The organism is Ensifer sp. MJa1 (assembly GCF_037026475.1).
Classification (GTDB): Bacteria; Pseudomonadota; Alphaproteobacteria; order Rhizobiales; family Rhizobiaceae; genus Ensifer.
This window is the reverse complement of record NZ_JAKUMO010000009.1, coordinates 55394-110523: the sequence shown is the minus strand read 5'-3', so window position 1 is coordinate 110523 and position 55130 is coordinate 55394. Positions and strand designations below refer to the sequence as shown.

Annotated in this window: 56 protein-coding genes (2 of these 56 running past the window's edge); 21 read left to right on the top strand and 35 right to left on the bottom strand. The window is 62.6% G+C overall.

What is annotated here, in order from left to right; genetic code table 11:
• A protein-coding gene (locus MKZ91_RS14465) for an SDR family NAD(P)-dependent oxidoreductase (protein ID WP_336171632.1) crosses the window boundary here: on the bottom strand, window positions 1-132 show its 5' portion. 636 nt of this gene lie to the left of the window's left edge; 132 of the gene's 768 nt are visible here — the first part of the coding sequence; it begins with the start codon at window positions 130-132; its stop codon lies beyond the left edge, outside the window.
• Window positions 133-303: 171 nt separating this feature from the next.
• Here MKZ91_RS14465 and MKZ91_RS14460 point away from each other — a divergent pair, with 171 nt between their 5' ends.
• From MKZ91_RS14460 to MKZ91_RS14420, 9 genes are all read left to right on the top strand, one after another.
• Entirely contained in the window at window positions 304-1068 is a 765-nt protein-coding gene (locus MKZ91_RS14460; protein ID WP_065774071.1) for a DeoR/GlpR family DNA-binding transcription regulator, read from the top strand.
• A 131-nt stretch (window positions 1069-1199) separates the two neighbouring features.
• A complete protein-coding gene (glpD, locus tag MKZ91_RS14455; protein ID WP_336171630.1) occupies window positions 1200-2717 on the top strand; it encodes a glycerol-3-phosphate dehydrogenase in 1518 nt (505 codons plus the stop codon).
• 14 nt (window positions 2718-2731) lie between these two features.
• Window positions 2732-2863: a hypothetical protein gene (locus tag MKZ91_RS14450; protein ID WP_336171627.1), complete on the top strand. Its 132-nt coding sequence runs from the start codon at window positions 2732-2734 to the stop codon at window positions 2861-2863.
• The gene (locus tag MKZ91_RS14445; RefSeq protein WP_336171625.1) at window positions 2856-3926 is read left to right on the top strand and encodes an ABC transporter ATP-binding protein; all 1071 of its coding nucleotides are present in this window, start codon (window positions 2856-2858) and stop codon (window positions 3924-3926) included. The genes MKZ91_RS14450 and MKZ91_RS14445 overlap by 8 nt, the downstream gene beginning before the upstream one ends.
• A 20-nt stretch (window positions 3927-3946) precedes the next feature.
• Complete coding sequence (locus tag MKZ91_RS14440) at window positions 3947-5017, top strand: ABC transporter ATP-binding protein (RefSeq protein WP_336171623.1); 1071 nt, start codon at window positions 3947-3949, stop codon at window positions 5015-5017.
• Between the two features lie 2 nt (window positions 5018-5019).
• Entirely contained in the window at window positions 5020-5886 is an 867-nt protein-coding gene (locus MKZ91_RS14435) for a carbohydrate ABC transporter permease (RefSeq protein ID WP_275021708.1), read from the top strand.
• A gap of 22 nt (window positions 5887-5908) precedes the next feature.
• Window positions 5909-6727: a carbohydrate ABC transporter permease gene (locus tag MKZ91_RS14430; RefSeq protein WP_275021709.1), complete on the top strand. Its 819-nt coding sequence runs from the start codon at window positions 5909-5911 to the stop codon at window positions 6725-6727.
• Entirely contained in the window at window positions 6727-7149 is a 423-nt protein-coding gene (locus tag MKZ91_RS14425) for a DUF2160 domain-containing protein (protein WP_336171618.1), read from the top strand. Before MKZ91_RS14430 ends, MKZ91_RS14425 begins: the two co-directional genes overlap by 1 nt.
• 82 nt (window positions 7150-7231) lie before the next feature.
• Window positions 7232-8953, top strand: coding sequence for an ABC transporter substrate-binding protein (locus MKZ91_RS14420; RefSeq protein WP_336171617.1), 1722 nt, complete (start codon window positions 7232-7234; stop codon window positions 8951-8953).
• 170 nt (window positions 8954-9123) lie between these two features.
• On the opposite strand, the gene MKZ91_RS14415 is transcribed toward MKZ91_RS14420, so the two are convergent.
• A complete protein-coding gene (locus MKZ91_RS14415) occupies window positions 9124-9597 on the bottom strand; it encodes a hypothetical protein (protein ID WP_336171616.1) in 474 nt (157 codons plus the stop codon).
• On the opposite strand from MKZ91_RS14415, the gene MKZ91_RS14410 reads away from it, so the two are divergent.
• A complete protein-coding gene (locus MKZ91_RS14410) occupies window positions 9596-10513 on the top strand; it encodes a DMT family transporter (protein ID WP_336171614.1) in 918 nt (305 codons plus the stop codon). The genes MKZ91_RS14415 and MKZ91_RS14410 overlap by 2 nt on opposite strands.
• A 64-nt stretch (window positions 10514-10577) precedes the next feature.
• Here the strand turns inward: MKZ91_RS14410 and MKZ91_RS14405 are convergent, their stop codons facing one another.
• The gene (locus MKZ91_RS14405) at window positions 10578-11006 is read right to left on the bottom strand and encodes a Fur family transcriptional regulator (protein WP_065774062.1); all 429 of its coding nucleotides are present in this window, start codon (window positions 11004-11006) and stop codon (window positions 10578-10580) included.
• A 121-nt stretch (window positions 11007-11127) separates the two neighbouring features.
• Between MKZ91_RS14405 and MKZ91_RS14400 the strand changes: the two genes are divergently transcribed.
• Genes MKZ91_RS14400 through MKZ91_RS14385 form a run of 4 tightly spaced genes read left to right on the top strand, consistent with a single transcriptional unit; the run spans window position 11128 to window position 14664 of the window.
• Complete coding sequence (locus tag MKZ91_RS14400) at window positions 11128-12033, top strand: metal ABC transporter substrate-binding protein (RefSeq protein ID WP_336171613.1); 906 nt, start codon at window positions 11128-11130, stop codon at window positions 12031-12033.
• The gene (locus MKZ91_RS14395) at window positions 12030-12959 is read left to right on the top strand and encodes a manganese/iron ABC transporter ATP-binding protein (protein WP_336171612.1); all 930 of its coding nucleotides are present in this window, start codon (window positions 12030-12032) and stop codon (window positions 12957-12959) included. Before MKZ91_RS14400 ends, MKZ91_RS14395 begins: the two co-directional genes overlap by 4 nt.
• Window positions 12956-13816 (top strand): metal ABC transporter permease, encoded by an 861-nt coding sequence (locus MKZ91_RS14390; RefSeq protein ID WP_336171611.1) that lies wholly within the window; start codon window positions 12956-12958, stop codon window positions 13814-13816. Before MKZ91_RS14395 ends, MKZ91_RS14390 begins: the two co-directional genes overlap by 4 nt.
• A complete protein-coding gene (locus tag MKZ91_RS14385; RefSeq protein WP_336171607.1) occupies window positions 13813-14664 on the top strand; it encodes a metal ABC transporter permease in 852 nt (283 codons plus the stop codon). Before MKZ91_RS14390 ends, MKZ91_RS14385 begins: the two co-directional genes overlap by 4 nt.
• Window positions 14665-14703: 39 nt before the next feature.
• Here MKZ91_RS14385 and MKZ91_RS14380 read toward each other — a convergent pair whose 3' ends face one another.
• Entirely contained in the window at window positions 14704-15384 is a 681-nt protein-coding gene (locus MKZ91_RS14380; RefSeq protein WP_336171606.1) for a F0F1 ATP synthase subunit A, read from the bottom strand.
• A 329-nt stretch (window positions 15385-15713) separates the two neighbouring features.
• The gene (locus MKZ91_RS14375; RefSeq protein WP_336171603.1) at window positions 15714-16619 is read right to left on the bottom strand and encodes an aminoglycoside phosphotransferase family protein; all 906 of its coding nucleotides are present in this window, start codon (window positions 16617-16619) and stop codon (window positions 15714-15716) included.
• Between the two features lie 271 nt (window positions 16620-16890).
• Here MKZ91_RS14375 and MKZ91_RS14370 point away from each other — a divergent pair, with 271 nt between their 5' ends.
• Window positions 16891-17817 carry a DUF6030 family protein gene (locus tag MKZ91_RS14370; RefSeq protein ID WP_336171601.1) on the top strand — a complete coding sequence of 309 codons (927 nt, stop codon included), beginning with the start codon at window positions 16891-16893 and terminating at the stop codon, window positions 17815-17817.
• 31 nt (window positions 17818-17848) lie between these two features.
• Here the strand turns inward: MKZ91_RS14370 and MKZ91_RS14365 are convergent, their stop codons facing one another.
• Window positions 17849-18280: an Lrp/AsnC family transcriptional regulator gene (locus MKZ91_RS14365; protein WP_336171599.1), complete on the bottom strand. Its 432-nt coding sequence runs from the start codon at window positions 18278-18280 to the stop codon at window positions 17849-17851.
• 125 nt (window positions 18281-18405) lie between these two features.
• Here MKZ91_RS14365 and MKZ91_RS14360 point away from each other — a divergent pair, with 125 nt between their 5' ends.
• Entirely contained in the window at window positions 18406-19509 is a 1104-nt protein-coding gene (locus tag MKZ91_RS14360; protein WP_336171597.1) for a saccharopine dehydrogenase family protein, read from the top strand.
• 86 nt (window positions 19510-19595) lie between these two features.
• On the opposite strand, the gene MKZ91_RS14355 is transcribed toward MKZ91_RS14360, so the two are convergent.
• The 8 genes from MKZ91_RS14355 to MKZ91_RS14320 all read right to left on the bottom strand — a co-directional run bounded on the left by MKZ91_RS14355 (window position 19596) and on the right by MKZ91_RS14320 (window position 29348).
• Window positions 19596-21023, bottom strand: coding sequence for a mannose-1-phosphate guanylyltransferase/mannose-6-phosphate isomerase (locus tag MKZ91_RS14355; protein WP_336171596.1), 1428 nt, complete (start codon window positions 21021-21023; stop codon window positions 19596-19598).
• A 189-nt stretch (window positions 21024-21212) separates the two neighbouring features.
• Window positions 21213-21614, bottom strand: a complete 402-nt coding sequence (locus tag MKZ91_RS14350) for a F0F1 ATP synthase subunit epsilon (RefSeq protein WP_058321802.1) — start codon at window positions 21612-21614, stop codon at window positions 21213-21215.
• A 116-nt stretch (window positions 21615-21730) separates the two neighbouring features.
• The gene (gene atpD / locus MKZ91_RS14345; protein ID WP_336171593.1) at window positions 21731-23248 is read right to left on the bottom strand and encodes a F0F1 ATP synthase subunit beta; all 1518 of its coding nucleotides are present in this window, start codon (window positions 23246-23248) and stop codon (window positions 21731-21733) included.
• Window positions 23249-23272: 24 nt separating this feature from the next.
• Entirely contained in the window at window positions 23273-24154 is an 882-nt protein-coding gene (locus MKZ91_RS14340) for a F0F1 ATP synthase subunit gamma (RefSeq protein WP_336171592.1), read from the bottom strand.
• Window positions 24155-24181: 27 nt separating this feature from the next.
• Window positions 24182-25711 carry a F0F1 ATP synthase subunit alpha gene (gene atpA / locus MKZ91_RS14335; RefSeq protein WP_336171590.1) on the bottom strand — a complete coding sequence of 510 codons (1530 nt, stop codon included), beginning with the start codon at window positions 25709-25711 and terminating at the stop codon, window positions 24182-24184.
• Window positions 25711-26271: a F0F1 ATP synthase subunit delta gene (locus MKZ91_RS14330; protein ID WP_336171589.1), complete on the bottom strand. Its 561-nt coding sequence runs from the start codon at window positions 26269-26271 to the stop codon at window positions 25711-25713. The genes atpA and MKZ91_RS14330 overlap by 1 nt, the downstream gene beginning before the upstream one ends.
• 264 nt (window positions 26272-26535) lie before the next feature.
• Window positions 26536-26922 (bottom strand): AGROH133_08824 family phage infection protein, encoded by a 387-nt coding sequence (locus tag MKZ91_RS14325; RefSeq protein ID WP_336171588.1) that lies wholly within the window; start codon window positions 26920-26922, stop codon window positions 26536-26538.
• A gap of 209 nt (window positions 26923-27131) precedes the next feature.
• Complete coding sequence (locus MKZ91_RS14320) at window positions 27132-29348, bottom strand: primosomal protein N' (RefSeq protein ID WP_336171587.1); 2217 nt, start codon at window positions 29346-29348, stop codon at window positions 27132-27134.
• Between the two features lie 180 nt (window positions 29349-29528).
• Between MKZ91_RS14320 and fsa the strand changes: the two genes are divergently transcribed.
• Window positions 29529-30182, top strand: coding sequence for a fructose-6-phosphate aldolase (gene fsa / locus MKZ91_RS14315; RefSeq protein ID WP_336171585.1), 654 nt, complete (start codon window positions 29529-29531; stop codon window positions 30180-30182).
• A 343-nt stretch (window positions 30183-30525) separates the two neighbouring features.
• Here the strand turns inward: fsa and MKZ91_RS14310 are convergent, their stop codons facing one another.
• Both MKZ91_RS14310 and MKZ91_RS14305 read right to left on the bottom strand, forming a co-directional pair.
• The gene (locus MKZ91_RS14310; protein ID WP_336171583.1) at window positions 30526-31659 is read right to left on the bottom strand and encodes an AAA family ATPase; all 1134 of its coding nucleotides are present in this window, start codon (window positions 31657-31659) and stop codon (window positions 30526-30528) included.
• 65 nt (window positions 31660-31724) lie between these two features.
• Window positions 31725-32648 (bottom strand): GNAT family N-acetyltransferase, encoded by a 924-nt coding sequence (locus tag MKZ91_RS14305; RefSeq protein WP_336171581.1) that lies wholly within the window; start codon window positions 32646-32648, stop codon window positions 31725-31727.
• Window positions 32649-32782: 134 nt separating this feature from the next.
• On the opposite strand from MKZ91_RS14305, the gene MKZ91_RS14300 reads away from it, so the two are divergent.
• Window positions 32783-33718 (top strand): tyrosine recombinase XerC, encoded by a 936-nt coding sequence (locus MKZ91_RS14300; RefSeq protein ID WP_336171579.1) that lies wholly within the window; start codon window positions 32783-32785, stop codon window positions 33716-33718.
• 99 nt (window positions 33719-33817) lie between these two features.
• Window positions 33818-34906 (top strand): TraB/GumN family protein, encoded by a 1089-nt coding sequence (locus tag MKZ91_RS14295; RefSeq protein ID WP_336171577.1) that lies wholly within the window; start codon window positions 33818-33820, stop codon window positions 34904-34906.
• Between the two features lie 77 nt (window positions 34907-34983).
• Here the strand turns inward: MKZ91_RS14295 and MKZ91_RS14290 are convergent, their stop codons facing one another.
• Window positions 34984-35451 (bottom strand): DUF2867 domain-containing protein, encoded by a 468-nt coding sequence (locus MKZ91_RS14290; protein ID WP_336171576.1) that lies wholly within the window; start codon window positions 35449-35451, stop codon window positions 34984-34986.
• A 228-nt stretch (window positions 35452-35679) separates the two neighbouring features.
• Between MKZ91_RS14290 and MKZ91_RS14285 the strand changes: the two genes are divergently transcribed.
• A complete protein-coding gene (locus MKZ91_RS14285; RefSeq protein ID WP_336171574.1) occupies window positions 35680-36174 on the top strand; it encodes an acyl-CoA thioesterase in 495 nt (164 codons plus the stop codon).
• Window positions 36175-36328: 154 nt separating this feature from the next.
• Here MKZ91_RS14285 and lpdA read toward each other — a convergent pair whose 3' ends face one another.
• From lpdA to sdhC, 18 genes are all read right to left on the bottom strand, one after another.
• Window positions 36329-37735, bottom strand: a complete 1407-nt coding sequence (gene lpdA, locus MKZ91_RS14280; protein WP_336171573.1) for a dihydrolipoyl dehydrogenase — start codon at window positions 37733-37735, stop codon at window positions 36329-36331.
• 25 nt (window positions 37736-37760) lie between these two features.
• Window positions 37761-38513, bottom strand: a complete 753-nt coding sequence (locus tag MKZ91_RS14275) for an SDR family oxidoreductase (protein ID WP_336171572.1) — start codon at window positions 38511-38513, stop codon at window positions 37761-37763.
• Entirely contained in the window at window positions 38510-39010 is a 501-nt protein-coding gene (locus tag MKZ91_RS14270; protein ID WP_336171571.1) for a hypothetical protein, read from the bottom strand. Before MKZ91_RS14270 ends, MKZ91_RS14275 begins: the two co-directional genes overlap by 4 nt.
• A 2-nt stretch (window positions 39011-39012) precedes the next feature.
• Window positions 39013-39654, bottom strand: a complete 642-nt coding sequence (locus MKZ91_RS14265) for a LysE family translocator (RefSeq protein ID WP_336171570.1) — start codon at window positions 39652-39654, stop codon at window positions 39013-39015.
• The gene (locus MKZ91_RS14260) at window positions 39651-40076 is read right to left on the bottom strand and encodes a VOC family protein (RefSeq protein ID WP_336171569.1); all 426 of its coding nucleotides are present in this window, start codon (window positions 40074-40076) and stop codon (window positions 39651-39653) included. The genes MKZ91_RS14265 and MKZ91_RS14260 overlap by 4 nt, the downstream gene beginning before the upstream one ends.
• Window positions 40077-40111: 35 nt before the next feature.
• Window positions 40112-40525 (bottom strand): MAPEG family protein, encoded by a 414-nt coding sequence (locus tag MKZ91_RS14255; protein ID WP_336171568.1) that lies wholly within the window; start codon window positions 40523-40525, stop codon window positions 40112-40114.
• 156 nt (window positions 40526-40681) lie between these two features.
• Entirely contained in the window at window positions 40682-41920 is a 1239-nt protein-coding gene (gene odhB, locus MKZ91_RS14250) for a 2-oxoglutarate dehydrogenase complex dihydrolipoyllysine-residue succinyltransferase (protein WP_336171567.1), read from the bottom strand.
• A gap of 56 nt (window positions 41921-41976) precedes the next feature.
• A complete protein-coding gene (locus MKZ91_RS14245; protein WP_336171565.1) occupies window positions 41977-44973 on the bottom strand; it encodes a 2-oxoglutarate dehydrogenase E1 component in 2997 nt (998 codons plus the stop codon).
• Between the two features lie 158 nt (window positions 44974-45131).
• A complete protein-coding gene (sucD, locus tag MKZ91_RS14240) occupies window positions 45132-46034 on the bottom strand; it encodes a succinate--CoA ligase subunit alpha (RefSeq protein WP_034802559.1) in 903 nt (300 codons plus the stop codon).
• A 17-nt stretch (window positions 46035-46051) separates the two neighbouring features.
• Window positions 46052-47245, bottom strand: a complete 1194-nt coding sequence (gene sucC, locus MKZ91_RS14235) for an ADP-forming succinate--CoA ligase subunit beta (protein WP_336171562.1) — start codon at window positions 47243-47245, stop codon at window positions 46052-46054.
• A 111-nt stretch (window positions 47246-47356) separates the two neighbouring features.
• Window positions 47357-48322: a malate dehydrogenase gene (gene mdh / locus MKZ91_RS14230; RefSeq protein WP_065774031.1), complete on the bottom strand. Its 966-nt coding sequence runs from the start codon at window positions 48320-48322 to the stop codon at window positions 47357-47359.
• Between the two features lie 182 nt (window positions 48323-48504).
• Entirely contained in the window at window positions 48505-49659 is a 1155-nt protein-coding gene (zapE, locus tag MKZ91_RS14225; RefSeq protein ID WP_336171561.1) for a cell division protein ZapE, read from the bottom strand.
• Between the two features lie 61 nt (window positions 49660-49720).
• Window positions 49721-50269 carry a protease inhibitor Inh/omp19 family protein gene (locus MKZ91_RS14220; RefSeq protein ID WP_336171560.1) on the bottom strand — a complete coding sequence of 183 codons (549 nt, stop codon included), beginning with the start codon at window positions 50267-50269 and terminating at the stop codon, window positions 49721-49723.
• A 300-nt stretch (window positions 50270-50569) separates the two neighbouring features.
• Window positions 50570-51349 (bottom strand): succinate dehydrogenase iron-sulfur subunit, encoded by a 780-nt coding sequence (locus MKZ91_RS14215; RefSeq protein ID WP_065374169.1) that lies wholly within the window; start codon window positions 51347-51349, stop codon window positions 50570-50572.
• 12 nt (window positions 51350-51361) lie between these two features.
• Window positions 51362-51925 carry a hypothetical protein gene (locus MKZ91_RS14210; RefSeq protein ID WP_336171556.1) on the bottom strand — a complete coding sequence of 188 codons (564 nt, stop codon included), beginning with the start codon at window positions 51923-51925 and terminating at the stop codon, window positions 51362-51364.
• Window positions 51926-51930: 5 nt separating this feature from the next.
• Window positions 51931-53772 (bottom strand): succinate dehydrogenase flavoprotein subunit, encoded by a 1842-nt coding sequence (sdhA, locus tag MKZ91_RS14205; protein WP_336171554.1) that lies wholly within the window; start codon window positions 53770-53772, stop codon window positions 51931-51933.
• A gap of 7 nt (window positions 53773-53779) precedes the next feature.
• A complete protein-coding gene (gene sdhD / locus MKZ91_RS14200; RefSeq protein WP_336171551.1) occupies window positions 53780-54160 on the bottom strand; it encodes a succinate dehydrogenase, hydrophobic membrane anchor protein in 381 nt (126 codons plus the stop codon).
• 18 nt (window positions 54161-54178) lie between these two features.
• On the bottom strand, window positions 54179-54571 hold the full coding sequence (gene sdhC, locus MKZ91_RS14195) for a succinate dehydrogenase, cytochrome b556 subunit (protein ID WP_336171549.1): 393 nt from the start codon (window positions 54569-54571) through the stop codon (window positions 54179-54181).
• A 306-nt stretch (window positions 54572-54877) separates the two neighbouring features.
• On the opposite strand from sdhC, the gene MKZ91_RS14190 reads away from it, so the two are divergent.
• A protein-coding gene (locus tag MKZ91_RS14190) for a hypothetical protein (RefSeq protein WP_336171547.1) crosses the window boundary here: on the top strand, window positions 54878-55130 show its start. The gene runs 581 nt beyond the window's last position; 253 of the gene's 834 nt are visible here — the first part of the coding sequence; the start codon lies at window positions 54878-54880; its stop codon lies beyond the right edge, outside the window.

The window sequence follows — 55130 nt, the reverse complement described above, 5'->3', positions numbered from 1 at the left end:
GATCGATCGACCGGCATGGACGAGGACGTGCGCACCGCAGTCCAGGAACTGGCGGGCGACCTCAAGCCCGATGCCGCGCCCCGCGCCGGTCACCACGACAGTCATGCCCTTGAACAAGGCCGGATGGAACATCTCTCTCCCCTTTTCATACCTCAGGTAGCGTCGCCCATTGGCGAAACGAATGCAACGCGCACCGCAACCTTGACCGCCAGCGAAAGTGATTTCATCGCAAACGCCGATTCTGAAATTGCGCAGCTTTCGTTTTTGCATATTATGAACCAAAACGAAAATGGGGAGGATGAAATGTACCTGACAGGTCGGCAGGCGGAGATCCTGGAGCTGGCAAAGAGCGAGGGCCGCGTGCTTGTCGAGGAGCTGGCGCAGCGCTTTTCCGTCACACCGCAAACCATCCGAAAAGACCTGAACGACCTCTGCGACGCCAAGGTTTTGAACCGCATTCACGGCGGGGCGATCTTCCCGAGCGGCAAGGAAAACGTCAAATACGACGCCCGCCGGCAGATCGCCGCCCCGGAGAAACAGGCGATCGGCAGAGCTGCCGCCGAACTCATCCCCGACAACGCCTCGCTGTTCATCAACATCGGCACCACCACCGAGGCCGTGGGCGAAGCCCTGCTCGACCACAAGGAATTGATGGTCATCACCAACAACATCAACGTCGCCAACCGCTTGCGCGTCTTCCCGTCGATCGAGGTGGTGATAACAGGCGGCGTCGTGCGGGGCTCTGATGGTGGCATCGTCGGCGAGGCTGCGGTCGACTTCATCAAGCAGTTCAAGGTCGATTTTGCCGTCATCGGCGCATCTGCGATCGACCATGACGGTGCTCTTCTTGATTTCGATTTTCGCGAGGTGAAAGTGGCCCAGGCGATCATCGCCAATGCCCGCCACGTCATCCTCGTTTCCGACTCGACCAAGTTCGAAAGAACCGCGCCGGTGCGCATCGGTCATATCTCCCAGGTTCAGACCTTTATCACTGACCGCTGTACGCTCGAAAATGTCAGGAAAATCTGTGCCGAACAGGACGTTCGGCTGATCGAAACCGACGCCTGAGGCAGGAGAATAAGGCACCCCTAAAGATTCGGGGAGCATTCGTTTGACATTCGATATGTTTTCGTTTTAACTGATTTCACTTTCGCTGATGCATCAAATTGTGCATCGCGAAAAGTGGAGGGGAAACAGCAGTGTCAGAGCAGGCAATCTACGACGTCTTCGTCATCGGCGGCGGCATCAACGGATGCGGTATCGCGCGCGACGCGGTCGGCCGTGGGTACTCGGTCGCCTTGGCCGAAATGAACGATTTCGCCTCCGGCACCTCTTCCGGCTCCACCAAGCTCATTCATGGTGGCCTGCGCTATCTCGAGCATTATGAATTCCGCCTGGTGCGCGAAGCGCTGATGGAGCGCGAAGTACTGTGGGCGATGGCGCCACACGTCATCTGGCCGATGCGCTTCGTGCTGCCCTATCACAAGGGCGGCCTGCGCCCGGCCTGGCTCATCCGCCTCGGCCTGTTCCTTTACGACCATATCGGCGGCCGCAAGTTGTTGCCGGCAACGGCGACCCTGGACATGAACCGCGATCCGGCCGGCAAGCCGCTGAAGCGCCTGTTCAACAAGGCGTTCGAATATTCCGACGGCTGGGTCAACGACGCCCGCCTGGTCGTACTCAACGCCCGCGACGCTGCCGATCGCGGCGCCGTCATCATGGCCCGCACCCGCGTCGTCTCCGCGCGGCGCGACGGCGCGCTCTGGACCGTCGAGACCGAGAACCAGGCAAGCGGCGAACGCAAGACGCTGCGGGCGCGCATGCTGATCAATGCCGCCGGCCCCTGGGTCGATGCGGTGCTGTCGGGCGCACTCGGCAAGAACGACGTGCACAATGTCCGCCTCGTTCAGGGCAGCCACATCGTGGTGAAGAAGAAATTCGACGATCCGCGCGCCTATTTCTTCCAGAACCCGGATGGCCGCATCATGTTCGCCATCCCTTACGAAGAAGACTTCACGCTGATCGGCACCACCGATCGCGATTACACCGGCAATCCGGCGGACGTGCGCATCAGCGACGCCGAGGTCGACTATCTCTGCCAGGCCGCAAGCGAATACTTCCTCGAGCCGGTGACGAAGGACGACATCGTCTGGACCTACTCGGCCGTGCGCCCGCTCTACGACGATGGCGCCAGCAAGGCGCAGGAAGCAACCCGCGACTACGTGCTGCGCGTCGAGGGCGACAAGGGTTCGGCACCGCTGCTCAATGTCTTTGGTGGCAAGCTGACGACCTACCGCCGCCTCGGCGAATCCGCGCTCGAGAAGATCGGCGAGGCCATCGGCGTGAAGGGCTCGAAATGGACGGCCGGTTCGAAGCTGCCGGGCGGCGACTTTCCGACCGAAGGCTATGCCGACCAGGTTGCCAAGCTGCAGAAGCAATACCCTTTCCTTACGCCCGCCCATGCCCGGCGCCTCGTGCGTCTTTATGGAACACGGGCCGCAACCCTGCTCGGCTCGGCCACGAACGAGGCGGCTCTTGGCCGCCACTTCGGCGCAGACCTCTTTGAGGCCGAGGTCAAGTGGCTGATTGCGCAGGAATGGGCTCGGCACTCCGAGGACGTGCTGTGGCGCCGGACGAAACTGGGATTGAAGCTGACGCCCGGCGAGGCGGCGGCACTGGAGGAATACATGCGAGGCGCGGCCAACGCAGCCGCCTGAGGACCCTCGCATTCATGAGCATTTCCAGCGAGGGCGCAGCAGTTTTTGCGTCCGGAAATGCGAACAACGATGAAGTAGAGCGGTTTCACGGCAGCGTGGAAATGCTCGGGACTGCCGACCGGCTGGGTGGAGAATTCAATGCTTGAAATGAAGAAGATATCCAAGGTCGTGGGCGGGGAGACGCATATCTACCCGACCGACCTGGTGCTGGAGAGGGGGTCGCTGAACGTACTGCTCGGCCCGACCCTGTCCGGCAAGACGTCGCTGATGCGGCTGATGGCCGGTCTCGACAAGCCGGCCTCCGGCTCGCTGATCTTCGACGGCACCGACGTCACCGGCCTGCCGGTGCAGAAGCGTTCCGTCGCCATGGTCTACCAGCAGTTCATCAATTATCCGGCGCTGACCGTCTATGAAAACATCGCCTCGCCGATGCGCATCAGCGGTGCCGACGCCGCGACGATCGATCGCGAAGTGCGCAAGGCCGCCGATCTATTGAAGCTGACGCCCTACCTCGACCGCACGCCGCTCAACCTCTCGGGCGGCCAGCAGCAGCGCACAGCACTTGCGCGCGCCATCGTCAAGAACGCCGATCTCGTGCTGCTCGATGAACCGCTCGCCAATCTCGACTACAAGCTGCGCGAGGAACTGCGCGAGGAACTGCCGAAGATCTTTGCGGCCTCCGGCGCCATCTTCGTCTACGCGACGACGGAGCCTTCGGAAGCGCTGCTGCTCGGCGGCAACACGGCTTCGCTTAGCCAGGGCCGCATCACCCAGTTCGGCAAGACGATCGACGTCTACCGCCGCCCGGTTGACCTCATAACCGCCCGCACCTTCGCCGACCCGCCGCTGAACTGCATCGAGCTCGTCAAGACCGGCTCGGTGCTCACCCTCGACGGCAAGCACGTGCTCTCGGTTCCCGCGCACCTGGCATCGATTGCCGACGGTCCCTGCACCGTCGCCTTCCAGCCGCATCACATTTCGTTCGATCGCCCGCAGGGCGGCGGCGACGCGCTGACCGTCAAGACCGCGATCTCGGAGATCGCCGGCTCGGAGAGCTTCATTCACGTCGGCTTTGCCAATGCGCGCTGGGTCATGCTGGCGCCGGGCATCCACGACATCGAACCGGACGCGACCCTCGAGGTCTTCGTCGACACCCGCCACCTCATGGCCTTCGGGCCTGATGGACGCGCCATCGGCGGCACGGCCTAAGGAGGCGCTGGGAGGAAAACATGGCACGCATCGATCTCGAACATATCCGCCACGCCTACGGCGCCAAGCCGAAGTCTGAAAACGACTACGCGCTGAAGGAAGTGCATCACGAATGGAACGACGGCGGCGCCTACGCGCTGCTCGGACCGTCCGGTTGCGGCAAGACCACACTGCTCAACATCATCTCGGGCCTGCTCAATCCGTCGGAAGGGCGCATCCTTTTCGACGGCAAGGACGTGACGCATCTCTCCACCCAGGAACGCAACATCGCCCAGGTGTTCCAGTTCCCTGTCATCTACGACACGATGACGGTCTACGACAATCTGGCCTTCCCCTTGCGCAACCGGCATGTGCCGGAAGCCGAGGTCGACCGCCGCGTCAAGGAGACGATCGAGATGATCGGCCTTGGCGGCTGGGCGAAGAAGACCGCCCGCGGCCTCACTGCCGACCAAAAGCAGAAGATCTCGCTCGGCCGCGGCCTGGTGCGCAACGACGTCAGCGCCATCCTGTTCGATGAGCCGCTGACCGTCATCGACCCGGAAATGAAGTGGGTGCTGCGCTCGCAGATCAAGCGGCTGCACAAGCAGTTCGGCTTCACCATGGTCTACGTCACCCACGATCAGACCGAGGCGCTCACCTTCGCCGACAAGGTCGTCGTCATGTATGACGGCCAGATCGTGCAGATCGGTACGCCGGCCGAGCTCTTCGAGCGCCCGCGCCACACCTTCGTCGGTTACTTCATCGGTTCGCCGGGCATGAACGTGCTGCCGGTCAAGCTCGATGGCAACACCGCGACGGTTGGCGGCGAGCATGTGGCCCTGAATTTTCTGCCCAAGGTCAAAGCCGGTGCGAAGACCGAACTCGGGATCCGTCCGGAGTTCGTCTCGCTCGGCCGCGAGGGCATGCCGGTCGCCATCACCAAGGTCGAGGACATCGGCCGCCACAAGATCGTGCGCGCCCGCTTCGCCGACCAGCCGATCTCGATCATCGTCGACGAGGATGGCGAGATCCCCGCCGATCCGCGCGTCCGCTTCGATCCGAAAGCCATCAACATCTACGCCGATTCCTGGCGCGTCGGCGAGGAGGCCTGACCATGGAGAAAACCTGGAACAACAAGGCCTGGTTCATGGTGCTGCCGGTCCTCGTGCTGGTCGCCTTCTCGGCCGTCATCCCGCTGATGACCGTCGTCAACTATTCGGTCCAAGATACCTTCGGCAACAACGAGTTCTTCTGGGCCGGCACCGACTGGTACGTGCAGGTGCTGACGTCGGACCGCTTCTGGGACGCGCTCACCCGCAACCTGATCTTCTCTGCGATCATTCTGGCGATCGAGATCCCGCTCGGCATCATCATCGCGCTCAACATGCCGAAGAAGGGTCTCGGCGTTCCGGTCTGCCTCGTGCTGATGGCGCTGCCGCTCTTGATCCCGTGGAACGTCGTCGGCACCATCTGGCAGGTCTTCGGCCGCGTCGACATCGGTCTGCTCGGCCGTACGCTCGAGGCAATGGGCATCAACTACAACTACGTGCAGAACCCGGTTGCTGCCTGGGTGACGCTGATCGTCATGGACGTCTGGCACTGGACGAGCCTCGTCGTGCTTCTGTGCTATGCCGGCCTCGTGTCTATCCCGGACGCCTATTACCAGGCGGCCAAGATCGACGGCGCCTCGCGGTGGTCGGTGTTCCGCTACATCCAGTTGCCGAAGATGAAGCGCGTGCTTTTGATCGCCTTCCTGCTGCGCTTCATGGACAGTTTCATGATCTACACCGAGCCCTTCGTCGTCACCGGCGGCGGCCCGGGCAACTCCACCACCTTCCTGTCGATCGACCTCGTCAAGACGGCCATTGGCCAGTTCGACCTCGGTCCGGCGGCAGCGCTATCGATCATCTACTTCCTCATCATCCTGCTGCTCTCGTGGATCTTCTACACCGTGATGACCACGAGCGACGCGCAAGGCTGACAAAGGCGGGAGGAGAAAAGAAATGCAGACAAAACCACTTACCGAACGCCTCTCCTGGCTGGTGCCGACGATCTACATCGTCTTCCTGCTCCTGCCGATCTATTGGCTCGTCAACATGAGCTTCAAGGAAACGAGCGAGATCCTGAGCACGTTCTCGCTCTGGCCCGTCAATCCGACGCTCCGCAACTATGAGGTGATCTTCACCGATCCCTCCTGGTACAACGGCTACATCAACTCGATCATCTACGTCGTGATGAACACGGTGATCTCGGTCGCAGCAGCGCTGCCGGCAGCCTATGCCTTCTCGCGTTACCGCTTCCTCGGCGACAAGCACCTGTTCTTCTGGCTCTTGACCAACCGCATGGCGCCGCCCGCGGTCTTCGCCCTGCCCTTCTTCCAGCTCTATTCGGCCTTCGGCCTGATCGACACGCACATCGCGGTCGCCCTTGCGCACTGCCTGTTCAACGTGCCGCTCGCCGTCTGGATCCTGGAAGGCTTCATGTCGGGCGTGCCGAAGGAAATCGACGAAACGGCCTATATCGACGGCTACTCGTTCCCGCGCTTCTTCGTGAAGATCTTCATGCCGCTGATCGCATCGGGCATCGGTGTCGCCGCCTTCTTCTGCTTCATGTTCTCCTGGGTCGAACTCTTGCTTGCCCGCACGCTGACGACCACGGACGCCAAGCCGATCGCCGCCACCATGACCCGTACCGTTTCCGCCTCCGGCCTCGACTGGGGTGTGCTCGCCGCTGCCGGCGTGCTCACCATCATCCCGGGCGCACTGGTGATCTATTTCGTTCGCAACTACATCGCCAAGGGCTTTGCCCTGGGGAGGGTATGATGACCGCTCAACCCGTTCGCAAGGCCCGTTGGCAACTGCCCTTCGCCGCCGTACTCGTCGTCTATGCTTCTGCCGCCGGGCTGCTCATGAGCATGCTTCCGGTCAAGGATGGCGCGCGCGACTGGTTCGCGCCGCTGGTCGCGGGCGGCTGGATGGCCTGGTCGTTCCCATCGGCCATGTTCTTTCTCACCATCTTCGCACTGCTGTCGATGATGGCAGTCTGGGAATATGCCTCGCCGGGCGGCAATCCGCGCGTCGGCATCCTGCGCTTCGAGACGACACGGGGCGATCGCCTCTTCGTGTCGCTGCTCGGCAGCGCCTTCATTCACCTCGCGTGGCTCGGCTTCGTCGGCGGGCAGAACCTGTGGTTGGCGCTTGTGCTTTCCCTGGTCTATGCCGTCGGCGTCTTCCGCTACGTCTGAGGCGAACCGATTTGAGGGGCCGCTAAACCAGCGACCCCTCGAAAGCTAAAGAAACGCAATCGCAAACCTAAGGGAGGGAATTATGCGACGGCATCTTTTGACTACGACGGCGGCCATGCTGCTGGCCTTCACCGGCACCGCATTTGCCGGCATGGACGAGGCAAAGACGTTCCTCGACACCGAAATCGGCGACATGTCCTCGCTCGACCGTGCGGCCCAGGAAGCCGAAATGCAGTGGTTCGTCGATGCGGCCAAGCCCTTTGCGGGCATGGAAATCAAGGTCGTTTCCGAAACGATCACCACGCATGAATACGAATCGAAGACGCTGGCCAAGGCCTTCTCCGACATCACCGGCATCAAGATCACCCACGACCTGATCGGTGAAGGCGACGTCGTCGAAAAGCTGCAGACGCAGATGCAGTCGGGCGAAAACGTCTATGACGCCTACATCAACGATAGCGACCTGATCGGTACCCATTGGCGCTACCAGCAGGCCCGCAGCCTGACCGACTTCATGGCCAATGAAGGCAAGGACGTCACCAACCCGAACCTCGACATCGACGACTTCATCGGCAAGTCCTTCACGACCGCGCCGGATGGTAAGCTCTACCAGCTGCCCGACCAGCAGTTCGCGAACCTCTACTGGTTCCGTTACGACTGGTTCAACGACGAGAAGAACAAGGCGGACTTCAAGGCGAAGTACGGCTACGACCTCGGCGTTCCGGTCAACTGGTCGGCCTACGAGGACATCGCCGAGTTCTTCACCGGCCGCGAAGTCGACGGCAAGAAAGTCTATGGCCACATGGACTACGGCAAGAAGGACCCGTCGCTCGGCTGGCGCTTCACCGACGCCTGGCTGTCGATGGCCGGCAATGGCGACAAGGGCATCCCGAACGGCAAGCCGGTCGACGAGTGGGGCATCAAGGTCGACGAGAACTCGCGTCCGGTCGGCTCGTGCGTTGCCCGTGGCGGCGACACCAACGGCCCGGCTGCCGTCTACTCGATCCAGAAGTACCTCGACTGGATGAAGGCCTATGCACCGGCAGCTGCCCAGGGCATGACCTTCTCGGAATCCGGCCCGGTTCCGTCGCAGGGTGAAATCGCCCAGCAGATGTTCACCTACACGGCGTTCACCGCCGACTTCGTCAAGCCGGGCCTGCCCGTCGTCAACGAGGACGGCTCGCCGAAGTGGCGTTTCGCTCCGAGCCCGCACGGTGTCTACTGGAAGGACGGCATGAAGCTCGGCTACCAGGACGCTGGTTCCTGGACGCTGCTGAAGTCCACGCCTGACGATCGCGCCAAGGCCGCATGGCTCTATGCGCAGTTCGTCACCTCGAAGACCGTCGACGTGAAGAAGAGCCATGTCGGCCTCACCTTCATCCGACAGTCGACGCTGGACCACAAGAGCTTCACGGACCGCGCTCCGAAGCTCGGCGGTCTGATCGAGTTCTACCGTTCGCCGGCCCGCCTGCAGTGGTCGCCGACCGGCACGAACGTTCCTGACTATCCGAAGCTGGCTCAGCTGTGGTGGCAGGCGATCGGCGACGCATCCTCGGGTGCCAAGACCGCTCAGGAAGCCATGGATTCGCTGTGCGCCGAGCAGGAGAAGGTTCTCTCCCGCCTCGAGCGTTCGGGCGTCCAGGGCGACATCGGTCCGAAGCTCGCTGAAGAGCACGATCTCGAGTACTGGAACAAGGACGCCGTTTCCAAGGGCAACCTCGCTCCGCAGCTGAAGGTCGAGAACGAGAAGGAAAAGCCGCAGACCGTCAACTACGACGATCTGGTCAAGAGCTGGCAGCAGTAACAAGGGAGGGCCGCCCAAACCGGGCGGCCTTTCTCTTTCTGGAGATGCGGCAACCGGGGTCGGTCACGACCCCGGTTTTTTCTTTGATCGCAGCACCTGCGGAAAACAAGCGCTTGCGGGAAGCTGTCGGGGCCACCCAGTGTTTGCCATCGAAGCTCAGCGGGCGTGGCCTACATCCGAACCGGCAACAGGCGCATCGATTTTTCAGTCCTGCGCTTGTCGAAGATCGCCCTGACCATCCGCTTCGAGCCATCGTCCATCTGCACGCTCATATCCATGTAGAGGCGCTTGTCGGCGATCGCGATACGGATATCGAAGGGCTTGCTGCGATAGTGGCTGGTGCCGCCCTCGCTCCAGCGTCCGATACCCTCGGCGCTATCACCGCCATCGATGCGCCCGAGATGGGCGACCGCGAACCAGCCGTCCTTGCCAATGACTTTCAAGACCGGGCCGTTGCGCCTGATCTCGACCCAGCAGGTTTCGCATTCGCCGGTGCCGGACGCCACCTGTTGCCATTGCCCCGCAAAGCTGGCTCCGTCGGCGACCGCAGCACCCGGCGAGGTCGCGCCCGCAAGCAGGAGCAACAGGCCGAACAAACGGCGGCGAAACAGAGCAGGTCTCGACAGGAAGGTTTCAACTGCCATGCCCAAGACCAATCTCACCCTCGAGCTTCTGCTGCTTCTCGCGCTCGCCACGCTCTGGGGCGCCTCCTACACCTTCATCAAGATCGGCATCGAGACCATCCCGCCGATCACGCTGATTGCCGCCCGCACGCTGATCGCCGGCGCCATCCTGCTTGCGGTTCTTCGCTGGCGCAGGTTGAAGATGCCGCGCGACGCTGCGACTTGGCGGAAGTTCCTGTTCCAGGCCTGCCTCAACAGCGTCGTGCCTTTCACGCTGATCGCCTGGGCGGAGCAGACGATCGATGCCGGCATCGCCTCGATCCTCAATGCGACGACACCGATCTTCGCCTTCCTGATGACGGCCCTGATTACGCGCCACGAGGCGGTCACCGCCCGCAAGCTCGTCGGCGTCATTGCCGGCATGACCGGCATCAGCCTGATCATCGGAATGGAAGCCTTTGGCGGCCTCGGCGAGCAATTGCTGCCGCAGCTTGCCGTCGTGCTCGCCACCGTCTGCTATGCCGGTGCGGCAATCTTCGGGCGCAGCTTTAAGGGGCTCGATCCGATGATGCCCGCCGCCGGCTCGCTCATCGCAGGCACGGTGCTCCTGATCCCGACGAGCCTCATTGTCGACCGGCCCTGGACGCTTTCGCCCTCGATGGACTCGCTGCTCGCACTCTTGGGCCTTGCCGTGTTTTCGACTGCCCTTGCCTTCGCCATCTACTTCCGGCTGATCCAGACGTTGGGCTCGGTCGGAGCCACCGCCCAGGCCTATTTGCGTGTACCCGTCGGTGTTGCCATCGGCGCCATCTTCCTCGGCGAGCGGCTGTCGGACACCGCCTGGATCGGCCTTGGCTGCGTCATTATCGGCGTGGCGGCCATGACGATCCCGGCACGCCGACGCGCAGTGACCGCTGCGGCCGTCGATCGCGGGTGATCGTGTTGTTCAGGGAAAAATGCGTTCGCCCGGATCGTGGCGAGCGGTTGCGGTTACAAGGCGCTCAGTCCTTGCGCTTGCGGCAGTAGAGTTCCAGCCGGTGGCGCACCAGATCATAGCCGAGCTCGGCGGCAATCTCCGCTTGCAGCTGTTCGATCTTGTCGGAACGGAACTCGATGACAGCGCCCGTGTCGATGTCGATCAGGTGGTCGTGATGCGGCGCGTCGGCGGTCTCGAAGCGAGCGGTCGCGCTTTCGAAGGCATGGCGGTGCACGACGCCCTGCTGCTCAAGCGCCGACAGTGTTCGGTAGACGGTCGAAAGCGAGACGGTGGCGTCGATCTCCTTGGCGCGGCGATGCAGTTCGCTCGCATCCGGGTGATCTTCTGCGGTCGCGAGAATCTTCAGGATTGCGGCACGTTGGCGCGTCACGCGCACGCCGCCGTCCCGGAGGACACCTTCCAGTTCTTCGACACGATTCTTGTTCTGTTTCATGGCCGTACACTAGCCAAGGGCGTGCAGTTTGAAAATAGCCAGTTGCGAATGCTTCTCATTTGCATTGACTTATGCAAATCATTCCCCTACTCCTGTGATCGTCAACACTTGGGAGTAACGAATGATCGATCAGACGAGGCGCGCGATCCTGGCAGCAGCCGTTGCCATGGCAGCCATCGCGCTTTCGCCCAGCGCCAGCTTTGCGCAGGAAAAATTCAAGGCAGTGACGACCTTCACGGTCATTGCCGACATGGCGAAGAACGTCGCGGGGGACGCGGCCATCGTCGAATCGATCACCAAGCCGGGTGCCGAGATCCACAACTACCAGCCGACCCCGCGCGACATCCTGAAGGCGCACGATGCCAAGCTGATCCTGTGGAACGGCCTCAACCTCGAACTCTGGTTCGAGAAATTCTTCCAGAATTTCGACGACGTTCCCGGTGTCGTCGTCTCCACCGGCGTCGAGCCCATGGGCATTGCCGAGGGCCCCTATACCGGCAAGCCCAATCCGCATGCCTGGATGTCGCCTTCGGCGGCACTCATCTATGTCGACAACATCCGTGATGCCTTCGTGAAGTACGACCCTGATAATGCCGAGACCTACAAGGCCAATGCCGAGGCCTACAAGCAGAAGATCGAAGCGACCATCGGGCCGATCCGCGCCGAGATCGCCAAGATCCCAGCGGACAGGCGCTGGCTGGTCTCGAGCGAAGGCGCCTTCAGCTACCTCATTCGCGATTTCGGCATGAAGGAGCTCTATCTCTGGCCGATCAATGCCGACCAGCAGGGCACGCCGCAGCAGGTGCGCAAGGTCATCGACGCGGTCCGGGCCAACAACATCCCGGTCGTCTTCTCCGAAAGCACGATTTCGCCTGACCCGGCGGAGCAGGTGGCGCGCGAAACCGGTGCAAAATACGGCGGCGTGCTTTACGTTGATTCCTTGAGCGAAGCGGAAGGTCCGGTTCCCACCTATATCGATCTGCTGCGCGTCACATCGGAAACCATCGCCAAGGGTCTGTCGCAATGAACCTTCAGGTGAAGACCCGCTCAGGTCCCGCCCCGGCCTCCGGCGAGCAAGGCAGCGGCATCCGCGTTTCAGGCGCGACCGTCACCTACCGCAATGGCCTGCGGGCGCTGCGCGACGCGACCTTCGAGATCCCGACGGGCACCATCACGGCGCTCGTCGGCGTCAACGGCAGCGGCAAGTCGACGCTCTTCAAGGCGATCATGGGTTTCGCCCGCCTGTCGCGCGGCGAAATCTCGATCCTTGGCCGCTCCGTGCCGGAAGCACTGAAGAAGAACTTAGTCGCCTACGTGCCCCAGGCCGAGGAGGTCGACTGGAACTTCCCGGTTCTCGTCGAAGACGTGGTCATGATGGGTCGCTACGGCCACATGAACATGCTGCGCATTCCTAAAAAGGCCGACCATGAGGCGGTCGAGGCAGCGCTCGCGCGCGTCGGCATGAGCGACTACCGCAAGCGCCAGATCGGCGAACTCTCGGGCGGCCAGAAGAAGCGCGTCTTCCTGGCGCGCGCGCTCGCTCAGGACGGCAAGGTCATCCTGCTCGACGAGCCCTTCACCGGCGTCGACGTGAAGACCGAGGACGCGATCATCCGGCTGCTCATCGGGCTTCGCGACGAAGGCCGGGTCATGCTGGTCTCGACCCACAATCTCGGCAGCGTTCCGGAATTCTGCGACCGCACCGTGCTTCTGAAAAACACCGTGCTTGCCTACGGCCCGACCGAAACGACCTTCACCCGCGAAAACCTCGAGCTCGCCTTCGGCGGCGTGCTCCGGCATTTCGTCCTTGGTGGCGATAGCCTGCACGACGACGCCGATCCGCGGCAGCTGGCCGTCATCACCGACGACGAGCGCCCGCTCGTCATGTATGGCGACAAGGACCGCATGGTGGCGCAACCGGCAAAACCCGAGACCAACGGGAACGGCCAATGATCGCCACGCTTCTCGAACCCTTCACCTATGGCTACATGGTGAATGCCATGTGGGTGAGCGCGTTGGTCGGCGCCGTTTGCGCCTTCCTCTCGGCCTATCTGATGCTGAAAGGCTGGTCGCTGATCGGCGACGCCCTTTCGCACTCGATCGTGCCCGGCGTCGCCGGCGCCTACATGCTCGGCCTTCCCTTCTCGCTCGGCGCCTTTTTCTCCGGCGGACTTGCGGCCGGGGCCATGCTCTTCCTCAACCAGCGCACAAAGCTCAAGGAAGACACGATCATCGGCCTGATCTTCACCTCCTTCTTCGGTCTCGGCCTCTTCATGGTGTCGCTGTCGCCGACATCGGTGAACATCCAGACCATCGTGCTTGGCAACATCCTGGCGATCACGCCCGCCGACACGCTGCAGCTTGCGATCATCGGCATCGTTTCGCTGGTCATCCTGACCGTCAAATGGAAGGACCTGATGGTGACCTTCTTCGACGAGAGCCATGCCCGTTCGATCGGCATTCCGACGACCTTCCTCAAGGTGCTGTTCTTCACGCTGCTTTCCGCCTGTACCGTCGCGGCGCTGCAGACGGTCGGGGCCTTCCTGGTCATCGCCATGGTGGTAACACCCGGCGCCACCGCGTATCTGCTGACAGATCGCTTTCCGCGGTTGATCCTGATCAGCATCGCCATCGGCGCACTAACCAGCTTCTTCGGCGCATATTTCAGCTACTTCCTCGACGGCGCCACCGGCGGCATCATCATCGTGCTGCAGACGCTGATCTTCCTGACCGCCTTTGTCTTTGCGCCCAAGCACGGCCTGCTTGCCGCCCGCAGGCGCAGCGCCGAGCCGGTGGAGGCAACGCGATGATTTCACTCGACATGCTGCTTGCCGTCTTCGAATTCGAGTTCATGCGCAACGCGCTGCTGATCTCGGTGCTGGTGGCGATCCCGACAGCCATGCTCTCCTGCTTCCTGGTGCTGAAGGGCTGGTCGCTGATGGGCGACGCGATCTCGCATGCCGTCTTTCCCGGCGTGGTGATCTCCTACATCGTCGGCCTGCCGCTCGCCGTCGGCGCCTTTGCCGCCGGCATGTCCTGCGCGCTTTTGACCGGCTATCTCAAGGAAAATAGCCGCATCAAGCAGGATACGGTCATGGGCGTGGTCTTTTCAGGCATGTTCGGCTTCGGCCTGGTGCTCTACACCAAGATCCAGAGCGACGTGCATCTCGATCACATCCTCTTCGGCGACATGCTCGGCATTGGCTGGCGCGACATCGTCGAGACTGGCGTTATCGCGGTGGTTGCCGCCGGCATTCTCGCCGTCAAATGGCGTGACTTCCTGCTGCACGCCTTCGATCCGGCCCAGGCGAAGGCCGTCGGCCTGCCGGTCAACTGGCTGCATTACGGGCTGCTCGCGATCCTGTCGCTGACGATCGTCGGTGCACTGAAGGCGGTGGGGCTGATCCTTGCCATTGCCATGTTGATCGCACCGGGTGCCATCGCCTTCCTGATCACCCGCACCATGGGCGCGATGCTTATTGTCGCCGTGTTGACCGCAATGACAGCGTCGTTTGCGGGCGTCTATCTGTCCTTCTTCATCGACAGCGCGCCGGCACCGACCATTGTGCTGCTGATGACCGCGATGTTCCTCATCGCCTTCGTCTGGTCGTCCTGGCGGACGTACCGGATCGAGGCACAGCGAACGACGGTCGAATGAAAACGAGGCTCCCTTCGCAGGGAGCCTCCCGCTTCACGCTCAATGGCTCGGATGAAGAGCGTCGTTGAGATACATGCAGGTCAGCATGGTGAAGATATAGGCCTGGATGATCGACATCAGCAGTTCCAGCCCCGTCAGCGCCACCGTCATCATCAAGGGTAGTACCGCGCCCAGCATGCCCAGCGCACCGAAACCGGTGAGGCTGACGACGAAGCCGGCGAAAACCTTGAGCGTGATGTGACCGGCGAGCATGACAGCAAACAGACGCACCGAATGGCTGACAGGACGCGAGAGGTAGGAGACCACCTCGATCGGAATGATTATCGGCGCCAGCACCAAAGGCACGCCAGAGGGCATGAACAGCCGGAGAAAACCGAAACCGTGGCGGGATAGGCCATAGAGCGTCATCGTCAGGAAGACGAGCAGCGCCAGCGCAAAGGTGACGGCGATATGGCTCGTGACCGTGAAGGCATAGGGAACCATGCCGATCAGGTTGGCGGTAAGGATGAACATGAACAGCGAGAAGACCAGCGGAAAGAAGCGCATGCCCTTCTCCCCGGCATTCTCGCGCAACGTCTTTGCCGCGAACTCGTAGAGGATCTCGGCCGCCGACTGCGCCCGGTTCGGCACCAGACCGCGCCTGCGGGTCGACAGGATCAGGAAGACGCCGGCGATCGGAAAGAGCGTCTTGATTTCAAATTGTTCGATGGGTCCAGCCATCATCAACCTCGTTGTTGGCGATGAGACGGTCGGCGGCACACCGGCGTCGGCCGCCGGCGCGTCAATCTGTTGTTGTGTAAGGGAGGGACAGCCGAAGTCGTCGTACGGGACGGTCGCTCCAGACGGAGGTGCTCAGTTGCTCAAGGAAATAAAGGGGCGCACGGGCGCGCCACGGGCGGTAGGGCTGATGCAATCGACTCCAGTATCTCGGTCGAGATAGTGGGGCCGTCCCCGGGCGTTGCTTCGACGCGGGTCGTCCCGCTTGCGCCTGACCTAGAGACTAATGGACCTTGGGTCAAGCCGGCCGGCGTCCGATCCGTGTCCTGGCACTAGCCGAACCGTCGATGGTCTTCGAGCACCGCATCGATCACGCTGCGCTGCCTCGTCCTTTCGCTGGCGGGTGCTCCGGTCATTCCGGCGACGACGATCAGTGCCTTCCATAGTGTCCAGCCACGCGCGCGCGCCCAGGTGCCGCGATCAAACGCCATGCCGTCGCGAAACACCTCGCGGGCGTCACCACTAAAAAACGTCCAGGCGATGGCAAGGTCGCAGGCCGGGTCGCCGATGCCCGAGGTGCCGAAATCGATGACGGCACTCAGCCGGCCATCCTCGACCAGCAGATTGCCCCAGGCGATATCACCGTGGAACCAGACGGGTGTGCCCCGGAACGGTGCGGCGAGCGCAGCTTCCCAAACGGCCTGCGCCGCCTCCGTATCGATCTGCGCCTCAAGAAGGCGAAGCGCGCGACGCGTCTCCTCGTCATAGAAGGCAGGCGGGCCCCCGCGATGAAAATTGTGGTCTCCGGGCAAGGGCCCTTCCGTCGCATCCGCGCGCATGAGCGCGTGAAGAAAGGAAGTGAGATCCCGCGCCAGCAGCGCGAGATCGTCAACCCGCTTGACCGCCAGCGTCTCACCCGGCTGCCAGCGGTAGACCGACCACGGCCAGGGAAAGCCCTCTCCCGGCATGCCCTTGGCAAGCGGCATCGGGATGGGCAGCGGCAGTTGCGGTGCCAGTTGCGGCAGCCAGAGATGTTCCTTTTCCACCTGCTCGACGTAGCGTTCCGCACTCGGCAGACGCGCGGTCATATCGTCGCCGAGCCGGAACGTTCTGTTGTCCCATCCGCCTGGCTCGATCGGCAGCACGTCGAGATCCGACCAATCCGGAAACTGTGCAGCGATCAGCCGCCGAACGAGCGGTGCGTCGATAGAGGAGGCGGCGAATGTCGACGCTGTCATCACAAACCCTACTGCCGGTACAAACACCGCCGACCAAACTATGGAGCCGCCTCTCAATTTCAACTCTTTGTTCACGGCACTTTTGGTTCGACGAGGATGCAGACTGTCGCGCCGCATTGATCGGCGGTTGCATATTGCCGCCGCCGCAGATTTCGAGGATGAAGAAGGCTTGGACACATTGATGACTTGAGACCATGGAAACCCGGCCGATCGTTCGCCTTTCGCTGCAGGCTCTGCGCCTCATCGCCCGAAACCGGGCGGGCGAGGTGGCATGAGCGCGCCCAAGGGAAAGACGCCAACAGGAAGGCCCCGCCGTACGGGTCTGCGCTTCTTCCTGGTCGTGCTCCTGTTGATCGTCACGGCGATTGTCACGACCGCCCTGCTTGCCAATGAACAGCGCAATCTCAAGAAGCTTTTGCTGGCATTCGGCCTTCCGACGACCTTTCTCGAAAAAGAGAAGCCTGCCGAACAGGAGACAGCCAGGCCGGCGAGGCGCCAACCGCCGCAGATCGCACTGCCTGCCTGGACCTTCCAGGACCTGCAGACGCCGGAGCAGCAGTTCCTGCGCGTCATCCGCAGCGATCCGAAGGCACTCTGCGACGAACTCCGGGAGGCCGGCTTCCGTGAACTGGAATGGAAATCAAGCGCCGGCGAACGCGGACAATGGGAGTGCTCCTCGCTCGTCAGCTTCCCCCGCCCGGGTGAAGACAAGCCCTCGTCGATCTTCATCTTCGTCAAGGGCAGCGGTGAGGAGGAGATCACTTCCTTCCGCGTCAAGCTCAACATCGAACGCCAGGACGATGCTCAGGCGGTGACGACAGCAGCCGCGCGCGCGGCGTCCGTGTTCCTGGATCACGTGCGCTGGGCAGATGCCGCAAGCGTCACGCTGCAGATCCAGGCGCTGAGGGAATTCGACCTCAGGCACTTCGGCAGCCGCGTCCAGTTCAAGCGCGAATCCGACGAGGTGACGCGGCGCTTCAACTTTCTTGCCAACCAGCCACCGCGCGCACGGCCCAAGAGCATTGCCGAGCTTTACTTCGACCGGACCAAGTGGCTCGCCTATGGCGACGCCCGCATGCGCAGCTTCGTTCAGGGGCCTTCGGCCTGGAACGCGCCCGCGAAGGTACCCGATGGCAGCGAAGCCACGACGGATGGCGAGCGGCTGGAGGCGCCCTCTCCCTCGCACCGCGCGCCGTAGGGCGGCGAGCCAGGCTTGCGGAGAAGCAAGCCTAGCGATCGATCCGGGTCGAAAGAATGATCGACGAGAGGGTGCGATCGACGCCATCGATCTCGCCGATGCGGTCGATGAGCAGGTCGAGTTCGTTGATGGAAGCAGCAGCAACGACGGCGATGAGATCGAAGCTGCCACTGACCGAATGCAAGGTGCGGATCTCACGGATGGCGCTGAGCTCCGGGGTGACGCGGCTGAGCGCCCGCGGCGCGATGGTGATCAGAACATGCGCCTTGACCAGGCCCTGCTCGTAGCTTTCCGACAGACGAACGCCATAGCCGGCAATCACGCCCTCGCGCTCGAGCCGCTCGATGCGGGCCTGCACCGTCGTGCGCGACAGACCGAGCCGCCGGGCGATCGTCGCCGTCGGCATCCGGGCGTTTTCGCTGAGGATGGCCAGAAGCTCCCGGTCCTTGTCGGTGATCTGCATTTCGTCGGTCCTTATCGGCGATCTGCCGAATATAGATAGGCGATTTAGTCATAATGGCGCTTCAAATCAACACCCCCTCACCCGACAATAGGGGCAGAAACAGTTCTCATACCCTGGGGGAAAGAATGAAGGATATCGTCGTCATCGGAGCAGGCAAGATCGGCTCCACCATCGCTCGCATGCTCGCCCATACCGGCGACTACAGCGTCTGCGTCGCAGACCGCGCCGCCGAGCAGTTGGAGCAGGTCGAAAAGCATGCAGCGATCACGACGGCAACCGTCGACATCGGTGACAAGAAGGCCCTCGTCGCGCTTCTCTCCGGCAAGTTCGCCGTGCTCAGCGCCGCTCCCTTCCACCTGACCGTCGCAATCGCCGAAGCCGCCGCCGAAGCCGGCATCCACTACCTGGACCTGACCGAAGACGTCGAATCCACCCGCCAGGTCAAGGCGATCGCCGCCAAGGCCAACACCGCCTTCATTCCGCAGTGCGGCCTCGCACCGGGCTTCATCTCGATCGTCGCCAACGATCTTGCCAGCCGCTTCCAGACGCTCGAAAGCGTGCGCATGCGCGTCGGCGCGCTGCCGCAGTACCCGTCGAACGCCCTGAACTACAACCTGACCTGGAGCACCGACGGCGTCATCAACGAATACATCGAGCCCTGCGAGGCGATCGTTGAGAGCAACCTGATCGAAGTGCCGGCCATGGAAGAGCGCGAAGAATTCTCGCTCGACGGCGTCACCTACGAAGCCTTCAACACCTCGGGCGGTCTTGGCACCCTCTGCGAGACGCTGAAGGGCAAGGTCCGGACGCTTAACTACAAGACCATCCGCTATCCTGGCCATGCCGCGATCATGAAGGCGCTTCTGAACGACCTCGGCCTGCGTCACCGCCGCGAAGTCCTGAAGGACATCTTCGAAAATTCGCTGCCGACCACCACCCAGGACGTCGTCGTGATCTTCGTCACCGTTTCGGGCTTCCGCGATGGCCGCCTGATCCAGGAAACCTACGCCAACAAGGTCTATAGCGGTGTTGTTGCCGGTCGCATGCAGAGCGGCATCCAGATCACCACGGCAGGCAGCATCTGCGCCGTGCTCGACCTGCTCGCCGAAGGCAAGATCGCCTCGAAGGGCTTCGTTCGCCAGGAAGACATCGCACTCGATACTTTCCTCGCAAACCGCTTCGGCCACTACTACGCCCAGAAGAGCGAAACCGAGCGTGTCGCCGGCTGAGCTTTCTCAGTGCGAACGTTCTGACTTCAATGCCCGGGTCTTCGCCCGGGCATTTTTCGTTTCCCTTGTCCGGATCTCCGAGAGCGTCAGCTCCGGCCGAACTCATCCTCGATGCGGGTGATGTCGTCTTCGCCGAGATAGGAGCCCGTCTGCACCTCGATCAGTTCCAGCGGAATCTTGCCCGGATTGTAGAGCCGGTGCACGGTGCCCGGCGGGATATAGACCGACTCGTTCTCATGCAGCAGCCGCGTCTCGCCGGCCATGGTGATTTCTGCCGTGCCACGCACCACGATCCAGTGTTCCGCCCGGTGGTGGTGTTTCTGGAGCGAGATCTTCTTGCCGGGCGTCACGCGCAGGCGCTTGACTGCGAAACGCTCGCCGTCCGAGATCGCCGCCACCGCGCCCCAGGGGCGATAGGAGGTTGGGTGAACCTCGGTCAGGGCCGTCGTGCGGGGCGACCGCGCCAGCGTCTTGACGATGTTGCCGACACTCTGGCTGTCATCGAGCCGACCGACATAGACGGCATCCTCGCCGGCAATCACGGCCACGTCTTCGAGCCCCTGCACCGCCAGGTGGATGTCGCGGGAGAGAACCAGCGAATTGCGCGTGTTCGACACCGTCGCCCGGTCGGTAACGACATTGCCGTCGCTGTCCTTTCGGCCCGTCTTCCACACAGCATCCCAGCTTCCGAGATCGGACCAGGCAAAGGAAGACGGAACCACGGCCGCCCGCTCGGTCCGCTCGAACACCGCATAGTCGACGGAAATATCCGGCGCGCGCGCGAAGCTTGCAGCTTCGAGCCGGGAAAAGTCGAGGTCTTTCCTGATACCTTCGACGGCGAGTCTGGCCGCTTCCCACACGTCCGGTGCGTGGTGCTTCATTTCGTCGAGGAAGGGTTTGACCGGCAACATGAACATGCCGGAATTCCAGAGGTAGCGACCTGTCTCCAGCATCGCTACGGCCTTTGCCCGATCCGGCTTCTCGACGAAGCGCGCCACCCGGTTCGCACCGGCCGTCAGTTCTTCTCCCTGTTCGATGTAGCCGTAGCCAGTCGCCGGCTCCGTCGGTGTGATGCCGAACGTCACCAGTTCGCCGTGGCGTGCCGCCTGGTGCGCCCGCAGGATGCAATCCTGATAGATGGCTCCGGCATCGATCTCGTGATCCGAGGCGAGCACCTGCATGATCGCCGCCTTGCCGAAGCGCGCGAGGATCGAGAAGGCGGCCGCCGCGAGCGCCGGCGCGGTGTTGCGCGCCACCGGCTCAAGCAGGATGTCGCCCAGTTGAGTGTCGATTGCCCGCGCCTGTTCGGCGACGATGAAGCGAAAGTCGCTGTTGGTGACCACGATGGCCGGCTCATAGCGGGCCGGGTCACGAACGCGCTCGAGCGTCTGCTGGAACAGCGAACGGTCCGAGAGGATCTGCAGGAACTGCTTCGGCGCGGCAGAGCGCGACAGAGGCCACAGACGGGTGCCTTTTCCTCCGGCCATGACCACCGGAACAATCTTCGACGACATACCTGCCCCTCTTACTCGGTTGACCCCCCGCAGGCCAATACAAGGCCGCCGATAAACAATAGCTAAAGCGGGCGCTCCGGGCAAAGTCCTATCGCCGAAAGGTTGGTCGCGACATCATGTCGGCGGCCAATAAAAAACCCCGCTCGAAGGCGGGGTTCTTGAATTCCGTTACCCTTCCGGGTGTCCCTTTCAGGCCGGGATCACGATCTCGCCGAGCTTCGTCAGTTCAGCGACGAACTGCTCAAGACGGGTCTTCTTCTCGTCGCCCGCACCTTCCAGCTCCGCACGAACCGCGTCAATGCGGTTCTCAAGAACCGTACGGTCGAGTTCGTCGACGTGAACGGCAGATTCGGCGAGCAACGTGCAGCCGGTCGGCAGGATGTCGGCAAAGCCGCCAAACACGGCAAAGCGCTCGGTCTTGCCGTCTGCCGTCTTCACCGTGACCACGCCAGGCTTGATCGTCGTCATCGTCGGCGCGTGATTGGCCATTACGGTCATCTCGCCCTCGGTCGCCGGAAGAACGACTTCCGTCACCTTTTCGGAGAGCAACAGACGCTCGGGGGAAACAAGCTCAAAGTTGAAATCGGCCATGACCATTCACTTCTTGTGGGCGCGCCACCTAAAGGCGGCTGTGCGTGTCTTCCCTGCCCTTATCGAAAGGCAGGATGAAAGCCTCGGCGCGGGTGGCGCCGAGGCTTAAAGTGCTATCAAGCGGCTTCAGCAGCCAGCTTCTTGGCCTTTTCGATCGCTTCTTCGATCGAGCCGACCATGTAAAATGCAGCTTCCGGCAGGTGGTCGTACTCGCCGTTGACCAGGCCCTTGAAGCCCTTGATCGTGTCTTCGAGAGCAACGAGCTTGCCCGGCGAACCGGTGAAGACTTCGGCGACGAAGAACGGCTGCGACAGGAAGCGTTCGATCTTACGAGCGCGGGCAACGGCCAGCTTGTCTTCTTCAGACAGTTCGTCCATGCCCAGGATGGCGATGATGTCCTGGAGAGCCTTGTAGCGCTGCAGGGTCGTCTGGACCTTACGCGACACTTCGTAGTGCTCTTCGCCGACGATCATCGGGTCGAGCATGCGCGACGTGGAGTCGAGCGGGTCAACGGCCGGATAGATGCCCTTTTCGGCGATCGAGCGCGACAGAACGGTCGTTGCGTCCAAGTGGGCGAACGAGGTTGCCGGCGCCGGGTCGGTCAAGTCGTCGGCCGGAACGTAGATGGCCTGAACCGAGGTGATCGAACCCTTGGTCGTGGTGGTGATGCGTTCCTGCATCTGACCCATGTCGGTCGCCAGCGTCGGCTGGTAACCCACGGCCGAAGGAATACGGCCGAGCAGAGCCGATACTTCGGAACCTGCCTGGGTGAAGCGGAAGATGTTGTCGACGAAGAACAGAACGTCCTGGCCCTTGTCGCGGAAGTCTTCAGCGATCGTCAGACCGGTCAGAGCGACGCGAGCGCGTGCGCCCGGCGGTTCGTTCATCTGGCCGTATACGAGCGCGGCCTTGGAGCCTGCGCCGCCGCCGTGCTTGTTAACGCCGGACTCGATCATTTCGTGGTAGAGGTCGTTGCCTTCGCGGGTACGTTCACCCACGCCTGCGAATACCGAATAACCACCGTGCGCCTTGGCGACGTTGTTGATCAGTTCCATGATGAGAACGGTCTTGCCAACGCCTGCACCGCCGAAGAGGCCGATCTTACCGCCCTTTGCGTAGGGAGCGAGAAGGTCGACGACCTTGATGCCGGTGACGAGGATCTGCGCTTCCGTCGACTGCTCGACGTAGGACGGCGCTTCCTGGTGGATGGCGCGCTTGCCGGAGGTGACGAGCGGACCTGCTTCGTCAACCGGCTCGCCGATGACGTTCATGATGCGGCCGAGCGTTTCGTCGCCGACCGGAACCGTGATCGGTGCGCCGGTGTCGGTGACAGACTGGCCGCGAACCAGACCTTCGGTCGAGTCCATGGCGATCGTGCGGACGGAGTTTTCGCCGAGGTGCTGTGCGACTTCGAGAACGAGGCGGTTACCGTTGTTGTCGGTCTCCAGCGCGTTCAGGATCTGCGGAAGCTGGCCTTCTTCGAACGCGACGTCGACGACGGCGCCGATGACCTGCGTTACGCGACCGACAGAGCCGGTTGCGGCGACTGCTGCGGTCTTGGCGGAAGCTGCCTTCCTCGGTGCAGCGGGCTTCTTCTCCGCTACGGTTTCTTTCGGGGTAGCTGCCTTAGCCATAATCCTTACCCTCTTCTCGTGACCTTAGAGCGCTTCCGCGCCCGAGATGATTTCAATGAGTTCCTTGGTGATCTGAGCCTGGCGCTGACGGTTGTAGTTCAGCGTCAGCTTGTTGATCATCTCACCAGCATTGCGCGTCGCGTTATCCATCGCGCTCATCTTGGCGCCCATTTCGCCGGCGACGTTCTCGAGCAAGGCCCGGAAGATCTGCACGGAAATGTTGCGCGGAATGAGATCGCTCAAGATCGCGCCCGCGTCCGGCTCATATTCGTAGACGGCCGAAGCATCCGATGCTTCCGCTGCGACCGGGCCGGCCGAAGCGGGGATCAACTGCTGAGCCGTCGGAATCTGGGCGATAACGGACTTGAACTCAGAATAGAACAGCGTGCAGACATCGAACTCGCCCTTTTCGAAGAGCGCGATGACCTTGTGGCCAATCTGGTCGGCGTTTTCAAAGCCGATCTTCTTGACTTCACGCAGGTCGACACGATCGATGATCAGCGACGCGAATTCGCGACGCAGAATATCGAAGCCCTTCTTGCCGACGCAGATGATCTTGACCGTCTTGCCGGCTGCAAGCAGCTTGCGAACGTGGTCGCGGGCATGACGGGCGATCTGCGAGTTGAAGCCGCCGCAAAGGCCGCGTTCAGCCGTGCAGACGACCAGAAGGTGCGTATCGTCCTTGCCGGTTCCGGTCATCAGGGCAGGTGCACTGTCGTCCGCGCCAACCGCCTGGGCGATGTTGGCGAGAACGGCAGCCATGCGCTGCGAGTAAGGCCGGGCGGCCTCGGCCGCCTCCTGCGCACGCCGAAGCTTCGCCGCGGCGACCATTTTCATCGCCTTGGTGATCTTCTGCGTCGCCTTGACGGAGGCGATCCGGTTCTTCAGATCCTTAAGTGAAGGCATCCGTTATCCGTCCTAAATGAAATCCGCTCAGGCGAAAGACTTGGCGAAGCTGTCGATAGCAGCCTTCAGCTTGCCCTTGACGTCGTCGGAGATCGCCTTGTCCTTGCGGATGGTTTCCAGGATGTCCTTGCCTTCCGAACGCATGTACGAAAGCAGGCCCTGCTCGAACTTGCCGACCTGGTTGACCGGCAGCTTGTCGAGGTAACCATTGACGCCTGCGAAGATGACAGCAACCTGCTCTTCCGTCTTCAGCGGCGAGAACTGCGGCTGCTTCAGGAGTTCGGTCAGGCGTGCACCGCGGTTCAGGAGGCGCTGCGTAGCGGCGTCGAGGTCCGAGCCGAACTGCGCGAAGGCGGCCATTTCGCGATACTGGGCGAGTTCGCCCTTGATCGAGCCGGCAACCTGCTTCATCGCCTTGATCTGCGCGGCGGAACCGACGCGCGAAACCGACAGACCGACGTTAACGGCCGGACGAATGCCCTGGTAGAACAGGTCGGTTTCAAGGAAGATCTGGCCGTCGGTGATCGAGATCACGTTGGTCGGGATGAACGCCGAAACGTCGTTGCCCTGCGTTTCGATGACCGGCAGAGCCGTCAGCGAGCCAGCGCCGTTGTCGTCGGAGAGCTTTGCAGCGCGCTCGAGCAGGCGGGAGTGCAGGTAGAAAACGTCGCCCGGATAAGCTTCGCGACCCGGCGGACGGCGCAGCAGCAGCGACATCTGACGGTAGGCAACGGCCTGCTTGGACAGGTCGTCGTAGCCGATGAGGGCGTGCTTGCCGTTGTCACGGAAGTATTCGCCCATCGCGCAGCCGGCGAACGGTGCGAGGTACTGCATCGGAGCCGGATCGGAAGCCGTCGCAGCAACGATGATCGAGTACTGCAGGGCGCCGCGCTCTTCCAGAACCTTCACGAACTGGGCAACCGTCGAACGCTTCTGGCCGATTGCGACGTAGACGCAATACAGCTTGTCACCTTCCGGACCATTGTCGTGAATGGCCTTCTGGTTGAGGATCGTGTCGAGGATGATGGCGGTCTTGCCGGTCTGGCGGTCGCCGATGACGAGCTCGCGCTGGCCGCGGCCAACCGGGATCAGAGCGTCGATGGCCTTGAGGCCGGTCGACATCGGCTCATGAACCGACTTGCGCGGAATGATGCCCGGAGCCTTGACGTCAACGCGGGCGCGCTGCTTGGCGTTGATCGGGCCCTTGCCGTCGATCGGGTTTCCGAGCGCGTCGACGACGCGGCCGAGCAGTTCCGGACCAACCGGGACGTCCACGATGGCGCCAGTCCGCTTGACGGTGTCGCCTTCCTTGATGTCGCGGTCCGAACCGAAGATAACGACACCGACGTTGTCGGCTTCGAGGTTCAGCGCCATGCCGCGAATTCCACCCGGGAATTCGACCATTTCGCCTGCCTGAACATTGTCGAGGCCGTAGACGCGGGCAATACCGTCACCGACGGAAAGCACCTGACCGACTTCGGAGACTTCTGCTTCCTGGCCGAAATTTTTGATCTGATCTTTGAGAATTGCGGAAATTTCCGCGGCGCGGATATCCATCAGCCGACCTCTTTCAGTGCAAGCTTAAGGGTAGAGAGTTTGGTGCGAAGGGAGGTGTCAATCTGGCGGGACCCGACCTTGACGATCAGACCACCGAGAATAGACGGGTCGACGGTGACGTTGACCGCCACGTCTTTGCCGGTGACGCTTTTCAGCGTCGCCTTCAATTCAGTTTCCTGCGCTGCGGTGAGCGCATGGGCCGACGTGACGTCGGCAGAAATTTCGCCACGGTGGCGTGCGGCGATCAGGCGGAACGCCTTGATCATGCCCGGCAGCGCGAAGAGGCGGCGGTTGCGGGCAACGACCTTGAGGAAGTTGCCGACGAGCCCGGAGATGCCAGCCTTTGCGGCAACTGCCGAAATGGCCTTGAACTGGTCGTCTGCAGAAAAGACCGGGCTGGCGATCAGCCGCTTCAGGTCGTCGCTGCCGTCGACCAGGGTCTGGACGCGGGCAAGATCCGCTCCGACTGCCTCGACCGAACCGGCGCTGAGCGCGAGTTCAAAAAGCGAGGACGCATATCTTTCTGCAACACCGGAAATAAGCTGGGATGTGTCTGCCACGGGCACAAGCTTCTCTCAATTTCATCCAAGAACCTTGCTGGCGGTGGGCCGTCAACTTAAGATCTTGAATTTGCTGCAATAATTTGCAGGATATCGAGGCCTGGCGACCCACTTCCCCCGCAATTCGCGGTTCGTCTAGCATAGGATGTTTGGACTCGCAACACGCGAACGGCAGGAATGCGGCATAAGTCGGCCACCTTTGGCCGAATTTTGCCGTAAATTGGGTTCTCGGGTTGTGAATCGCGGGGAAGCCTGCGACCGCGATCAGATCATGCCGAAGACGTAGCCGAGCGGAAGGATGGCAAGCGCCACCTGAACGAAGAGCGCCAGCCAGTTGTAGAGCGTGGCGCCGTTGTCACTCATCATCGACAGGATTCGCCCGAAGGCGGCAAGCGCGAAGGCGGCGCCAACGGCGAGATAGACCATCGGCTGCGCCAAGAGGATCGCTGCCAGCCCAAGGCCGAGATGCATGCCGCCCATGGTGGAGCGCGCTTCGGCAAGGCCGCCGCGCCGGCCCTCGGCGACACCGATACCGGCGGCGCGAAAGGCAAGCCGCGGCGCAAACAGCATGACGACGCCGATCAGCGCTGCTGCCGCCGCCGCACAGAAGGCGAGGAACTCGCCAGTTTCCGTCGGAATGTAGAACTCCATGCCCGTTCCCGCAGATGAGCGCCATTGCCGCCGCCCCTGTTTGGCCGTTCGGCCGTTGGAGCGAAGCGTCTGAGACCTCTAGCGCATGTCGCTCCGGTTGTGAATCGCCTGCCGTCGAATAGCGGCGGCGATCACAGGAAACTTGAGATGAGAGCGTCCTTGAGGCGAGAGCATCTGGCTTCAAGTGATTCCACTTGAGGCAGGATGCTCTAGAGGAAGCTCTGGGGATCGATGTCGAGTTGGACGCTGATCGAACCGCGCTCCTTCGGGCCTGCGGCAATCATCGCCTTGACGAAGGCCTGCATGTCGCTGTTGCGCCGGCCGTGCACCAGCAGGCGGAACCGGTGCCGGCCGCGGATCAGGGCCAGCGGTGCCTCTGCCGGACCGAGGATCGAGATGCCGTCTGTCCGGGGTGCCGCCATGCGCAGGCCGCGCGCATGGCTCTCGGCATCCTGGCGCGTGTCGGCCGAGACGATCAGCGAAGCGAGGCGGCCGAAGGGCGGCAAAAGCGCCTTTTCGCGCTCGGCGATCTCGCGGTCGTAGAAGGCGTCAGCGTCGCCGGACACGATCGCCTGCATCACCGGATGCTGCGGCTGATAGGTCTGCAGCAGACCGAGGCTCTTGAGACCAGTTCGCCCGGCACGGCCAGTCACCTGGGAGAGCAGCTGGAACGTCCGCTCGGCCGCCCGCGGATCGCCATTGGCAAGCCCGAGATCGGCGTCGACGATGCCGACGAGCGTCATCAGCGGGAAATTGTGCCCCTTGGCAACGAGCTGGGTGCCGATGACGATATCGGCTTCACCACGGGCGATTGCCTCCAGTTCCAGCCGCAGCCGCTTCACGCCCATGAGGTCGGAAGAAAGCACGATCGTGCGCGCCTCCGGGAAATGCCGCTCCACCTCCTCGGCGATACGCTCGACGCCCGGACCGCACGCCGCGAGGTGGTCGAGCGTGCCGCATTCGGGGCAGGCCTCCGGCGTCCTTTCCGTATAGCCGCAATGGTGGCACTGGATCTGCCCGCGAAACCGATGCTCGACGAGCCAGCTCGAACAATCCGGGCACTGGAAGCGATGGCCGCAAACGCGGCAGAGCGTGAGCGGCGCATAGCCACGCCGATTGAGGAACAACAGCGCCTGCTCGCCGCGCTCGACCGCCTTGCCGACCTGGTTGAGAAGCACCGGCGACAGAAAGCCGCCGCGCGCCGGCGGATGCTGGCGCATGTCGACGACACCGAGCCTGGGCAGCGCCGCATCGCCGAACCGTGTCGGCAGATGGATCGGCTTGTAGCGGCCGACCTCGCCATTGACCCGGCTTTCGACCGAGGGCGTCGCCGAGACGAGCACGACGGGAAAGCCGGTGATGCGGCCACGCACGACCGCCATGTCGCGGGCATTGTAGAAGACGCGGTCTTCCTGCTTGTAGGCCGGGTCATGCTCCTCATCGACGATGATCAGGCCCAGGTCCTCAAACGGCAGGAACAGGGCCGATCGGGCGCCGGCAACGACGCGCACGTCGCCCGTCGTCACCTGGCGCCAGACCTTTTCGCGAGTGCGCGGCGCCAGATCCGAATGCCACTCTGCAGGCTTGGCGCCGAAACGGTCCTGGAAACGCTCAAGGAAGCTCGACGTCAGCGCGATCTCCGGCAACAGGATCAGCACCTGCTTGCCGGCGCGCAACGTCGCGGCGATCGCCTCGAAGTAGACCTCCGTCTTGCCCGAGCCGGTGATGCCGTCAATCAGCGATACCGAGAAGCCCCCCTCTTCCACCGCCGCCAGCAGATCGGCCGCCGCGTCCTTCTGCGGACCTTCGAGCCGAGGGGCAATGAAATCCGGATCCGGCAAGGCGACCACCGGCGGCGGCGCCATGAACACCGTCTCGAACACGCCCTGCTGGGTCAGCCCGTCGATCACGCTTGAGGAGGTGCCGGCAGCATGCGCGAGCCCTGAACGCGTCCAGGAGAAGCCGTCGCTTGCGGCGGCAATCACGCGCTCGCGCGCCGCCGTCATGCGTTCCGGCCGCATGTCGGTAAGACGCAGCGCCTCGACCATCGGTTCTGGATCGAAAGCGGCAGGCGCGCGCAGTGCCATGCGGGCGACAAGCCCCGGTGGCGTGACCGTGTAAGTCGCCACCCAATCGAGAAAGGTTCGCATATCGCGCGTCAGTGGCGGGCAGTCGAACACCTTCTCGATTGTCTTCAGTTTCTTCGGATCGACCGAACCGTCATCGTCTCCATCCCAGACGACACCGACGACGAGGCGGGGCCCGAGCGGCACTTGCACGATCGAGCCCGGCTCAACCGCCATGCCATCGGGAACCGCATAGGAATAGGCTTTCGGCGCCGGCATGGGCACCAGGACCGGCACGACGCGACGGACCGAAACGGGCCCGAGCAAATCGCCGAATAAATCGGTTGAATCGCGAGTCATTTTGCCGTGACCTTGCCACGTGTTTCGGTTAAAGAAAACTGCGCTGCGAACCGCAGCCTTGCAGGCCGCAGGGTTTGTCACGGTTCCACCAGAGTTTCAACGCGCGCGATCTCTGCCAACGGAATTCCTCCCCGGTAGATATGCGCCCGAACGGCAATCGTGCCCCAAGGGAGTGACTCCATGAAATTTTTCGTTGATACCGCCGACGTCAAGGAAATCCGCGAGCTGAACGATCTCGGCCTTCTCGATGGCGTCACCACCAACCCGTCGCTGATCCTGAAGTCGGGCCGCGACATCACGGAAGTCACCAAGGAAATCTGCTCGATCGTCGAAGGCCCGGTTTCGGCTGAAGTGACCGCGACCGAATACGCCGAGATGATGAAGGAAGCCGCCGTTCTCTCGAAGATCGCCGACAACATCTGCATCAAGCTGCCGCTGACGCTGGATGGCCTCAAGGCCTGCAAGGCGCTGACCTCGAACGGCCACCAGACCAACGTGACGCTGTGCTTCTCGGCCAACCAGGCGCTGCTTGCCGCCAAGGCCGGCGCGACCTTCGTCTCGCCCTTCGTCGGCCGCCTCGACGACATCGCCTTCGACGGCATGGACCTGATCCGCGAAATCCGCCACATCTTCGACAACTATGGCTACGAGACCGAAATCCTCGCTGCCTCGATCCGCACCGTGAACCACGTCAAGGAAGCCGCCCTGATCGGCGCCGACGTCGTCACCGCACCGCCGGCAACGCTGAAGGCTCTCGTCAAGCATCCGCTGACCGACAAGGGCCTCGAGATGTTCCTGGCCGACTGGGCCAAGACCGGCCAGAAGATCGCCTGATCGATCAGCGATCACGCGCAGAATCTGCAGGGCTCCGCAGCGATGCGGGGCCCTTTTTCATTTCTGCTGTTTTGGGGATCCGGATAATTCTTTCATATGGCAGGCGCAGGCCGCTGCGCAGTCGTGTTTGCCCCTCTCCTCGGGTTTAACCCGAGGACCAGCCATCTCCCCGCGGGCGGGGAGATGGGGACGTGGATGCCGCTCACTCTCCTCCCGAGGTTCGCTCTCGAGATGACAACATAGCTTGATCGGGGGCGGTGTGGGCGAGGGTGCAGCGACGCTCCTTCGCCCCGCAAGCGGGAAGAAGGTGGCCGGCAGGCCGGATGAGGGGCAGAATTCGATGTTAGTCGTCGTCGTCCATCAGCCCTGTCAGCCGCATGCCGTCGATCCAGGTGGCGCTGTCCTTGCGGATCACCCGGCGCGGACGAATGCCGCAGCGCTGGCGCACTTCGTCGGCCAATCGCTCCGAATGGGTGACGATCCAGATCTGGCTCTCCCTGGAAGCGCTGGCGATCATGTCGGCCAACGCCGGCAACATGTCCGGATGCAAGCTCGTTTCGGGCTCGTTGAGCGCGATGAAGCGGGGACGGCGGTAGGAAAGCAGCGCTGCCGCCAGCGCCAGGAAGCGCATCTGCCCGTCGGAAAGCTCGCGCGGCGAAAAGGGCCGGTTAGGAAAATCCGGGAAGACCAGCGAGAATTCGGCGAACTGTCCGGGATCGGGGACCTCCAGGTGAGCGCCGCCAAAGGCGTCGGCGACCGCCCGGTCGAGATCGACAGTGTCCTCGCGCGTGTGTCGGAGCGTTGCAAAGACCGCCGCCATGTTCACGCCCGTCTCGTCGAGCATCGGCGCCGTGACCGCAAGACAAGGCAGCCGCAGCGGCGAATCGCGGTCGGTGCGAAAGCCATGGAAAAAACGCCACTGGTCGACGGCGCGGCGGAAGGTTCCGACCTCCGGATAGTGGCCGGCATCACCGAGCAGCGAGATCGCCGTTTCTGAAGTCAACGCCTGTTCGGGATAGTCCTCCATCCGCCCGCGTTCGCCGCGCACGAAGATGCCAGGGCCGGAGCGCTTCATCATCGTCACCGGCCGGCGGCCGGTCTCGACGGTCAGTTCCTCTTCCTTGACCTGCGGCTCGTAGGCGAAACCGGCAGCGGCCTTTGGTGGGCGCAGCCCGGCCTCGATGCGGTAGTGGAAGGTGACCGCCCGCTCCTCGTCCAAAAGTTCGGTTTCCAGTCGTATGCGCGCGGGCTTGTCGGCGCGTCGGCGGCCACTCCACAGCGCCGACGACATGCCGCCCTCTTCGGCGATCTCCCGCGCCAGCGTGCCGCGCGTCGCCGATTGCACCAGCTGAAGCGCGCGATAGAGGTTGGATTTTCCGACACCGTTCTCACCGATGAACAGGTTGACGCCCGTCAGATCCATGCGGATCGACTTCAACGAGCGGTAGTTTTCGGCAAACATGGATTGTAGCAGCATGGGCCAGACCTAGCCCATCCACAGCCCGACGTGAAGTCCGCGAACAGGGTCGAGGTGTGCGAACCCTAGAGCGCAGCCGCCAATTGCAGCTTCGGCCGAAAGTGTGCGTCGGCGTCCACGGCAAGGTCGAAGACCGTGTGCCGTTCGAGCGCCTTCGTCACCTCACCCGCCTCGCCATCGAGAGCCTCCGGCGGGATCAGGTTGCCGATGCGGAAATCGAAGAGGTCACCCTTCTTGTTGAGCAGTTCGTGGAACACGGTCATGTCGCGCAGCTCGGTCGACCACTTGGCAAACCAGTAGAACAGGCCGGAATTGCGCGCGCTCATATGCACGGGGAGAATCGGCAAGCCGTACTTGCGGGCAAACCCGACCGCCGACGTCTTCCACGGCCGCTCGTTGAGGCGCCCGTCGGCCCAGTAGGCGATGCGACCGGAGGGAAACAGCACCGTTGCCTTGCCTTCGCCGATCGCCCGGTTGGTAACCTGCAGGGTTTCGCGGGCCTTCAGCTTGCTCTTGTGCTCCTCGCGCCACTCGACCGGAATGACCATTTCGACGAAGCGCGGATTGACGCGGATGGCGTCGCGGTTGGCGAAGAACATCATGTCCGGTCGCCGCGCCTTGAGCAGATCGAAGACGGCGATGCCGTCGGCAATGCCGGTCGGGTGGTTGCTGACGAGCAGGAAACCGCCCTTGGCCGGAATGCGCTCGGCCCGGTCGACGCGTACATCCAGCGACAGCAGCGAACTCAAATGTTCGAAGGCCTGGAAGCCCGGCATGTTGGCGACCGCATCGGCAAACTCGTGCGCCTTGCGGTAGTTCAACAATGTGTAGAGAAAGGGCCGCATCGCGGGCCATAGCGGACTCTTGACGAGGCGCTGTCCGCGCTCTGCGATCAAGGTGTCGACGATGTGGCCAGGCTTTCCCTGTGAGACCAGGGCGATTACTTCAGCAAAATGCGCGATTCCGTTCACCGAATCCCGTCCCGCCATAGTCCGATCCGATTCTTTCCGGCTGACCATCGCAATTCTATATGATCGAAGAATGACAGATTCCAAGGGCGCATTAGCAAAAACCTAAGATGCGTCAGGGCATTGTCGCGACTGGACTATCCTGGGAATCGACCATGAATGAGCTCATCGTCATCGGCCATCCGGAGCTGCTTGCCGAGCGCAAGCGTTGGCTCGACGGGCTCACGCGGGAACGCCGCCTTTCGGACAAGACGGTCGAAGCCTATGAACGCGACACCCGCCAGTTCCTGACATTTCTGACCGGCCACCTCGCCGGGCCGCCGCGGCTCGCCGATATCAGGGCCTTGCGTCCGGCCGATCTGCGCGGTTTCCTTGCGCAGCGTCGCAAGGCGGGCGCCGGCGCTCGCACGCTCGGCCGAGGACTTGCCGGGCTGCGCTCGTTCTTGCGCTTCCTCGAGCGCAATGGCCTGGCGAACGCTGCTGGTGCCGCCGCCGTGCGCTCGCCGAAGCAACCGAAATCGCTGCCGAAGCCGCTCACCGATCGCGAGGCGCTCAACGTCGTGACCGCGGACGCCCAGCTTGCCGAGGAGCCCTGGATTGCCGCGCGCAACGCCGCGGTGCTGACCCTGCTTTACGGCTGCGGCCTGCGCATTTCCGAAGCGCTCGGGCTCACACCGGGCGATTTTGCCGGCGCATCCACGTCGCTGCGCGTCGTCGGCAAGGGCGACAAGACCCGCATCGTGCCGTTGATCGATGCTGCGCACGCCGCCGTCGCCACCTATCTCAAGCTCTGCCCCTATCAGATCGCGGCGGACGCGCCGATGTTTCGCGGTGCGCGCGGCGCCAAGCTGCAGCCGGCGATCATCCAGCGCGAGATGCAAAAACTGCGCGGCGCGCTTGGCCTGCCTGACACGGCAACACCGCATGCGCTGCGCCACTCCTTCGCTACCCATCTTCTTGCCGGTGGCGGCGACCTCAGGACCATCCAGGAACTGCTCGGCCATGCCAGCCTGTCGACGACCCAGGTCTATACCGGCGTCGATTCCGCCCGGCTTCTCGATATCTATGATCGCGCCCATCCGCGCGCCTGATTTTCGGCGAAGCAGTGGATTAACCATTCCCATTAAGGAAGCCGTGACCGGCCCGGGCATAGGGTCGGATAGCGACCGTCCGATTGCCGGGGAAACACGATGACCGCCTTTGCGAGACCAGCCCGAGACCTGCGAAACCTGGCGACCAAGGCAGCCGACGGCGCCTTGTGGTTGATCGCCTTGCTGCACGTCGTTCTCGCTGCCTGCCTCATCACGGCGCTCCTCTTTGTGAGCGACGCTGGCGCGACCGAGGTTGAGGCCTGCGGCGGCGAAAATGTCCTGACCGCTCTCGGCAAGTCGGACCCGGCGAAGCTCGCAAGCCTTGAGGCGGAAGCGGCCGCCGTCCCCAATGGCAAGGGTATCTTCTGGAAAGTCGAGAAGGACGGTATCGCGCCGTCCTGGCTGCTCGGCACCATGCATGTCACCGACCCGCGCGTTCTGGCGCTGCCGGCAGAGGCGCCGGCCGCCTTTGCAGCAGCGTCGACGGTCATCGTCGAATCGGACGAAATCATCGACGAGAAGAAGTCAGCCGCAGCGATCCTGATGCGGCCCGACCTGACGATGTTCCCGGACAACAAGACGATTGCCGATTTCCTCACACCCGAAGATCAGAAGCGGTTGGAGAGCGGCCTCAAGCAGCGCGGCATTCCGCTGACGCTGGTCGCCCGGATGAAACCCTGGATGATTGCCAGCTTCGTCGCGCTGCCTGCCTGCGAGATCAGCCGCAAGGCAGCGGGCGCATCCTTCCTCGACAAGAAGCTTGCCGAGGACGCGGTAAACCAGGGCAAGACGCTGAAGGGCCTCGAGTCCCTTATCGAACAACTATCAGCCATGGACTCCCTGCCAACCGAGATGCACTTGCAGGCGCTGATCGAGACCTTGGCACTCGGCAAGGCGATCGACGACGTGCTCGCGACGACGACGGACCTCTATCTCGCCGGTGACACCGGCATGATCATGCCGATGATGAAGTCCGTCTCCGAGACCGCATCGAGCCAGGATTTCGGCTACGCCGATTTCGAGCAGCGCATCATCATCGACCGGAACAAGACGATGGCGACGCGCGCCGAGCCGATCCTGAAGGACGGCGGGGCCTTCATGGCCGTCGGCGCGCTGCACCTGCCGGGCAAGGAAGGTCTCGTCGAACTGTTGCGCGCAAAGGGCTTCACCGTCACCCGCGCCGACTGAAGCAATGCCAGTAAAAGTGGGAAGAGGTTTTGCGTCGGCAACCGTTTCATTTCGAATGATCTGGTCTTAGCGGCTGCTTACCGCAACCCACCCATGAGAGTCGGCACGATCATCTTGTGGAAGGGCATGACTGCCGCCAGATACACGCGCCCCAGCGCGTTGTGACGGCGGATCAGGGTCGTGACGCCAACGATCTGGTTGACCGAAGAACCGGCCCTGACATCGACGACAATGCGAAAATCGAGATGCTTGTCGTCAAAACCAAGCACCACTTCGTCGTCGCTCTTGGACAACACCGGAAATGCTCCGACCAGTCCGAACCGTCCCGGCCTCGGCGCCGCCGCTTTCAGTCCGACGGCAGAAACCATGCGATTGCGCAGGCGAAGCAGGTCGCGGACCCATCGCGGCGAACGGCCAAGCGACAATTCAGCGGCCTGCGCCGCAGTCATGCCTTTGCCATCGAGGGCCAGCTCGAAGCGGTCGGCCCAGTCGGCACCCGGGAGATGCGGATTCGGCAAGGAGACGGCCACGGCTCTCGGTTTCATATTCCCTCCTGTCGCATCGGCACCGGTTCCCATGTAGAAAAGAGCATGATCGCGCCCTCGGCCGTCGCTGCACAGGGCGCCCCTTGTCGCAGCCCTCGGGCCAATCGTCACACCCCGCCTGCCGGATCAATCGGACACCCGCCGGCGCACCGGCCCTTCCCTTCGTGGCGACAAGCTCGCATAACTCTGACCAGACGTCGCAAACAACATCCAGGCAGGAGGTGACCCATGGAAACCAGCCATGACCCGCGCGAACTCGAGATGGTCGTGTTGATGACGCCCGACATGGCGAACTTCAGCGGCAAGGTCCATGGCGGAGCGTTGCTCAATCTGCTCGATCGCGTGGCGTTCTCCTGCGCCTCGCGCTATTCGCAGCAATATGCCGTGACGCTCTCGGTCGACCAGGTGACCTTCCGCCAGCCGATCCTCGTCGGCGAACTCGTCACCTTCCGCGCCGCCGTCAACAATGCCGGCCGCACCTCGATGGAGATCGGCATCCGGGTCGAGGCGGAAAACATCCGGAGCGGCGAACGGCGCCATACCAATTCCTGTTATTTCACCATGGTTGCCGTCGATGCCGAAGGCACACCGACACCCGTGCCTGCGCTGGTCACCGACACTGCCGACCGCAAGCGTCGACAGCGGGCGGCCGAGGCGCGACGCAGCCTCAGGCGCGAGTTTGAAGAGCGCTTCCACGCGCTCAGGTCTGCTTCTGAAGAGTAAGCGATCGCCGGCGTCTGACAGGAAAGACCAGCGGCTGCAATGTCAGCTAACGTTGACGCTGTACAGGCGAAACGCGCCACGACAACAACCAGCACGTTGCAAGCGTGCGGCTGGCAAAAGGGGGCCGCTTGCCGCAGCCCCCTCCAAAAACTCATCACATGTGGATCGGCTTGAAGAAGGTCGAAAGTGCCGCTTCCTTGACCGCTTCCGACATGGTCGGATGCGCGTGGCAGGTGCGGCCGAGATCTTCCGACGAACCGCCGAATTCCATCAGCACGGCGATCTCGTGGATCATCTCGCCGGCGCCGAAGCCGACGATGTGGCCGCCGAGAACGCGGTCGGTTTCCTTGTCGGCAAGGATCTTGACGAAGCCGTCGGTGGCGAGCATGGCGCGCGCACGGCCGTTGGCGGTGAACGGGAACTTGCCGACCTTGTAGGCGACGCCTGCAGCCTTCAGCTCTTCCTCGGTCTTGCCGACGGAGGCGACTTCCGGCTGGGTGTAGACGACACTCGGGATGACGTCGTAGTTCACGTGGCCGGCCTGGCCTGCGAGGATTTCCGCAACCGCCACACCTTCGTCTTCCGCCTTGTGGGCGAGCATCGGGCCGCGCACGACGTCGCCGATCGCGTAGATGCCGGCAACGCTCGTCTGGAAGTGATGGTCGATCTCGACCCGGCCGCGCTGGTCCATGACGACGCCGGCCTTATCGAGGCCGAGGCCGTCGGTGTAGGGCTTGCGGCCGGTGGCGATCAGCACGACATCGGCTTCGAGCGTCTGGGCGTCGCCGCCCTTGACCGGCTCGTAGGTCACCTTGGCGCCCTTGCCGTCCTTGACGACGCCGGTCACCTTGGCGCCGAGCTTGAACTCCATGCCTTGCTTGGCGAGCATGCGCTGGAACTGCTTGGCGACGTCGCCGTCCATGCCGCCGAGAATGGTGTCGAGATACTCAACGACCGTGACCTTGGCGCCGAGACGGGCCCAGACCGAGCCAAGCTCGAGGCCGATGACACCGCCGCCGACGACGATCATGTTGGCCGGCACCTTTTCAAGCGCAATGCCGCCCGTGGACGAGATGATGACCTTCTCGTCGATGTCGACCTGAACGCCCGGAATGCCGGCAACGTCGGAGCCGGTGGCGATCACGATGTTCTTGGTCTCGAGGATCTGCTCCTCGCCCTTGTCGTTGGTGACGGAAACCTTGCCCTGGCCGAGAACCTTGCCGGTGCCCTGGATGCCGTCGATCTTGTTCTTCTTGAACAGGAACGACACGCCGTCGACGTTAGCCTTAACGGTCGCATCCTTGTGCGCCATCATTTTTTCGAGGTTCAGCTTCGGCGCGGCAACCTCGACGCCGAGCGCGTCGACGCCGTGAGCGACCTGGTGGAACATCTCGGAGGCATGCAGCAGCGCCTTTGAAGGGATGCAGCCGATGTTGAGGCAGGTACCGCCATAGGTGGCGCGCTTTTCGACGACGGCCACCTTCAGGCCGAGCTGGGCCGCCTTGATGGCGCAGACATAGCCGCCGGGGCCGCTGCCGATAACGATGAGATCATATGCCATTTGAATATCCTTCCTTCAGGGGCGGTTACCGCCCGCCGCTGACATTGAGAATTGCTCCCGTCACATAAGTCGCCTTGTCCGACAGGAGATAGAGAACCGCGTCAGCGACTTCCTCGGCAGTGCCGGGTCGCTGGACGGGAATGGTGTGGGCGAGATCGCGCGCCCTGTCCGGCAAGCCGCCGGAGGCATGGATCTCGGTATCGATGATGCCGGGCCGGATCGCGTTGACGCGAATGCCTTCGGCAGCCACCTCGCGCGAAAGGCCAATGGTGAAAGTGTCGATCGCACCCTTCGAGGCGGCGTAGTCGACATATTGCGCCGACGAGCCGAGCACGGCAGCCATCGAGGAGATGTTGACGATGACGCCGCCCTTGCCGCCGTAGCGCGTCGACATGCGGCGAACGGCTTCGGCAGCACAGCGGATGGAGCCGGTGATGTTGATGCGGAACATGCGCTCGAGCCGATCAACGGACATTTCGTCCACGCGCGCCGTCTGGCCGACGATACCGGCATTGTTGACGAGGCCATCCAGCCGACCGAAAGCCGCATCGACAGCGGCAAAGATCGCCTGGATATCCGCCTCCGAGCCGACGTCGCCCTGAACAGCGATCGCTTCACCGCCAACCGACTTGATCGCATCGACAACCGCATCGGCCGCGTCTCGGTTGGTGGCAAAGTTGACCGCGACGCGCCAGCCGGCTTTTGCAGCGCCAAGGCAGACGGCAGCACCGATGCCGCGGCTGCCGCCGGTCACAAGGAGAACAGGGTTTTGGCTCATGCGGCGCATCCCTTAAGCACGAAGGAATCCCAGCTGTCGACTTCGGCCTTGCCCTTGCCCCAGGCACTCGATGCCCTGAGGGAAGGTCCGAAATCGGGAAGCAGCAGCTGCGGCGCGGCCAGCTCGGTCTCGGCGGGGATCTCGCTGACCGCACCCGCCTTGTCGAGCGCATAGACGACGCCCTGCCACACAGTGCAGGCGCGCAGCTCCTCGCCGGTCGCGTCCCCTTCCGGGCAATTGTGCATGATCAGGCCCGTCGCCCGCTCCGGCTCGCCCGCCGGCATCACCACGCCGTCGAGCAACAGGCCGGGCTTCAGAACCGCCACCTTGAAGTGGTTGCTGGTCACCGCACTTGCCGAACCGACCGGCTCGAAGCGCAACTCGTAGCCGCCGTCACGATCGGCGTAGATCGCATGCGACTGCTTGCAGTCGGCAGCGACTGCGGGGGCTGCGAGCGCGCTTGCCAACAGGATCAGGACGAGGCGACCGGAAACCATGATCAGGCAGCCTTCTCCGTCGCGAGCTTGAGACCGAGGGCGATGAAGACAACGCCGCTGGCACGATCGATCCACTTGCTGGCGCGGGTGAAGGCTGCGCGCATGCGTGGCGTCGTCATGAACAGGCTGACGCCGACAAACCAGAGGATCAGGCATGTCGCCATGACCAGGCCATAGCCGAACTTGATCAGGATCGGTGTGTGCGCACTGACGACGGTCGAGAAGATCGACAGGAAGAAGAACACCGGCTTCGGGTTGAGCGCATTGGCGGCAAAGCCGAGGCCGAACGCCTTGGCGGCCGACTGGCCTTTGGCCTGTTCATTGCCCTGCGAGCGTTCAACCTTGATCTCGGTCTGGCCGGCACGCAGCGCCTTGATGCCGATATAGATCAGGTAAGCGACACCGCACCATTTGACGATGTTGAAGAGGTAGATCGACTGCGAAATGATCAGCCCGAGGCCGAGGATCGTGTAAGTCACATGGAACATCAGCGACGTGCCAATGCCGAAGGACGTGATGATCGCCGGGCGGCGACCATGCACGATCGACTGGCGCATGACCATCGCAAGGTCGGCGCCGGGAGAGACGATGGCGAAAGCAAAGATCGCCATCAGCGATGCGAGTTCCAGGAGGTATTGGCTCATGATTGTGCGACCGGTGCGTTGAAGGCCCAGACGTGGCCGAAGGGATCTTTTATGCGCGCGTAGCGTGCGTGCCAGAAGGTATCCTGCGGCTCCAGCAGTGTCGATGCTCCGGCGGCTATGGCCTTTGCATGGGCCGCATCGACGTCTTCAGGCTTCGGCAGGTTGATGCTGATCGCCACGCCCGTGCCGCCGATCGTCACCGGCGACATCACGCTGCCACCGAATTCGGGAAACTCGTCATGCAGCATCACCTCGCCGCCATAGATGGCAAGGTTGGCGTGCATGACGCGTTTGCCATCCTCTGCCATCGCGTGGAACGTGTTCACCGCACCGAGAGCCTTCTCGTAGAAGGCGATGGCTGCAAGTCCGTCCTTGACGCAGATATGCGCCTGGATCGGCGGGACATTGGGCCCGAATGCCATTGGATGGTCTCCTCTTGCTTCCGCGGGCTGCGCGGCTACGCCATCAGTTGCACGATCATCAGCACAAGCGCGATGATCGACACGAACCAGACGAGCGTGCGCAGCACGGGAACACCGGCCACATAGAGCAGAGTGTAGACGATGCGCGCAATCAGCCAGGTCACGGCGCCCGTCGCGCCGAGACCACCGGTCTTGCCCGTCACCACCAGCGCGAGCGCCAGCGCGACGAACACCGGATAGGTCTCCAGCATGTTGCGCAGCGAGCGCAGCAACCGTCCTGCAATGATGCTCTTTGGGACCTTCTGCTCGTCACGCGGACCGAGCAGGTACTTGAAACCAAGGTCGTGGGCGAGGTCGAGCGACGTCGCCTGCACGATGATATGCACGAGAAGAAACACGGCGCTCCAGCCGAGCACCCAGATTTCCGTCGACGCTTCTGCAGCTTCCATCACCCCTCGCAAATATCAGGCACAATCCAGATCAGTCTGACAACCCCGAAGGGGCGGGCTCCGCGGCAAAGCCGGTTGGCGACGACTTACCGTCGCGGCAGCCGAAACACTCGGCAATCGACGGGGGCGCCAGGGCGCCCCCGCTCAGTTTGGCAATTAGAGGTCAAGAACCAGACGTTCCGGATCCTCGAGGCTTTCCTTGACGCGCACGAGGAAGGTCACCGCTTCCTTGCCATCAACGATGCGGTGATCGTAGGAGAGCGCGAGGTACATCATCGGACGGATGACGACCTGGCCGCCGATGGCGACCGGACGCTCCTGGATCTTGTGCATGCCGAGGATGCCCGACTGCGGCGCATTCAGGATCGGCGACGACATCAGCGAGCCGTAGACACCACCGTTCGAGATGGTGAAGGTGCCGCCCTGCATGTCGGCCATCGACAGCGCGCCGTCACGGGCAGCCTTGCCGAGGCGGCCGATGTCCTTCTCGATCTCGGCGATCGACATCTGGTCGGCATCGCGAACGATCGGAACGACAAGACCCTTGTCCGTGCCGACGGCGACGCCGATGTGGCAGTAGTTCTTGTAGATGATGTCGGTGCCATCGATCTCGGCGTTGACGGCCGGGATTTCCTTCAGCGCATGGGTGACGGCCTTGGTGAAGAAGCCCATGAAGCCGAGCTTCACGCCATGCTTCTTTTCAAAGATGTCCTTGTACTTGTTGCGCAGCGACATGACGGCGCTCATGTCCACCTCGTTGTAGGTGGTGAGCATGGCAGCGGTGTTCTGCGCGTCCTTGAGGCGGCGGGCGATCGTCTGGCGCAGGCGGGTCATCTTCACGCGCTCTTCGCGAACGACGTCTTCGGCCGTCGACGGCGCACGAGCCTGAACCTTGACCGGCTCGGATGCGGCCGGCGTCGAGATGCCCTTGGCAACGGCTGCAAGCACGTCACCCTTCAACACCTGGCCACGCTTGCCCGAACCGTCGATCTGGTCGGCCGGCAGGTTGTTTTCGGCCAGCAGCTTGCCGGCGGACGGTGCCGGCGGCATGGACGAGGCAGCGGGTGCCGCAGCAGCAGCCGGGGCCGCCGGAGCGGCAGCGGCCGGCTCGGCCTTCTTTTCAGCAGCAGCCGGGGCGGCGGCCGCGGCGCCAGCAGCACCGGCGGCGATCTGGCCAAGCAGCGCGCCGAGGCCGACGGTCTCGCCAGCCTGCGCGACGATTTCGGAAAGCGTGCCTGCGGCCGGCGCCGGCACTTCGATCGTCACCTTGTCGGTTTCGAGTTCGAGCAGGGGTTCATCGGCCTTGATGGCGTCGCCGACCTTCTTGAACCAGGTACCGACGGTCGCTTCGCTGACGGATTCGCCGAGGGTGGGAACGCGGATTTCTGTTGCCATGATTTTTGTTCCGTTGATCAGATATCTGTTTCGATTGGCTCAGAGCGAGGGGAGCATCAGCCCCCCAGCGCGTCCTCGAGGAAGGCGGCAAGCTGCGCCAGGTGCTTCGACATCAGGCCCGTCGCCGGCGATGCGGCAGCCGGACGACCGGTGTAGCGCACGCGCTGATACTTGGCGTCGATATGGGCGAGAACCCACTCGAGATACGGGTCGATGAACGACCAGGCACCCATGTTCTTCGGCTCTTCCTGGCACCAGACCATCTCCGCGTTGCGGAAGCGGCTGAGCTCGTTGATCAGCGCCTTGGCCGGGAACGGATAAAGCTGTTCGACGCGCAGCAGGTAGATGTCGTCGATGCCGCGCTTTTCGCGTTCTTCGAGCAGGTCGTAGTAGACCTTGCCCGAGCAGAGCACGACGCGACGGATCTTCGAGTCCTTCTGCAGCTTGATCGGACCATCCTTGATCACTTCCGCATCGTCCCACAGCAGGCGGTGGAACGAGCTCTCGCCGGCCATTTCCGACAGGCTGGAGACCGCACGCTTGTGGCGCAGCAGCGACTTCGGCGTCATCAGCACCAGCGGTTTGCGGAAGTCGCGCTTCACCTGACGGCGCAGGATGTGGAAGTAGTTCGCCGGCGTCGTGACGTTGGCGACCTGCATGTTGTCTTCGGCGCAGAGCTGCAGGAAGCGTTCGAGGCGGGCGGAGGAGTGCTCCGGACCCTGGCCTTCATAGCCGTGCGGCAGCAGGCAGACGAGACCCGACATGCGCAGCCACTTGCGTTCGCCCGACGAGATGAACTGGTCGAAGACGACCTGTGCACCGTTGGCGAAGTCGCCGAACTGGGCTTCCCAGAGGGTGAGCGCATTCGGACGGGCAAGCGAGTAACCGTATTCGAAGCCGAGAACCGCCTCTTCCGAAAGCATCGAGTTGATGACTTCGTAGCGGGCCTGGGTCGGCGACAGGTTGGCAAGCGGGATGTAGCGCTCTTCGCTCTGTTGATCGTAGAGCACGGAATGGCGCTGCGAGAAGGTGCCGCGTTCGCAGTCCTGACCGGACAGGCGGATCTTGGTGCCTTCGGTGACGAGCGTGCCGAAAGCGAGCGCTTCGGCCATGGCCCAGTCGACGCCCTCGCCGGTCTGGATCATGTTGGCGCGGTTTTCCATGAAGCGCTGGATCGTGCGGTGTGCGCTGAAACCTGCCGGGATCTCGGAGATCTTGCGGCCGACTTCCTTCAGCTGCTTCATCGGCACCGAGGTCTTGCCACGACGTTGCTCGTCCTGGTTGTCGGCCGAGCGCAGGCCCGACCAGGCGCCGTCGAGCCAGTCAGCCTTGTTCGGATTGTAGGACTGGCCTGCCTCGAACTCCTGCTCGAGATGGGCGCGCCAGTCGGCCTTCATCTTCTCGACTTCGCCTTCGGTGATCAGGCCCTCGGAGATCAGCCGGTCCGAATAGAGCTGGACGACCGTCTTGTGGGCGCGGATGACCTTGTACATCTTCGGCTGCGTGAACGCCGGCTCGTCACCTTCGTTGTGGCCGAAGCGACGGTAGCAGAACATGTCGATGACGACCGGCTTGTGGAACTTCATCCGGAATTCGGTCGCGATCTTGGCCGCGTAGACGACGCCTTCCGGATCGTCGCCGTTGACGTGGAAGATCGGCGCTTCGATCATCTTGGCGACGTCGGACGGATAGGGCGACGAGCGCGAGAAGGCCGGATTGGTGGTGAAGCCGATCTGGTTGTTGATGATGACGTGCACCGTGCCGGCAACGCGGTGGCCGCGCAGACCGGAGAGGCCGAGGATTTCGGCAATGACACCCTGGCCGGCGAAGGCGGCGTCGCCATGCAGCAGGAGCGGCATGACCTTCGAGCGCTCGCGAAGCGGAATGATGTCGCCTTCAAAGACGGTCGCCATCTGGTCCTGCTTGGCGCGGGCCTTGCCCATGACAACCGGGTTGACGATTTCAAGGTGCGACGGGTTTGCCGTCAGCGACAGGTGAACCTTGTTGCCGTCGAATTCGCGGTCGGAGGAGGCACCGAGGTGGTACTTCACGTCACCCGAACCTTCGACGTCGTCAGGCGCGTAGGAGCCGCCCTTGAACTCGTGGAAGATGGCGCGGTGGGGCTTCGCCATCACCTGCGACAGCACGTTCAGACGGCCGCGGTGGGCCATGCCGAGAACGATTTCCTTCAGGCCTTCCTGGCCGCCGCGCTTGATGATCTGCTCGAGCGCCGGGATCAGCGACTCGCCGCCGTCAAGACCGAAGCGCTTGGTGCCCTTGTACTTGACGTCGATGAACTGCTCGAAGCCTTCGGCCTCGATCAGCTTCTGCAGGATGGCCTTCTTGCCTTCAGGCGTGAAGTCGACGCCCTTGTCCGGCCCTTCGATGCGTTCCTGGATCCAGGCCTTCTCTTCCGGGTTGGACATGTGCATGAATTCGACGCCGATCGTCGAGCAGTAGGTGCGCTCGAGGATTTCGACCATCTCGCGCGCGGTCGCGTATTCGAGGCCGAGCACGTTGTCGATGAAGATCTTGCGGTCGAGATCCTTTTCCTCGAACCCGTAGTTCGAAGGCGAAAGCTCGTTGTAGTCCTCGACCGGAGCGGCGAGGCCCAGCGGGTCGAGCTTGGCATGCAGGTGGCCACGGGCGCGGTAGGCGCGGATCATCATGATGGCGCGAACCGAATCGCGGGTCGCCTGCTGGATATCCGCAGCGCTTGCGGGCGTGCCGGCAGCGGCGGCGGCTTCTTCAACCTTCGCCTTGACCTTCTTTTCGATGACCTTTTCGACCGTGCCCCAGTCGCCATCGAGCGCCGAGACCAGTTCGCCATTGGCCGGGATCGGCCAGTTGTTCTTTTTCCAGGAGGCGCCCTTGGCTGCCTTCACCACATCTTCCGGCCGGTCGGCGAGCGCCTTGAAGAAGGCCTGCCATTCGGGCGACACGGACGCCGGATCCGTTTCATAGCGTGCTTGGAGCTGCTCGATATAGGCGGCGTTGGCGCCGTCCAGAAAGGAAGTGAGCTGGAATTGCTCGTTGGCCTCTTGCCTTGTCATGGTCTCACGCGGACGTTTTCTGTCCGCCTCCTGACTGAAGTTGGGTTGCCGGGTGTTCCCGGTCGTTCATGTTCGTTCGGCGCAAGGTCTGCGCCATGCTTGCATCGCAAGTGCGGCGCCGGGGCTGAACTGGCCAGCTCCGGCTGCCTTGTTCAGGATCAGCCCTTGAGGACTTCGACCAGCGTCTTGCCGAGACGGGCCGGCGACGGCGACACGCGGATGCCTGCCTGCTCCATCGCTGCGATCTTGGATTCGGCATCACCCTTGCCGCCGGAAACGACGGCGCCGGCGTGACCCATGGTGCGGCCCTTCGGCGCGGTACGGCCCGCGATGAAGCCGGCCATCGGCTTCTTGCGGCCCTTCTTGGCCTCGTCGATGAGGAACTGCGCCGCATCTTCTTCGGCCGAGCCGCCGATTTCGCCGATCATGATGATCGAGGTCGTGGCTTCGTCCGCCAGGAACATCTCGAGCACGTCGATGAACTCGGTGCCCTTGACCGGGTCGCCGCCGATGCCGACAGCCGTCGTCTGGCCGAGGCCCTCGTTGGAGGTCTGGAACACGGCTTCATAGGTCAGCGTACCGGAGCGCGAGACGATGCCGACCGAACCCTTGCGGAAGATCGAGCCCGGCATGATGCCGATCTTGCATTCTTCCGGCGTCAGGATACCGGGGCAGTTCGGGCCAAGCAGGCGCGACTTGGAGCGGTCGAGGCGAGCCTTGACGCGCACCATGTCGGCAACCGGGATGCCTTCGGTGATGCAGGTGATGAACGGGATTTCCGCATCGATCGCCTCGATGATCGCGTCCGCGGCACCTGCCGGCGGAACGTAGATCACGGATGCGTCCGCACCGGTCTTTTCACGGCCTTCGGCAACCGAGGCGAAGATCGGCAGGCTTTCGCCCTTGGAGCCGGTCCAGGTTTCGCCGCCCTTCTTCGGGTGGATGCCACCGACCATCTGCGTGCCGTAATAGGCGAGCGCCTGTTCGGTATGGAAGGTGCCGGTCTTGCCGGTCAGGCCCTGAACGAGGACCTTGGTGTTCTTGTTGACGAGAATCGACATGTGGTCTGGTCCTTCAGTTAGCCGTTGATCGCGGCGACGATCTTCTTGGCAGCATCGTCCAGATCGTCGGCGGCGGTAATCGCCAGGCCGGATTCGTTCAGGATCTTCTTGCCAAGCTCGACATTCGTGCCTTCGAGACGAACGACCAGCGGAACCTTGAGGCCGACTTCCTGTACGGCCGCAACGACGCCTTCAGCGATGACATCGCACTTCATGATGCCGCCGAAGATGTTGACGAGGATGCCCTCGACCTTCGGGTCGGCCGTGATGATCTTGAAGGCTGCCGCGACCTTCTCCTTGCCGGCGCCGCCGCCGACGTCACAGAAGTTCGCCGGCTCCTTGCCGTAAAGCTTGATGATGTCCATCGTCGCCATGGCAAGGCCAGCGCCGTTGACCATGCAGCCGATGTTGCCGTCGAGCGCCACATAGGCGAGATCCCACTTGGAGGCCTCGATTTCCTTGGCGTCTTCTTCGGTTTCGTCGCGCAGTGCCTTGATGTCGTCGTGGCGGAAGAGCGCGTTGCCGTCGAACGAAACCTTGGCATCGAGAACGCGCATGCGGCCGTTCTTCATGACGATCAGCGGGTTGATCTCGAGCAGGCTCATGTCCTTCTCGACAAAGGCCTTGTAGAGGATCGGGAAGAGCTTTTCGGCGTCGGCCTTGGCTTCACCGTCGAGCTTCAGCGCCGCGGTGAGCTTGGCGAGATCAGCGGCGGTGACGCCGGCTTCCGGGTTGATCGCGACGTTGACGATCTTTTCCGGCGTGTCGTGCGCAACAGCCTCGATGTCCATGCCGCCTTCGGTCGAAACGACGAAGGCAACCTGGCCGACCGAGCGGTCGACGAGCAGCGACAGATAGAGTTCGCGCTCGATGTCGGCGCCGTCCTCGATGTAGAGGCGGTTCACCTGCTTGCCGGCCGGGCCGGTCTGGGCGGTGACGAGCGTGTTGCCGAGCATTTCCTTGGCGTGAGACTTGGCTTCATCGATCGAGAAGGCAAGACGAACACCGCCCTTGGCGTCGGCGGAAAGTTCCTTGAACTTGCCCTTGCCGCGGCCGCCGGCATGGATCTGGCTCTTGACCACGTAAAGCGGGCCCGGCAGCGACTTGGCAGCAGCTTCTGCCTCGTCGGCGGAGAAGATCGCGACACCTTCCGCGACCGGTGCGCCATAGCTCTTCAGGAGAGCCTTGGCCTGATATTCATGAATGTTCATGGTGTTTTTCCTGTCTGGAGCATTGTGCGGGCAGGTGGGGCACCTACCCGCACCAATGCGGCAAAAACAAAGAGGTCGGGTGGATGCGAGCGCCCGCCCGACGGGAGGCGACTACTGCTTGAGGCTCGGCGCAATGCCGATGCAGGCTTCGCAAAGACCGGCGACCGAAGCGACCGACTTGTCGAACGCTTCCTTCTCGGCCTTGTTGAGATCGATCTCGATGATGCGCTCGACACCGCCAGCACCGATGACGGTCGGAACGCCGACATACATGTCCTTGACGCCGTACTGGCCGGTCAGGTGCGCGGCGCAGGGCAGAACGCGCTTCTTGTCCTTGAGGTAGGCTTCGGCCATCTCGATCGCCGAAGCGGCCGGGGCGTAGTAGGCCGAACCGGTCTTGAGCAGACCAACGATTTCGGCGCCGCCGTCACGGGTGCGCTGGATGATTTCTTCGAGGCGCTCCTTGGTGACCCAGCCCATCTGCACGAGGTCGGTCAGCGGAATGCCGGCAACGGTCGAGTAGCGGGCGAGCGGCACCATGGTGTCGCCGTGACCGCCGAGAACGAAGGCGGTGACGTCCTGGACCGAAACGTTGAATTCCTGGGAGAGGAACAGGCGGAAGCGCGCGCTGTCGAGAACGCCGGCCATGCCGACGACCTTGTTCTTCGGCAGGCCGGAGAACTTCTGCAGCGCCCAGACCATGGCGTCGAGCGGGTTGGTGATGCAGATGACGAAGGCGTTCGGAGCATACTTCTTGATGCCGGCGCCAACCTGTTCCATGACCTTGAGGTTGATGCCGAGAAGATCGTCGCGGCTCATGCCCGGCTTGCGGGCGACGCCGGCGGTGACGATGCAGACATCGGCGCCTTCAATGGCGGCGTAGTCGCTGGCACCGGTCAGGTTCACGTCGAAGCCTTCGACCGGGGAGGACTGGCCGATGTCGAGGCCCTTGCCCTGCGGGATGCCGTCGGCGATGTCGAAGAGGACGATGTCGCCCAGTTCCTTCAGGCCGGCGAGATGCGCCAGCGTGCCACCAATCATCCCTGAACCGATAAGTGCGATCTTGTTGCGAGCCATGAAAGTGCTTCCTTTGTGATCCCAATATGATCGAGGCCTGAAACGCGGCAAACGCCAAACCTTCGCGGAAGCCATTAAACGGCAATCGTTAAAATATCAATCGATACTTTTTGATGAAGTAATTTCAATCGGTTAGATCATAAAATTCTTACGTAAACGTAAGAATTTCCGTCACAACTGCGTCACGAAATCGCAACATTTGCAGGGTGCGCGGCGGCATATTCCTCGCTTTGCATCTCGATCAGGCGCGACACCGTACGATCAAATTCGAAGCCTTCGGTCCCCTTCTTTTGCGTCAGCAAATTCTGCGGCTCGGCGGCTGCCGAGGCGAAAAGCCGGGCGCCGTTATCGTAGAGCGTGTCGACGAGCAGGATGAAGCGCTTGGTTTCATTGCGCATATGCGGCCCGAGTTGCGGTATGTGGTCGACGAAGATCGTCGAGTAGCGTTCGAGGATCGCCAGATAGTCGGCAGCGCCGAGCGGCTGCTGGCAAAGGTCGGAGAAATTGAAGCGGGCGCTCTTGCCGGAAGCGGCAGGCACGGAGATCTTGCGGCCCTTGCGCGGCACCTCGGCGGGAGCAACCAGCGCATTGCGGGTCTCGCTCGCCCAGGCCCGCGCCATCGCCGCATCCGCGTCGGACCCAAGTGGCGACAGCCAGACCGGACTGCCGTCGGTCTTGGTCAGTCGGTAGTCGGTATCGGTGTCGAGCGAGATGATCTCGGTATTCGCCTTGAGCAGATCGATGAACGGCAGGAAGAGCCCGCGGTTAAGCCCGTCGCGATAGAGATCGTCGGGTGCAACGTTGGAGGTAGCAATCAGCACGCAGCCCTTGGCGAAGAGTTCACCGAACAGCCGCCCAAGGATCATCGCGTCGGCGATATCGGTCACCGTGAACTCGTCAAAGCAGAGCAGTCGCGCCTCGCCGAAGAGCTCTGAGGCAACCGGCGGGATCGGATCAGCCTGTTTCGTTTCACCGTTCTTGAGCTTCTGGCGGTGCTTGAAGATGCGCTCGTGCACATCGGCCATGAACTCGTGGAAATGGGCCCGGCGCTTGCGCTGGATCGGCACCGTGTCGAAGAACAGGTCCATCAGCATGGTCTTGCCGCGACCGACACCGCCATGGATGTAGAGCCCCTTGACCGGCGGATGGTCCTTCTTGCGCGAGGCAAACAGCCAGCCGAGCGCATTGGTCTTGCGCGATGGGCGGCTGGCGAGCAGCTCGGCGGAAAGGTGATCGAACCGGCGAGCGATCGAAAACTGCGCCGGATCGCGCTGCCGCTCGCCGCTCGCAACGAGCGCATCGAGCTTGCGGTAGATACTGTCGTCAGGATTAAGCACGTCTCACCCGAGAGGAGCCGGAAAACAAAAGCCCGGTGCGAGACCGGGCTGGATTGGGGCGTCAGCGGCTGAGGCTGACCGGTTGGCCGCCGTTGGTCGAACCGTCGAACCGGGCATCGGCCGTCTTGTAGAGCCGCGCGATGGCGTTGCCGGCGCGATCCTTGAGCACGACCTGCTTGCCGGCCACTTCCCAGGAGCCCATCGCCGTCAGCTCGCCGGCGCAGCCGCGTGTACCGCCGCGCGAGCCGGAGCCGAGATTGGTCAGCGTCAGGAACATGTCGCAGGAAGAGCCGGCGCTGGATACGCGCCAGTTGCCGACCATCGATTCCTTGGTGACATCAAGACCGCCGCCGGCAGCTGCGGCCACCTGCGTGCCGGGCTGCTGAACCGCGCCGCCGGCAACAGCCGTGCCGCTCGCCGGTGCAGCCGGGAATTGCGACGTGTTGCCGCTCGGCGCCGGAAGCTGGTTTGCGGAAACCGACGCAACGGGTGCGGCCTGGAGAGGAGCAGGTGAAACATCCTGGGAACCGAAACCGCCCATCGATGTCCGCTGGCATCCGGTCAGCGCAAGCACAACTGCCAGCCCCGCCGCCGCATGAATAACCCGCATATCCCTACTCCTGTTCGTGTCGCGAACCATGATGCAACGCGATAATATAGGCCGAAATACAGCAAATCCACCTGACAAATCAAGGGACGACGATTCCTGGCGACCTGTTGCAGGATTGAAACGTCCGGCCAGGCGCAAGACGGCCTGCGCCACATGCGACCCGACCAGAAGGTTGCGAGCGACGGCCTGCCAGAATGCATCCCACAATCGAGGATTGCTCGACCGGAACCGTCGGCGAGATCGAAATGAAAGCGACGGACCAGGGACCCGCCGTTTTCGCAATCAAATTGTGGCCGTCGCTCAGACGCGGCGTTCGACCAGCATCTTCTTGATTTCGCCGATCGCCTTCGCCGGGTTCAGACCCTTCGGACAGGCCTGGGCGCAGTTCATGATCGTATGGCAGCGATAGAGGCGGAAGGGATCCTCGAGATTGTCGAGACGCTCGCCGGTCGCTTCGTCTCTGCTATCGATCAGCCAGCGGTAGGCCTGCAGCAGCACGGCCGGGCCGAGGTAGCGGTCGCCGTTCCACCAATAGCTCGGACAGGAGGTCGAGCAGCAGGCGCACAGGATGCACTCGTAGAGGCCGTCGAGCTTCAGGCGATCCTCGTGGCTCTGCTTCCATTCCTTGGCCGGCGTCGGCGACACCGTCTTCAGCCACGGCTCGATCGAGCGGTGCTGGGCGTAGAAGTTGGTGAGGTCCGGCACCAGGTCCTTGACGACCGGCATGTGCGGCAGCGGATAGACCTTCACCGCACCCTTCACCTCGTCCATGCCCTTGGTGCAGGCGAGCGTGTTGGTGCCGTCGATGTTCATGGCGCAGGAGCCGCAGATGCCTTCGCGGCAGGAGCGGCGCAAGGTCAGCGTCGGGTCGATCTTGTTCTTGATGTAGAGCAGACCGTCGAGCACCATCGGGCCGCAATCGTCGACATCGATGTAGAAGGTATCGATGCGTGGATTGGCGCCGTCGTCCGGGTTCCAGCGGTAGATGCGGTATTCGCGAACGTTGGTCGCGCCCTGCGGCTTCGGCCAGACCTTGCCTTCCGTCATCTGCGAATTCTTCGGCAGAGCGAGTTCAACCATCTGTCTTAGTCCTTACATAAAATTAGCTGAGAAAATTGCGTCGGAAGTGATTGGCGTCCCAAGCCGCGCTTTATGCTCAACCTCGACCCTGGTGTAGGTCTGCATATCCCTGCGCTCGCTCTCATACGTCCACTTCACGCCCCAACGGCATTCGTCGTTGTCGCATTCTTCGCCTCTCTGTTCGACCAGATGAGCCTGAAATGCCTTGCCGCCAATTTCACCTTTGATCGAACCCGTACGTCCCTTTTTCGCCGAAACTAGCTCGAAGTTGCCCACTCGACCATCGAGGCAATAGATCTGTCCCCGGTAGACCTGGTCTTTGATGGACAAACCAAATATCGACGTGCCTTCTTGTGCTACCTCGTAGCGGCCCCTGCACTCTTGTTTTTCGGCAGAGCCGAGAGCGAGGGCGCCGCGTACCTTTTCGTCCCGCGAAGTCACATAACCCAAAAGTGGGCGCCCGGACTCCGTAAAGCTGCCCTCGACGCCACTCTTGAAGAGATACGAGCATCCCGCCAGCGTCGAGGCGCCTGCCATTACCAAAACGGTGAACGGGACGGCTTGGGCTGACAACATCTACCTCAATAAACGCGGGCCTTGGGCTCGATCTTCTTGGGATCAATGCCTTCGGCGATCAGGTCGGTATGGACGGGGCGATAGTCGAGCTTGACGTCGCCCGCTTCGTTCACCCAGGCGAGCGTGTGCTTGCGCCAGTTGACGTCGTCGCGGCCGCCGAGCGGGCCCTCGGTGAAGTCCTCGCGGGCGTGCGAGCCACGGCTCTCCTTGCGCGCTTCGGCGCCATAGATCGTCGTGATGGCGTTGGCCATGAGGTTTTCGAGTTCCAGCGTCTCGACGAGGTCGGAGTTCCAGATCATCGAACGGTCGGTGACCTTGATGTCAGGCAGTTCCTTCCAGATCGCCGAAATGCGCTTGCAGCCCGATTCCAGCGATTCCTGGGTGCGGAAGACGGCGGCGTCTTCCTGCATGGCGCGCTGCATCTTTTCGCGCAGCACCGCCGTCGGCGTTCCGCCATTGGCGTTACGCAGGCGGTCGAAGCGATCCATGATGCGATCACAGGCAGCCTTGTTGAGTTCCGGCACCGCCTCGTTGCGATCGATCACCTGGCCGGCGCGGATGGCAGCAGCGCGGCCGAAGACCACGAGGTCGATCAGCGAGTTGGAGCCGAGACGGTTGGCGCCGTGCACCGAGGCGCAGCCGGCTTCGCCGACGGCCATCAGGCCGGGCGCGATGCGCTCCGGGTTTTGGCTGTCGGCGTTCAGGACCTCGCCCCAGTAGTTGGTCGGCACGCCACCCATGTTGTAGTGCACCGTCGGCAGAACCGGGATCGGCTCGCGCGTCACGTCGACGCCGGCGAAGATCTTGGCCGATTCCGAAATGCCCGGCAGGCGCTCGTGCAGGACCGCCGGATCGAGGTGATCGAGGTGCAGGAAGATGTGGTCCTTGTTCTTGCCGACGCCACGGCCTTCGCGGATTTCCATCGTCATGCAGCGCGAAACGACGTCACGCGAGGCAAGGTCCTTGGCCGAAGGGGCATAACGCTCCATGAAGCGCTCGCCTTCGGAATTGACGAGATAACCGCCTTCGCCGCGTGCGCCTTCGGTGATCAGGCAGCCCGCGCCGTAGATGCCGGTCGGGTGGAACTGGACGAACTCCATATCCTGCAGCGGCAGGCCGGCACGCGCGATCATGCCGCCGCCGTCACCGGTGCAGGTGTGCGCCGAGGTCGCCGAGAAATAGGCGCGGCCGTAACCGCCGGTCGCCAGCACCACCATCTTGGCGGAGAAGCGATGGATCGTGCCGTCGTCGAGGTTCCAGGCGACGACGCCGGTGCAGCGGCCGTCATCCGACATGATCAGGTCGAGCGCGAAATACTCGATGAAGAACTCGGCGTTGTTGCGGAGCGACTGGCCGTAGAGCGTGTGCAGGATGGCGTGGCCGGTGCGGTCGGCGGCGGCACAGGTGCGCTGTACCGGCGGGCCTTCACCATAGTTCTGCATGTGGCCGCCGAACGGCCGCTGGTAGATCTTGCCTTCGGCGTTGCGCGAGAACGGCACGCCGTAGTGCTCGAGCTCGTAGACCGCCTTCGGCGCTTCCATGGCGAGATACTGCATGGCGTCGACGTCGCCGAGCCAATCGGAGCCCTTGACGGTGTCGTAAAGGTGCCACTGCCAGCTGTCGGGTGTCATGTTCTGCAGCGAGGCGGCGATGCCGCCCTGGGCGGCAACCGTATGCGAGCGGGTCGGGAAGACCTTGGTGATGCAGGCGGTCTTCAGGCCCTGCTCGGCCATGCCGAGGGTCGCGCGCAGGCCGGCGCCACCGGCACCGACGACGACGACGTCGAAGGCGTGATCGACATATTGGTAGGCCTTGCCGTTTGCAGCGGGTGAACTGTTCGATGCCATGGCGAAATTACCCTGCAAAAGCGATCTTCAGGATGGCGAAGAGACAGAGCCCGCCAACCGCGATCGTGAAAAACGTATTGAGCATGAGAAGCACGATCTTCATGCCTTCGCCGTGCACGTAGTCCTCGATGATCACTTGCATGCCGAGGCGCATGTGGATGAGGCCCGAGAGCACGACGAGCGCCATGACGACCGCCGCGAAGGGGTTCGCAAGCGCTGCAACGACGTCCGCATAGGGTGCACCGGCGTAGCGAACGAGGAAGATGACGAAGAAGATCAGGAGCGGAACGTTGGCGACCGCCGTCAGGCGCTGGCGCCAGAAGTGGTCGGTGCCTTCCTTGGCCGAGCCAAGACCGCGAACCTTGCCGAGAGGAGTGCGCATATCCATGGGTGTCTTTCCTCTCAGTTAGCGGACGAGATAGCCGACCACCCAGATCAGCAGCGTCAGCGCCACCGAACAGATGATCGTCGCCTTGGCCACCTTGGTAGCGAAGTGTTTCTCGTAGCCGTAGCCAAGATCCCACATGAAGTGACGCAGGCCGCCGAGCATGTGATGCACCAGCGCCCAGGTATAGCCGAACAGCACCAGCTTGCCGATCCAGGTACCGAACAGCCAACTGACCCAGTCGTAATAGGCCGCGCCGGACGCAGCGGCGATCAGCCACCACGCGACGAGGATTGTGCCGAAATAGAGAGCGCCGCCGGTGATGCGGTGCACAATGGACATGACCATTGTCGGGATCGGCTTATAGATTTGAAGATGCGGCGAAAGTGGCCGGCTTCTTGTGACATCCGTCATCGGAACCTCACGGAATGCCCGGATTTCCGCCCAAAAAACTGGACGATTTTAGTCCGGTATCGCACCTGATTGTGCACAATTCAGTCATTCGGACCTTTAATCACCATAAGGCTTAACGACAAGTGTGTTTGCGGTGCAAAATCAATTTAATCGATTAGACGAAAAGCGCCATTTACCGGCCTCGGTGAGACATCCGCATCCATTAACGATAGCGACGAAAAGCATAAGCAAATCCGTGACTTTCCGGCGAATTTGGCAGAGAGTGGCTTTAACGATTTGTTAAGCGTTATCCGGAGGGCGGACAGAATGACTCTGTTCAGGGCAATCCATGCGATCAAAGTGCTAGCGCTTGCCGGCCTTTTCGTCGCCACGACCATCATTCCCCTGGAGGCCCGAGACTGGGGCGGATCACGCGGCGTGCAGATGCGCACCAACCATGTCCGCATGAATTCGCACCGCTTCTATCCGCGCTACAATTTCAACCGCATGGGCCACCGTGGCAGCTGGGGCCGCAACGGCATACCGCGCCGTGACTGGGTGTCGGACAACGGCCTGCGGG

What these genes read in the sequence shown, in the direction of transcription:
- MKZ91_RS14375 (WP_336171603.1), bottom strand. Translation starts at nt 16,619, where the DNA reads ATGACAGCGTCGACATTCGCCGCCTCCTCTATCGACGCACCGCTCGTT.
- MKZ91_RS14270 (WP_336171571.1), bottom strand. Translation starts at nt 39,010, where the DNA reads ATGGTTTCCGGTCGCCTCGTCCTGATCCTGTTGGCAAGCGCGCTCGCA.
- MKZ91_RS14460 (WP_065774071.1), top strand. Translation starts at nt 304, where the DNA reads ATGTACCTGACAGGTCGGCAGGCGGAGATCCTGGAGCTGGCAAAGAGC.
- odhB (WP_336171567.1), bottom strand. Translation starts at nt 41,920, where the DNA reads ATGGCAACAGAAATCCGCGTTCCCACCCTCGGCGAATCCGTCAGCGAA.
- MKZ91_RS14415 (WP_336171616.1), bottom strand. Translation starts at nt 9,597, where the DNA reads ATGGCAGTTGAAACCTTCCTGTCGAGACCTGCTCTGTTTCGCCGCCGT.
- sucD (WP_034802559.1), bottom strand. Translation starts at nt 46,034, where the DNA reads ATGTCGATTCTCGTCAACAAGAACACCAAGGTCCTCGTTCAGGGCCTG.
- atpA (WP_336171590.1), bottom strand. Translation starts at nt 25,711, where the DNA reads ATGGATATCCGCGCCGCGGAAATTTCCGCAATTCTCAAAGATCAGATC.
- MKZ91_RS14300 (WP_336171579.1), top strand. Translation starts at nt 32,783, where the DNA reads ATGAATGAGCTCATCGTCATCGGCCATCCGGAGCTGCTTGCCGAGCGC.
- MKZ91_RS14320 (WP_336171587.1), bottom strand. Translation starts at nt 29,348, where the DNA reads ATGACTCGCGATTCAACCGATTTATTCGGCGATTTGCTCGGGCCCGTT.
- lpdA (WP_336171573.1), bottom strand. Translation starts at nt 37,735, where the DNA reads ATGGCATATGATCTCATCGTTATCGGCAGCGGCCCCGGCGGCTATGTC.
- MKZ91_RS14305 (WP_336171581.1), bottom strand. Translation starts at nt 32,648, where the DNA reads ATGGCGGGACGGGATTCGGTGAACGGAATCGCGCATTTTGCTGAAGTA.
- MKZ91_RS14405 (WP_065774062.1), bottom strand. Translation starts at nt 11,006, where the DNA reads ATGAAACAGAACAAGAATCGTGTCGAAGAACTGGAAGGTGTCCTCCGG.
- MKZ91_RS14310 (WP_336171583.1), bottom strand. Translation starts at nt 31,659, where the DNA reads ATGCTGCTACAATCCATGTTTGCCGAAAACTACCGCTCGTTGAAGTCG.
- MKZ91_RS14445 (WP_336171625.1), top strand. Translation starts at nt 2,856, where the DNA reads ATGCTTGAAATGAAGAAGATATCCAAGGTCGTGGGCGGGGAGACGCAT.
- sucC (WP_336171562.1), bottom strand. Translation starts at nt 47,245, where the DNA reads ATGAACATTCATGAATATCAGGCCAAGGCTCTCCTGAAGAGCTATGGC.
- MKZ91_RS14400 (WP_336171613.1), top strand. Translation starts at nt 11,128, where the DNA reads ATGATCGATCAGACGAGGCGCGCGATCCTGGCAGCAGCCGTTGCCATG.
- MKZ91_RS14390 (WP_336171611.1), top strand. Translation starts at nt 12,956, where the DNA reads ATGATCGCCACGCTTCTCGAACCCTTCACCTATGGCTACATGGTGAAT.
- MKZ91_RS14275 (WP_336171572.1), bottom strand. Translation starts at nt 38,513, where the DNA reads ATGAGCCAAAACCCTGTTCTCCTTGTGACCGGCGGCAGCCGCGGCATC.
- MKZ91_RS14265 (WP_336171570.1), bottom strand. Translation starts at nt 39,654, where the DNA reads ATGAGCCAATACCTCCTGGAACTCGCATCGCTGATGGCGATCTTTGCT.
- MKZ91_RS14365 (WP_336171599.1), bottom strand. Translation starts at nt 18,280, where the DNA reads ATGCAGATCACCGACAAGGACCGGGAGCTTCTGGCCATCCTCAGCGAA.
- MKZ91_RS14340 (WP_336171592.1), bottom strand. Translation starts at nt 24,154, where the DNA reads ATGCCTTCACTTAAGGATCTGAAGAACCGGATCGCCTCCGTCAAGGCG.
- mdh (WP_065774031.1), bottom strand. Translation starts at nt 48,322, where the DNA reads ATGGCTCGCAACAAGATCGCACTTATCGGTTCAGGGATGATTGGTGGC.
- MKZ91_RS14260 (WP_336171569.1), bottom strand. Translation starts at nt 40,076, where the DNA reads ATGGCATTCGGGCCCAATGTCCCGCCGATCCAGGCGCATATCTGCGTC.
- MKZ91_RS14450 (WP_336171627.1), top strand. Translation starts at nt 2,732, where the DNA reads ATGAGCATTTCCAGCGAGGGCGCAGCAGTTTTTGCGTCCGGAAATGCG.
- sdhA (WP_336171554.1), bottom strand. Translation starts at nt 53,772, where the DNA reads ATGGCATCGAACAGTTCACCCGCTGCAAACGGCAAGGCCTACCAATAT.
- MKZ91_RS14425 (WP_336171618.1), top strand. Translation starts at nt 6,727, where the DNA reads ATGACCGCTCAACCCGTTCGCAAGGCCCGTTGGCAACTGCCCTTCGCC.
- MKZ91_RS14325 (WP_336171588.1), bottom strand. Translation starts at nt 26,922, where the DNA reads ATGGAGTTCTACATTCCGACGGAAACTGGCGAGTTCCTCGCCTTCTGT.
- MKZ91_RS14395 (WP_336171612.1), top strand. Translation starts at nt 12,030, where the DNA reads ATGAACCTTCAGGTGAAGACCCGCTCAGGTCCCGCCCCGGCCTCCGGC.
- sdhC (WP_336171549.1), bottom strand. Translation starts at nt 54,571, where the DNA reads ATGACGGATGTCACAAGAAGCCGGCCACTTTCGCCGCATCTTCAAATC.
- MKZ91_RS14355 (WP_336171596.1), bottom strand. Translation starts at nt 21,023, where the DNA reads ATGTCGTCGAAGATTGTTCCGGTGGTCATGGCCGGAGGAAAAGGCACC.
- MKZ91_RS14370 (WP_336171601.1), top strand. Translation starts at nt 16,891, where the DNA reads ATGAGCGCGCCCAAGGGAAAGACGCCAACAGGAAGGCCCCGCCGTACG.
- MKZ91_RS14430 (WP_275021709.1), top strand. Translation starts at nt 5,909, where the DNA reads ATGCAGACAAAACCACTTACCGAACGCCTCTCCTGGCTGGTGCCGACG.
- atpD (WP_336171593.1), bottom strand. Translation starts at nt 23,248, where the DNA reads ATGGCTAAGGCAGCTACCCCGAAAGAAACCGTAGCGGAGAAGAAGCCC.
- MKZ91_RS14295 (WP_336171577.1), top strand. Translation starts at nt 33,818, where the DNA reads ATGACCGCCTTTGCGAGACCAGCCCGAGACCTGCGAAACCTGGCGACC.
- MKZ91_RS14215 (WP_065374169.1), bottom strand. Translation starts at nt 51,349, where the DNA reads ATGGTTGAACTCGCTCTGCCGAAGAATTCGCAGATGACGGAAGGCAAG.
- sdhD (WP_336171551.1), bottom strand. Translation starts at nt 54,160, where the DNA reads ATGGATATGCGCACTCCTCTCGGCAAGGTTCGCGGTCTTGGCTCGGCC.
- MKZ91_RS14255 (WP_336171568.1), bottom strand. Translation starts at nt 40,525, where the DNA reads ATGGAAGCTGCAGAAGCGTCGACGGAAATCTGGGTGCTCGGCTGGAGC.
- MKZ91_RS14385 (WP_336171607.1), top strand. Translation starts at nt 13,813, where the DNA reads ATGATTTCACTCGACATGCTGCTTGCCGTCTTCGAATTCGAGTTCATG.
- MKZ91_RS14440 (WP_336171623.1), top strand. Translation starts at nt 3,947, where the DNA reads ATGGCACGCATCGATCTCGAACATATCCGCCACGCCTACGGCGCCAAG.
- MKZ91_RS14435 (WP_275021708.1), top strand. Translation starts at nt 5,020, where the DNA reads ATGGAGAAAACCTGGAACAACAAGGCCTGGTTCATGGTGCTGCCGGTC.
- MKZ91_RS14245 (WP_336171565.1), bottom strand. Translation starts at nt 44,973, where the DNA reads ATGACAAGGCAAGAGGCCAACGAGCAATTCCAGCTCACTTCCTTTCTG.
- MKZ91_RS14285 (WP_336171574.1), top strand. Translation starts at nt 35,680, where the DNA reads ATGGAAACCAGCCATGACCCGCGCGAACTCGAGATGGTCGTGTTGATG.
- MKZ91_RS14410 (WP_336171614.1), top strand. Translation starts at nt 9,596, where the DNA reads ATGCCCAAGACCAATCTCACCCTCGAGCTTCTGCTGCTTCTCGCGCTC.
- MKZ91_RS14380 (WP_336171606.1), bottom strand. Translation starts at nt 15,384, where the DNA reads ATGGCTGGACCCATCGAACAATTTGAAATCAAGACGCTCTTTCCGATC.
- fsa (WP_336171585.1), top strand. Translation starts at nt 29,529, where the DNA reads ATGAAATTTTTCGTTGATACCGCCGACGTCAAGGAAATCCGCGAGCTG.
- MKZ91_RS14290 (WP_336171576.1), bottom strand. Translation starts at nt 35,451, where the DNA reads ATGAAACCGAGAGCCGTGGCCGTCTCCTTGCCGAATCCGCATCTCCCG.
- MKZ91_RS14350 (WP_058321802.1), bottom strand. Translation starts at nt 21,614, where the DNA reads ATGGCCGATTTCAACTTTGAGCTTGTTTCCCCCGAGCGTCTGTTGCTC.
- MKZ91_RS14360 (WP_336171597.1), top strand. Translation starts at nt 18,406, where the DNA reads ATGAAGGATATCGTCGTCATCGGAGCAGGCAAGATCGGCTCCACCATC.
- MKZ91_RS14210 (WP_336171556.1), bottom strand. Translation starts at nt 51,925, where the DNA reads ATGTTGTCAGCCCAAGCCGTCCCGTTCACCGTTTTGGTAATGGCAGGC.
- MKZ91_RS14220 (WP_336171560.1), bottom strand. Translation starts at nt 50,269, where the DNA reads ATGCGGGTTATTCATGCGGCGGCGGGGCTGGCAGTTGTGCTTGCGCTG.
- MKZ91_RS14420 (WP_336171617.1), top strand. Translation starts at nt 7,232, where the DNA reads ATGCGACGGCATCTTTTGACTACGACGGCGGCCATGCTGCTGGCCTTC.